We start from the raw sequence: 57,671 nt of genomic DNA on the forward strand, positions 1-57,671 counted from the left end.
GACAAGCTAAAGTAAGTAGAGTGAAAAGTAGTTACTCACTGATTGAATTGATATCCAGTTTTCTAGATTGTTACCAGTTTTTCCTGGCAGCCATAGCGATACGGTACCACCTGACTCCATTCCGAACTCAGAAGTGAAACGTATTAGCGCCGATGGTAGTGTGGGGTTTCCCCATGTGAGAGTAGGACACTGCCAGGTCCCATTAAAAGAAACCCGCCTAACGGCGGGTTTTTTGCGTTTGGAAGAAACAAAAAATGGGGTCAGAGTACATTAATCCCCAATTCCTACCAGCAAAACCTCAAATTGGGGTCAGAGTACTTTATTACCCAAATCATAAGAACCAAGTCAAAGTACCCTTATCCTCCAATGAAGAAAAACAAGAGAAATGTACTCCGTCCCCAACATTAAAATGTGTTTCCCTGCGACTGCACTCTTTACCAGCTCAAGTCGCTGTGAAAGTTTCATTTATCGAATAGTTTAAGGCGCACAAACTCCAACACAGACCATCAGTCTACTCACTCAGGAGTAAAGGGGTCAGAGTACTTTATTACCCAAATCATAAGAACCAAGTCAAAGTACCCTTATCCTCCAATGAAGAAAAACAAGAGAAATGTACTCCGTCCCCAACATTAAAATGTGTTTCCCTGCGACTGCACTCTTTACCAGCTCAAGTCGCTGTGAAAGTTTCATTTATCGAATAGTTTAAGGCGCACAAACTCCAACACAGACCATCAGTCTACTCACTCAGGAGTAAAGGGGTCAGAGTACTTTTTTAACATTCACACTTATTAAAACGTAGAAATGTACTCCGACCCCATTATTGTGGGCTGCCTAAATAATCCGGGCTCTTTAACTCTCTAGGGCATGTAACAAGCAGTTTGAAAATATGGTAGATAGGTACAGACTGTAGCTGAGGTGCAAGCGTGGAAGATACGAATGTAGGGTCAGAGTACTTTAGATCGCTACCTTTTAAAATGTACTCTGACCCCAATTTTACCCCACTATTTGCTGGGGTTATGCTTCGGTTTGTAGGGATTGCTTCTTCAGTGTTTCTATCATGTATTCGCGCATTTTAAACTTCTGAAGCTTCCCTGTTACTGTCATGGGGTACTCTTTCACTACGCTGATGTATTTGGGTACTTTAAAGTAGGCTAGTTTAGATTTAAGGTAGTCGCGTATTTGCTCTTCGTCTATATGTCGATTTTCCTTTGCCTTAATCCATAGGCATACTTGCTCGCCATATTTGTTGTCAGGAATGCCGAATACAGCGGCGTCTGACACGTCTTGATGTTGATATAAAACTTCTTCAATTTCTCGTGGATAAATGTTCTCGCCGCCGCGAATAATCATGTCCTTTATTCTACCAACTATTGTGACGTAGCCTTCTTCATCCATTTCTCCGAGATCGCCAGAATGGAGCCAACCTTCATCGTCTATGGTGGCTTTTGTCTTAACCTCATCACCCCAATAACCTTTCATTACACAGTAGCCTCTCGCGCAGATTTCGCCAGGTTCTCCAATAGACACAGTATTACCTTGGGCATCTATGATCTTAACCTCTGTGTGAGGCATAGCGCGTCCTACGGTTTTGACCTGCTTTTCAAATGGCGAGTCAATGTCAGTAATATGATTGATAGGGCTACACTCTGTCTGGCCATAACCTATAACGACCTCGGTCATATGAAATTCACTGTGAACCTTTCGCATTAGCTCTTCAGGGCAGGTACTACCCGCCATGACGCCGGTTCTTAACGTTGATAAATCAAAGTCTCTGAAGTTAGGAAGTTCGAGCTCGGCAATGAACATGGTAGGTACGCCATGTAAGCCCGTACACTTTTCTTCTTCTACCGTGCGAAGCGTTGTTTCAGGGTCGAATGATTCTCCAGGAAATACCGCACACGCTCCCGATGCTAAGCAGACTAAGTTGCCCAACACCATTCCAAAACAGTGATATAGCGGTACGGGGATGCATAGCTTGTCTTTGTCCGTAAACCTCATTGCTTGTGACACTAACAAACCATTATTTAGAATATTTCGGTGCGTTAACGTTGCACCTTTCGGGTTACCAGTGGTACCGGAGGTGAACTGAATGTTGATGTTATCATCCGGGCTAAGTTTCGATTCAATCGCTAACAGCTGAGATTTAAGCGCTTCCGTTGGTTCTATTTGTAATGCGGAAAACGCCTTCAATCCTTCCACAGGCTTATCGCCAATAGTATATACATGCTTAAGAGAAGGTAACTTAGAAAGCGATAGGGGAGTACTTGAAGCGGTATCATCTTTCCCGTCTATTTCTGGCGCAAGCTCTTTCAACATTGCAACGTAGTTTGACTGTTTGAAAGACTGCGCCATAACTAAGTATTTAACAGCTACATTATTAATGGCGAATGCTAATTCATCGGGTCGGTAAGCTGGGTTGAGGCATACCATGATAGCGCCGATTCTCGCTGTCGCCATCTGTACAATAGACCATTCAATATTATTCGGAGACCATATGCCAACACGGTCGCCTGGCTCCACGCCATTCCCTAGTAAGCCACAGGCCACACGTTCAACTTCATCCCAGTATTGTTGATACGTCCAGTCAACACTCTGGTGTTTTACAATGATGGCCGGTTTTTCGCCTTGATTGTCGACAACCTTTTTAAAATACTGACCAATTGTAAGTGACGTTAACTCAGCGTCGTTAGGGCCCGTAAACTCACTTTTATAAAGAGGGGGGATAGTGCTCTGCTGACTTTTTGATTCCATCATATTATGCCTCCATGCGCGTACGCATCTGATTTATATGTAAATAGTAGGGTTTGCCATTACAATCTTTATTTCTGCATACTCAATGGCAGAAATTGCAGTGAATGCTAAATGCTCATCCAATAAAACAACTCATTTAATCTTTATTAACAATATTGTTGCAAACTAGTTTTGTCGACAAGATGTTAGTCGTATATGGTGCAGCTCACCGATAAAATTCTGCCTTTCATCGTGAGGGCTGTAGCTGTATCGACAGAATTGGGAATGGAAGTGTTTGTTTTCTTAAGAGGATCGGTGTGTTTGAAAAAGTTAAAAAAAAGCTTCCCAACGAGGGAAGCTTTCTAATATTTTTGAGTTTACTTGCAAGGGTGAGTTATTCAGACTCAATACCTTCGAAGTATGCACGGTATTCCATACGGGTAACGAAAGAATCGCCATTTTCATCCATCATCTCAAAGTCACCTTCGACATGCGCAACCTTTAACTCCTCGGCTGTAAGCTTACCGTCGCTGTCTACATCAATTTCAGTAAACTTATTGTCGGCTGTGGCTGACATTTCAGTACGAAGCTCCTTATTCTTCTCAGAAATCATTTCACCGTCAGCTTTAGAGAATAATTCAGGATTGCCTTTTTCCGAGAGCAAAGCGTCATTGGTGCCTTCAGTTTTCACTTGAGTAATGATGTCGTCGCTAAACATTGATGGTTTTTCATCAACAAACTTGTTGAATTCAACACGGCTAATCATGCTGTCACCATCGGTATCCATTTTTGCAAGAAGCTTACTGTCAATAACGCCTGAAGACTCAGAACCGACGATATAGCCGTTTCCATCCTTATCCATTGCGTTAAATCCCATCGAGATCTTCTCTTCGTGGTGGCCTGCTACTGCTGAAGCAGATAGTGTTGCAGCAATAACTGCACTGGTAATCATACTTAGTTTTGTGATCTTCATAATCAAATTCCTTCTGGCTTTTACAGTGAACTTGGGCGTTCAATTGCCCTAACCACTAGGTCCACAGACCTCAACATAGGTGCAGATTGGAAATAAGTTTCAATCTGACACCGCTAATGACTTACGTAATTCATTATTCATTGAATGTGCCAAATGCATAACTAACTGATTTAGTGAGGTAATAAAAATATAAGGCGAGGATTTTAATGTTATTGCTATGTTAAATTGTCGCAGTGTTTGCAAGATCTTCATACGTCAAACTTAAGCTGATCTCAGATATAGATAGAACTCCATTAATGAGATTAAAACAGTGAGAGTTGATCGTTTGCTATTGTCTCAAAATTCAGGCCGATAAGAGGCAAGATGCTATCGGCAATGGGCTGGATTTGCTTCTCAATATAGTGGTCATATTGAAGGGGAGCCGTGGCGGTTTCTACGGTTTGAGGGCCCTGTACTGTAATGACATAGGCAATGGTCGTATTAAACTGATAGCGAAGTGGCAACCCCTGTTCTTTATAGTATTCGTCGGCTAATCGCGCTGCCTTTACGTGGGGAGGCAGCGACTTTGTATACGACGACAAAGGCTTTCGCAGCCGCTTTTTATAGACCAAAGCGTGATCCATTTCACCGGATTTTATCGCTGCTATCGTGCTATTTATGTAATCTTCAACAGGCTGTCCAGTAAACACTTTTTTGTACAGCTCGTACTGGAAGGTTTTAGCTAGTACCGTCCAATCAGAACGGACATTTTCTAAGCCTTTGAAGACAAGTTCACCGCCCTTCATTCCTGCGTAACGTTTTTTGCTGCCTTCGGAAGAGCCTCTGATCGTCGGCATAAAGAACGTAGAAAAGTGAGATTCAAACTCAATTTCTAAGTGGCATTCAATGTCGAACTGACTTTTTAGTAACTCAGTCCACTTTCGATTAATAATGCTAGCGAGCTCAAGTCCAGTCTCTGAGGGCGTACCCAGTGCATCATTCCCTTCTACATGAACAAATGTTGAGTCGGTATCGCCGTAAATAACCGTATAGCCCAGTTCTTCAATCCAACCCGCAGTGGTTTGCATGATCTCGTGACCCCTCAATGTGATTGAGCTAGCTAGGCGAGGATCGTAGAAAGGGCAACCGCCACTACCAAGCACACCATAGAATGAGTTCATTAATATTTTGATGGCCTGAGAGCGCGGTGCGTCTTTCTGTTTTTTCGCCTCGTCGCGCTGAAGCCATAGGTTTTCAATGATGGAAGGCAGAAAATGAGACTCACGACTAAATACTGCGCCTTTAAACCCTTCTATCGCCGTGTCTGGAGATTTAAGCCCTTCTGCAAGTCCCAGCGGATCGATTTTAAATGTACGAATGATGGAAGGATACAGGCTCTTAAAATCGAGGACTAAAACGTCCTTGTATAAACCTGGCTGGGAACGCATGACATAACCACCTGGACTAGCCAAGCCTCCATTTTCAGGTCTTACCCCCGCGACATAAGACTTGCGGTGAAGCTTAGGCAAGTACACATTTAAAAACGCAGCCACTGAGCCTCCGGGGCGACTCATATCTAGGCCGGTAAGAATACTGCGCAGCGCCAGAAAATCGATAAATTGAGTCTTATCCTGAATGCGGTTGACCAGCTCCGTGTCTTTAAAGTTATAGTTAGCGAGTGCAACAGGGTCGCTATGATAAAGACTTTTTATCGCTTCAAGCTTGTCGGCGGCTTGAATAAGCTTATTTTCTCCAAGCAGTTCTTCAGAAACGTGATCGAGCGAGAACGACTCGAATTGATAAGTCATTGTTTTTAGCGCTTCGATACCATCAATGACGCATCGTCCTGGCACATCAACGAGGGTTTGATCCTCCCACTGTCTTACAGAAGCCTCTCGGCTGTGGCGGCCGATAGCATACTTTAGCGAGTTAGCCCTAGCGCGGCGTTCAAGTACCGCCATATCGAACTGTTTAACATTCCAGCCTAAAATGATATCTGGGTCGTAGGATGTAAGATATGAAAAAAATGCTTCAAGCAATGCTTTTTCTGATTCAACGGTAATGAGCTCGTACGCGCTGTCTTTTCGTCCCTGCAATGTTTGCCCAACAAAACGTGGCGGGCATAAAAGCAGCACAACGTTGAGTCCTTCGCCGGCTAACGCAATGCTAAAGAGTTCTTCATGCTCATTGCATTCGATGTCTATGCTGAGTGATGTAAATGTGGTTCTGAATTGACAGGGTCTGATTTGCGCATTTTCTATAACGATCTGAGACGTATCGTCGAAATCTTGCGGAGCCAGAAATTCCACCGCACCATACACAAAGCGCTCCATTAAGTAGCGATCGGCAACGCGAATATCGGCTTCGTACAATACAATACTGCTTTCCTGCGCATGCTGGCGAAGCTGATGCATATGTGATTCGGTTGCGGTTTTTACCGTCGCAACAGGAACTTGTTCCAGCGTGTGAAACCCGTCATCTGAAATACTGATTTTTGCTGAAATACGCTCGGCTATATTGCGTAAATCATTGGCGTGATCAACAGATACAAAGCAAGTGGGGTATTGGGCTGAAGAAATTAACCTAGCTGTACTACTGGGCGTTTTAACCCATAGCTCAACATACACTTTGCCTCGCCGGGTAAACGTACTTTTATTGAGTATGAACCCTTGTTGTATTGTTGAGGCTGACATGAATCTGATTTACTAACCGGCTTTGTTGACGTTAATTTCTTTAAATAGCCTCATGGGCGTGTACGTTTTATAAACTCGCATTACCATTATCTGTTTAATAACTGGCACAAAGGCACAATAAAATGCGCTACCACTGTGCACGAGAAACGGCAGTAGGCTTAGTATAACGTTTGTTATCACCGACTCCTATAGATCTCTATTCGACAGATATGTTTGTTTTTGTAAGCAGCGCGAGTTAAAACGAAAACGTATAGTCTTTGTGCAGGTTAGACCATGCACGATAGAAAAGGTGAGGGCGATATGGAATATCTATTCGATAAACAGGTAGAGCCAGGCGAGCTAATAGAAGTCGCCGATGGAGTACTTTGGCTAACAATGCCGCTTCCATTTGAACTTGACCACATAAATTTGTATCTGATCCGCGGTGAAGGCGGTTGGGTGGTCATTGATACTGGCATAGGAACGTCCACCACCAAAGCTCTGTGGGAGCGTATATTCAAGCAATTAGACGGGCCGATAGTTGGTGTCATCGTTACGCACTTACATCCTGATCATGTGGGATTAGCGGGTTGGATAGCCGACACGTATAACGTCCCTTTTTATATGTCTCAAACTGAGTATTTTACTGCCCGAGCGTTTGCGGCAGGAAGAAATGGCGCAACGAATGACCGGGATGTGCAATATTACCAGCGAGCAGGTTTAGACGAATCAATGATCGCAAAGCTTACTTCTGGTGAAGGCAATGGCTACAGCAGCGTCGTTTCACCACTTCCCATTAGCTACACCCGTCTAAAGCATGGTATGACGCTGTCGCTTGGCGGTAATGAATGGCAGATCATCATTGGCCGCGGCCACTCTCCTGAGCATGCGTGCCTTTACAATAAGCAAAAAAATATTCTCATATCAGGCGATCATATTTTGCCGATTATCACGCCAAACATTGGCGCCTACTCAACAGAGCCTGACGCCAACACTTTAGATGACTACCTTACCACACTGCCGCAATTCAAGATTTTGCCCAAAGATGCGACAGTATTACCTGCTCACAAGCTACCCTTTATCGGCCTACATGAGCGAGTGGATTCGCTTATTGCTCATCATCACGAGCACCTAAAGGCACTATTAAATGCGTGCGAGCAACCTCAAACCGTAGTAGAACTATTACCGGTTATGTTTAAGCGAAGGCTTTCAAGCCGAAACATGGTGTTTGCAATTGCAGAGTGTTTGTCTCACCTTAATTACTTGCTTAATGAAGGAGCCATTTCGCGGACGTTAAACAGCAAGGGTGTGTATACATTTAAAGCCTGTGAAGTAAAAAAGCTTGCTTGTTAGTTCAGTCAGAGGACATGCAAACAGAGTGAGGATTTACAAACGTCTTACTCTGTACTGGGCTATCTGTTTTCTAGGCCGTTTGAGAGTTTTCCGCTTCGTTTTCTTTATTCTCTTCATTATCTTCACTGGACGGGGGCTGTGCTGCAGGCTGTTTCGGAATGGTGATCTCTACCACGGTTCCTTTTGCCTCTTTGCTGCTAATAGATATTTTACCTTGATGTTGTTCAATGGCGGTGTAAGCCACAGAAAGGCCCAGCCCTTGGCCTTGCCCTTCGGGTTTTGTAGTAAAGAAGGGTTCAAAGACTCGCTTTAGATGTTTTGTAGGAATACCGCAACCTGAGTCCAGTATTTTGATAGTCACCGACTTGGGTGAATCAAGCACAGTAAGCTTAATGAAGCCCCTGTCTTTTATGGCCTGCGCTGCATTTATCATGACGTTCATTAGCGCCTGTTTCAGCGGCCCAGGGTTTCCCATTACCTCTACTTTCTCTAATTCACATTCAAATTTATATTGGGGCGCACTGTACTGGGCGGAAATAAGCGTGATCAGCTGGTGACACACGGCGCAGATATCTACTATCTGCACGCCTTCGGTAGTCTCCAGCGAAAAGTTCTTGAGGTTTTCGACGATGTCTTTCACGCGGGTAAGACCGTCTGTAGACTCGGCAATTAGCTCAGTAATATCGTCCTTTAATAGGTCGTAGTGATTAGTCTCAAACAGCGCGTCGACCTGCTCTTTAAGTTCGTCGGTGAAGTGTTCGAGTTGCCCTTGGACGCCATCACAAATCGCAATAAGGTGAGCTGCGTATTGCCCAAGTGTATTGAGGTTGGCGTTCACAAAACCAATAGGGTTATTAATTTCGTGGGCGATCCCCGCTGCTAGCTGACCAGTAGAAGCCATTTTCTCAGCCTGAATTAGCTGGCTCTGTGCGGTATCGAGTTTGCGAATTAACTTTTTTTGCGCTTCGTGTTCTTTCTTCAAAGCTTCAGAAAGCTTTTGCTGCGCTCTGAAGTAACTGGCTTGGGCGGTTACATCTTGCAGAAATATACACGCCAATTTTTGCCCTGTGTTTTTGTCTTTAATGGGCAATATTTCCATATTCTGATACATCTGTGTTTCTTCACCCGTTATGGGGCGAGAACTCTTAAACGGAAATATGTGGGGGCGCTGCTCCCAATAGCTAAAGCTTGGGTGCTGCAACACGAATACAGACTTTAGCCTGCGTTTAAGAAACTTACCTTGCCCTTGAAATAACTCAACGACAGGTGTTTCTTTATAGCAGTCGCGCATATTATGAGGTAGCCGGTCTAAAAAGAAGTCGTTCAGATAAACGACCTTAAAGCTCTCATCGACTATACCAATTCCGACAGGTAATTTACCTACCAGTTGTTCAAACATTATGCGAGCAACTCATCCAATGTATCTTTCATACGTGCAAGAGATTCATCGTCTAGGCAAAAAACAACGCGCATGCTAAACGAAGAGATAGCGATAACAAACTGCACCTCCATTACTAAGCTGTGCTGCCATTGCAACTCATCGAAGTTCGCTTTATCGGGTAAGAATAACGTTGGCATATTCAAGTTAGTGGTAAGTTCCAACTGGTCAGAAAGACCAGCTAAACACGCACCTGCCAAAATGTTACAGAGCTCCAAGATAATCTCTTGAATGTCTTCTTTACTTAACGGTTCGTCATAATCCATCAAAGTGGCGACTTCACTCAATCCAGCTTGGGATAGCACAGACATCACTTCGCCGTGAACGTCACCTAAAAATGACTGACGGGTGTAAAAGGCATCTTCGGTTTCAAATAAGAGGCTATAGAGCTGGGTGGGAGTGACCGCTGAAATTTTTGGAATAGAAATATCGATTTTGGTTTCAATCAATTGGGCAAGAGAATTGGCCGCTTGTCCCATGGAAATATTCAAGAGTTCTTGAAGGGCGTCTCTTTGCTCTTCGTCTAGTGGTAGGACAATGCTCATAGATACCCCAACTCAAACAACGTCATTGCTAATTCTTCTTTATCTAGCGGTTTGCGCAGAAAGCGTTTTGCACCGAGAGACATAACAATTTTTTGTTTTTCTGGCTGAAAGTCAGCGCTGATCACAATAACATTCGGGGCGTCGGGCCTATCGTGCAGGAATTCCAACACACCAACGCCGTCAACTTCTGGCATAGTAAGGTCTAAGAGAACCAATGCAAATTCGCTTTCTGACAGCGCATTTATGGCTTCTTGCCCGTTTGTCGCTTCGGTGATGTCATACTCTAAGTCTTGGGGAAGTGAGCGAATCACGCTGCGCCTCGACAACTTAGAATCATCAGCTACTAATACAGAAATTGACATTTACAGCCTCCTAGAACGGCATTTAATGCGATGCCTTTTTAGTAAAGTATGTGCAACTTTAGCGTTACTGCAACAATACCGTAAAAATTTTCCAATTAGCGTATTCTTTGAGCAGTGGCGCTTTAATTTGAGTATATGACAGAAGTGACTTTTATGCGTATTAGACTTTTAGTTGAAAATGCCGAGAAGAGTGGAAAACAGTAAGAAGTAAAATATATAGGGTTTAAGTAGAGAGGTGTGCACTGGTAGACAATACACACCTTTAACGTTAAGTATTCTGCAAAGCGTACATTTTATCAAGTGCTCTGGGCATGGCATCAATATAGCGTTTTACATCGGCTATTTTGCCCATACTCACCCGAGACCAGTTATCGTATGTACGGTAAATACCTCTGATTAGCACGTCCTGTTCTGCCATGGCTTGACGAAAGAACTCAGCATTGCCGTCCCCTAAATTAACAAAGATAAAGTTAGTACTAGAGGGGAGCGCTGTCAAACCATTTGCCTTTAGTGCATCCATAACCATGGATTTACCCTCATAAATTTTATCTTTAGAAAATGTTAAAAAGGCATCATCGTTATAACTGGCGATAGCAGCAGCAAGGCCTGCTTGATTCAATGTATAGCCGCCCATGCCGTAGCGATTAATCCACTCAGTGTTTTCCTCTGATGCGATTAAATAGCCCACGCGCATACCCGCGAGGCCGTAAATCTTTGAGAAGGTTCTCGCTACAATGACATTATGGCCAGCTTTAACGAGCGGGATCATGGAATGCTTAGGTGGCTCATCGATAAGTTCGTTATATGCCTCATCAACTAAGACCAGCGTCTTTTTAGATGCTTTTATACAGAATTCGCGCAGCTTATTCGGCTCGAGCACTTTTCCCGTTGGATTGTTCGGGTTACAAATGTGCACCATACCAATCGAGTCGTCTATTGCGGCGTACATGGCATCAAGATCAATATCAAGCGCTGCCGTATTAGCAACTCTCACTATTTCTGGCGCTCCTTGTTTTTCAGGTGCTTTAGACGTGGTGTCCCAAAATAGGTCTGGGCCCAGAATCTTCCCTTTTTTACTGGCCGCAAGGGCTGCATAGGAAAGAATAGGGCTTGAACCGGCACTCAACGAAATGTGCTTTCGGGTAATGCCATGGCGCTCGGCAATCATATCCAATAGTGTCATAGCGGCAGGATAAGCATAGTAGGCTCCACCTTCCGCTGATGCTTTTGCGATAGCGTCTAGAGCTTTCGCGCTCGGCCCAAATGGATTTTCATTGGCGTTGAGCTTTGCAACTCCAGGCGTTGGTCCATACATAACAGACGATGGGGAAGCGCTTGCGCTGACAGATTGGGCGCTCACAAGGTGACTTATGCCACTCGCGCCTATTGCTGACGCTGCAACTGTGCCACCAATAAATAAGCGTCTTGAACGGTTATAACTCAAGGGTTGTCTCCTTCTTCTTTTAAATGGCTTTGTAGAACATTGCGCTAGAAACAATGACGAGATAGATGCCAAATAAGCGCTTTAACTTCTTTTCGCTGAAGTTATGCGCCATTTTTGCTCCGATGGGAGCGGTAAAAATTGCGCCAATACTGATAGCGATAAGTGCAGGAATATTGATGTAGCCAATAGTGCCTACCGGTAACGAGGCGGTTTCAGGATGCTTCATAAACAAAAAGCCAATCGCACCCGGAAGCCCAATCAGAAAGCCGACGCCTGCTGCGGTTGCGACCGCCTGTTGAATAGTGCGCTGGCACATCACCATAGTGATTACGGTTGGCGTGCCACCACCTATGCCAAGCAGAGCAGAGAAGCCGCCAAGAACAAACGCTAAAACTGCTTTGCCAATCCCTTTAGGCATATCGAAGACAAGCCCGGGCCTTACAACAAACTCAGGGAAGAGGAAATACACGGAGTAAAGTAGAACACCTGCAGCAAACACCACCGTTAATCCGTTTGCGCTGGAGTTGTTTGCGATGAGCAGCCCGCCGCCAACACCGAGGACAAGCCAAATACTCCACGAGCGGAGGATGTCAAAATCCACCGCACCTTTAGCGCGATGCGCCATCACTGACCGAGCGCTTGATACCACAATTGATGCCAACGACGTTCCGATGGCAACCTTAACAAGGGCTTCTGAAGGTGGAGTAAAAAAGGGAAAAACAGCAAGAAGAGCAGGTACAACAACAAACCCCCCGCCATTGCCAAATAGACCTGCCGTGATACCTGCGATGGCACCCGTTATACATAAAGTAACTACAAACCACAGTAGCTCTATTTCCATTTGCATTTTACTCCGCATGAAACAGCTTTAAACATGAATGACCTTTTAAGTTTTTCTTATATACAGTTATGTAAATACACAAACACCGACATAAGTCGGTGTTTGCAAAGCGCCGTTTAAAAACGGGCTGCCAGTCGGGTGTAGTAATAGCCCCCCTGCCAATCCACTACCGAAGCAGAGTCATAAACTTCGCCACAACAGGCGTCTCCGTTGGTACTAACATCGGGATAGTTGTCGAAGAGATTTCTCACACCTACTGAAAGCGTGAGGTTTTCGTTAATTAGGTAAGAGCCCTCTATATCGAACATGTATTCGTCACCGAAGGTTTGAATGCTTGTTGCATTCACGCCGTCATCGCTCCCAGCATTTTCATACTCGCCGAAATAGCTAAGTCGGGCGACGGCAGACCACACGTCGTAGCTGTGAGTAACCGAGAACACGCCACGCATTTCTGGCCGGCTATTTTCGAAGTCAAATTGGTCTTCGGGATCAAGATACTCGCTAGGGTCAGAATCAAATTCTGTTTTGTTGTAATTCACAGAGCCGGTTAGCACGGTTGCGCCATACTTCGATTCCATCTTGTAAGTAGCGACAACATCCACACCTTCGGTTACGGTATCGAAAGCATTCTGGAAAAAGAACACACCACCAATGGACTCGGCGCCAGACACATTGGCACCTGCGAGGGCTAAGTAGTTTTGGTATGCGTCATAACCGTCTGCCTGCGGATCGGTAACGACAGTGGTGGACACATCTCGGGTAGACACAGAGTAAAGACGATCTTCAAGCTTGATGTTGTAGTAATCAACGGTGAGCGTTAAATCACCATAGTTCGCAGTCATGCCCAGCGTAAAGTTAGTCGACTTTTCAGGTGAAAGCTCGTTGGCACCAAGCGCTTGTGCTACCTCGCCGCCTGCAGGGAATAAACCCGTAGCTACGGGGAAGCCATCGGGCAGACGTGTAGATACGTTGGTGGTGCCTTGCTGACCTGGGGTAGGGGCTCTAAAGCCAGTGCCGAATGACGACCTAAATCCCACCTCATCACTAAACTGATAGAATCCTGCAACTTTGTACACAACCTCTGAGCCAAAGTCAGAATAGTCTTCATAACGCAGTGCAGCCTGAGCAAACAACTCATCAGTAATGTCACCAGAAATATCCGTGTACACTGCATATGAGTCTCTATCGTATGAACCTGAATAGTCTGGTGAATAGCCAGGGAAGCCGTTAGAACCAACGCCTACAACGGTATAAACGGCGTCTACTCCCGCAAAACCATCATCTTCAACACCATCTTCATTGCTGTCAGCACTGGTGTAGTTGGCACAGTTCAGAGTAGAACCGTTGGCAATGACCGCCGCGCCCAGTGCCGTTGTAGTGTAATCATCGTTACAAAACTCCCATGGATCAGATGTGGCGTAAGAGCCGGCGATATAGGAACTTAGCTCGCCCTCTGAAATTTCGTATGACTCATCCAGGTAGCTAGCACCAAAAGCAAGTACATACTTATTTAAGTCGTAGGTGAAGTCGGCTTGAATTTGCGTTTCTTCGTTAGTTAGATCCCCAGGTTTAAACGAGGTAGGTGATTCGTTGCCAAGCGAAGGGTTAATCGTATTGGCTAGCGTGTATGAGATTTCATTATTGCCGTAACGACCGCTAATATCATAAGTCAGGTCGCCCGACATACCCTTAACTCCGCCTACAAAAGAGTAATCAGTGACGTCGCCGAAGAAACGGGGCGTGAAACCACCGGGGAAGAACGCTAGCGGGTTCCAGATTGAACCATCTTCAAGTCGAATATCTTCAATGGTGCCATTGCCTGGGTAACGATAATAGAACGAACCGTCGCCTTCACTTTCTGAATAGTTACCAAATGCATAGAGTTCAAGTTCACTGGATAGTGCGTAACCTGCGTTAAAGAAAATACGCGTCCCGCTTGTATTTGGTTGCCCCCATGGTTGGACTACGTCTGAACCATGAACGCTGTTGGCCATGGCCGTAGCATCAGCGATGTATTGCTCTGACTGGTCATCCACACAAAACCATGGCTCACAATATTGCTCACCACGAAAGGTGGCTTCGCTGTCAGAGTATTCGGCTGAAATACTGAAAAAGCCATCGTCGCCTAACGCGAAACCTTTATTCCCAGTAACGGTAATTTGATCGCCATCTCCTTCGTAGTAGCTGCCGTAGTCGGCAGTGAGCGAGCCGCCTTCGGTGTTATTTTTTAATTGAAAGTTGATAACACCTGCAATGGCATCTGAGCCATATTGCGCAGCTGCACCGTCGCGCAACACTTCAACACTTTGAATTGCTGCGGTTGGAATAGTTGCGATGTCTGGCCCCTGTGTGCCAGAACCGCCAATTGAAACAAGTGCGGCCCTGTGACGACGTTTAGAGTTAACCAAAACAAGCGTTTTGTCCGTGGGCATACCTCGAAGCGTTGCAGGTCGAATAAAGGTTCCGCCATCGGAAATCGGCTGACGGCCGACAGAGTAAGAGGGAACCAGTGTCATAAGGACATTATTCATATCGGTAAAGGCGACAGCTTCTACATCTTCGGCGGTGAGTACATCCACCGGTACGGGCGAACTAGTCACCGAGCGCGGTGCACCGCGGGCACCAACAACGGCAATGCGTTCTAGGTCTTTGGCTTCTGTGGTTTCTTCAGTCACTTCTTGCGCCTGTACAAGCAATGAAGTAGTGAAAAGCGTTAATCCGGTAAGTGCGTAACGTACTGCAGTGTGGAGCTTTTTCTGTTTCATTTGTGTTCCCAATCGTGCTTATTGCTGCTTAGTTTTGTGGGTGTGGATTATTGAAATCTGCACTCTTTTTAGGCACGCACGAGCACTACTATGATGCGAGGAGCATCTTGTTATTGTTATCTAGCTGCTCGTGTACAAGAACAAGGCTAAAAACTCTTTGGCTCTGCAGGAAGAAAGAAGATTATTCAGGGATATAAGAAAAATATTGAGCTGTCTTACAGGGCGCTAGTTTCATGCTATTAGACTTAAGTGGAAGGAAAAATGAGATTTTTTACCTTCTGTGATATTGCCGTATTTTTACAATTCTGCTTCATATAGTGTATTGGAATGGCATATTCGTTGCTGCCGTCTACCTAAAGCGTCTAGGGTTCCCGTTCTCGAACTCACCACTCTACTAAGGAGGGCAAGTGCATTCAAAGCAGCTTCATTATTTTGTTATGACGGTGCGCAAGGGCAGTATTGCGGCGGCAGCGAGAGCCTTGGATATCGCCCAGCCAGCCATTAGTCAGCAGTTAGCGAGCCTAGAGCGAGAAATGAAAGCTACGCTGCTCGAACGAAGCTTTTCTGGCGTGAATTTAACGCCAGCGGGCGAAATTTTTTATAAACACGCAGTAAAACTATTAACCGAAATAGATAGCGCAAAAGTTGCATTGGAAGCCTTTCAAGCTGGTCAAAAGAGAGTAGTGAAAATAGGTATGTTACCGTCAATTGGAAATGTACTTTCTTTGCCGCTACTCACAGAAATTACAACGCACCACAAAGGGCTTAAAGTCGAAATCAGTACAGGTCCGTCTTACACTATAAATGATTGGCTCGAGTCAAAGCAGGTGGATATTGCGCTCACTTATCAGCAGGCTGTTGACCCTAAATTCATGCGAGTGACGCCGCTAATCCAAGAAGATCTTCACTTGGTTTTTACTGCTTCTTCAGCATGTAAACAATATACGAAGCTTCGAGACAGAACTAGCATCCGGTTTTGGGAAATCAGTGAATTACCTTTGCTTTCACCAGGTAACAAAGACGCGCTGGGTCAGTTAATTGCTGATTACGAAAAAGCTACAGGTGTTAGCTTACAACACGATTTAGCTTACTCAGGCCAGCTCATGACAGGTCTTAGACAAGTTATGCAGGGAGAGGGCGTAATGATTCTGCCCACATCAGCCATTTTTCATTTGAAAGAGTCCGGCTTAGTTTCCTCACTGAAAATTACGCAACCAGAAATGCAGCGTACGGTGCTGGCCGCGACAAATAAAAGTGCCAAGGCACTACAACATAACCAACAGATCATCGATATTGTCAGGAAAGTGGTGGCACAGGAAAACGCGCTTAAACATTGGTGTGGCACTTTGGAGTTTGCCGCTTCATCATTTGTAGTGCAAACCGCCTAGACGTGCCCCTTAGTATATGACTATCCTAAGGGGGGGGTAAACCAAACGCTAATTAACCCTATTTTTTAATCGTCATATTCAGGTAACGCTATATCAATAAGAACGGGTAAGTGGTCTGAATATATTCTGGTTTTCGCATTTTTAAGCTTTCTGCACGATTTTACTTTGATATCGTCTGATACCCATACCCTATCAAGGGCAAATACCGGGAAGTGACTGGGAAACGTCGCTCCCACCTTTTGTTGCGAGAGGAGTTCGTTTAGCCCTTTAAATGCTTTTGAAAAAAACTGCCACTCATTGAAGTCACCAGCTAACACAAGAGGCGTTTGTCTTTCCTTTAATCGATGGGAAAGGTGCTCGTGAAGTAACGAAAACTGTGAGCGACGTTCAAGCTTCTTAAGGCCTTTGTGGGTATTAACGACCGTTAACGGGGTCTTTTCAGTCTTGAGTTCAACAACCTGAACATTTCTTGGCTGTCGACCACGTTGACTAACATCCACTGTGTCATGATTTAAGACATCAAAGCGGGTAAGAATTGCATTCCCGTACCAGCCCTCAGGCTCTCTGATGGCTGGTGAGGGAATAAGATCAAACGTATTGTCAGCGCATATATCCTTTATGTCCTGCGCAGTATTCCTCTCAGAAGGACGGGTGTCCATCTCCTGAAGTAGTACAACGTCTGCGCCGCTGTTTGCCAAAAACTGACCTATGCGTTTGTAGTCGTGTTTTTTGTCTCTGCCTATTCCGCTGTGAATGTTATAAGTCACTATGCGGCACATTTCTCCACCTCATCTTTACTACTGGTTTCACTCTCAGCATCCTGAGCGCTGGACTCTTTTCGAGCTTGATAATAGCGAGCAAACTTCTGTGAACCCCAAATCATGAGACCCCACAGAATGATGCCGCCAACCAAATAGCTGATGGTTTCCACAGAAGGGTTCTGCCAAATTTGCGCAATTGAGTCACCTACAAGTCCCTTTGCGATCATAGGTGGAAACATGCCTAAAAACGTACCAATTAGGAATTGGAAAATACTTATTGATGAAATGCCCGCCACTAAATTCACCAAACTAAATGGTGCGATAGGTAACATTCGGATAGCCGCTACGCCAACAATACCGCTGCGCTTTAGCTTTTCGTCAACTGCTGCCACTTTTGGACCACCAATTTTTCTTAGACCTGCATTGCCCGATAGTTTGCCTATACCAAACATAATTGCAGAGCTCATCAATGCTCCCATAATGCCGTAAATAGGCCCCCAAAAAGGGCCGAAGATAGCGGCCACCGCAAGGGAAAGTACGGTGACAGGGAAAAATAAAATACCGCCAACCACATATACCAGCAAAACAGTGGGAAGAGCAAAGTACGTACCACGGCTCTTCTCTAGAAACGCGTTTATGCTGTCAGAGCTTAACCACGGAATAGACTGACTTGCCCAATACATAAGGCCGCCAAGAACCGCAATTATGACTAACCCAATTAAAATCATGATACTGCGACGTCTGGGATTGCGCGCTGGTAACGCCGCGCCATCCAAGGTTGGCACCGAAATAAGCGGTTCTTCGGGGTCAGATAACGCACGGAACACATTTTTAACTGAGTGTTCAGTAAACACTTCGTCGCGTACTTCGGTAAGCACGTAACCATGCGCAATCTGATCTTGCATCAATGCTTCTACAGGGTATTCACTGTCAAATATTGGCGGCATCGCATCGATGTCACGACCTGTATGTTCAGCCAATAGGTCGTTTCTTACTTGCTCGATACACGCCTGATTATCTTTAGTGTTACCAAACAATACCGTATCAATTTCAGTGTCTAGGGTCATTGAACGGTTACTTAAATTCGATGATCCGATAACTAAATATTTGTTATCTATCGTCATCACTTTTGAGTGGATGCGTTTGTATGCTTTACGCCCCTGCATATCTTCAATTGAAGAGTAAGTGAGTTTTACCCGCTTAGGGTCGATTCCCTTTTCTAAAATAGCTTTAAATTCGATGCGGCTGGCCCAGAACGCTTCGCACTCAAACTTGCCTTTCGGCTCGTAAGAACTAACGATAATAACCGAGAGATTCGGCTTGAGTTTTAGCTGCTTATTAAGCGCCTCAGCTATTTCTTGACGAGTTGTAAATTGATTTTCGATATAGATAACGGACTCTGCTTCACCAATAAGATCAAGCAACATGTGACGCACCTCTTGAGCAGGCTCCACTTCATCCATAAAGGGGATGGTTCTGGCAAGGGCACACTCTACATCTTCAAAAAGTGGTGGGTAGTCATCAGGCCATGCTTCAGGTAGCGGTGCATTTTCATCAACGCGTGCATCTTCACGAATATCGATGGGAGACTTCTCTGCAACTCGCTGCCATCTCCATCTTACCAATTTCGAGAAGTCGGCAACCACAGGCCCGCTTGAAACCATTTGCACGTCGTGAAGAGGGCCATACTCTCCATCGGGGCCATCGCGCTCTTCTGAAACAACAGGATGATCTCGTGTATCCCAACGATTTGTGGATACGTCCATTCCACCTGAGAACACTACTTCGTCGTCAATAACTACAATTTTTTGGTGCTGGCTTCCGCCCATCGGAATGGTATCGTCGAGCTCGGTCTGAACATTATCTGGAGTCTTTTCTTCCCACACCTCTTTCGCCCACATTTCACGCTGCGCAAAAAAGGCGAGAGACGAATCCCAACGAAGCAGGTAAATTTTGATATCAGGGTTTTGCTCAGCTTTCCATTTTAATAGGTCGCTGATAACGCTGGGTGCTTCGCTGTTAGCTTCGTCATCGCCTCTCAGCAAGCGAATGCGGCTATCTATATCCCATCCAACAATGAAGATACTGTGCTTAGCTTTAACGATAGAGCTGTGCAAGGCTTTATAATAGTTTCCGCAATCTATCAAAGGTGTAGAAAAGCGAGCCTTGCTCTCTACCCAACAGTTCTGACCGGGTTGAAATACACTCTTTCCTGATTGCATGTGACGTTTCCTATTTATTCATTTTTCACTATTTGTATTCTGTTGCAGAATTTGTACCTCTATAAAACGTAAGAGCGAAAAATATAAGTGATTGATTTTTTATTGATAATTACTGTTTTTGAGCTCGTGTGTAAGATGTATCAGTTCGCAATGTGTAATATTTTCACTGTGAAACGAGTTTAATATTCACAGTTGGAAAAACAGGGAAAGATCTTCTATATAACTTAAAAAATTTAACGAGAGGGTCTAGATAAATGAAGTTTTTTTCAAAGGAAAATGCGGCGAAACAGGCGCTTGCTCAATCAATCTTGGCTGTAGTTACCATAGATGAAAAAAACAACATTACGTTTTACAACGATGCCGCTCAAAAGTTATGGGGCTATACGCCAAACGAGGTACTAGGCAAAAATATCAAACTATTGGTTCCCCACGAACACAAAGCAAATCACGATAATTATGTTAATTTTCATCGACAAACAAATGTTAATAAAATCGTTGGCAGCTCGCGAGAAGTCGAATTAGAAACAAAAAGTGGGGAGCGAATTTGGGTTCAGCTTGCTTTATCTCAGGTTATTGTTGCAGGAAAGAAGCACTACACCGCTTTCGTTCGAGACGTTACAGAAGAGCGAGAGTCTCGCGAAATAGTGGAGCAAACATTAGAGCAAGCGTTAGATGCTGTGGTGTGTATCGATGAAAACAATAACGTAACCTTGTTCAACGCATCCGCTGAGAAGCTATGGGGATACACAAGAGATGAAGTAATTGGCCAAAATGTGAAGATGTTAGTGCCTCAGGCGATTCAAGCGAACCACGATAACTATGTCAACGCAAATAGAGAAACAGGCCAAGACAAAATTGTCGGAACCAGCCGCGAAGTTAAAGTGGAGCGGAAAGACGGTAAAAGCCTGTGGGGCAGACTGTCATTGTCTAAAGTAAGGCTGGCTGACCGAACGCTCTACACAGCATTTATTAAAGATGTAACAGAAGAAGTAGAGCAGCGAGAGTTACAACGTATGCTTTCGCTGGTTGCCAATGAAACAGACAATGCCGTTATTATATCTGATGCAGATGGTCTCATAGAGTACGTTAATAACGGGTTTTACCGGTTGACGGGGTGGGAGCTGGACGAAGTTAAAGGCAAGAAACCTGGATCATTTTTACAAGGTGAGGAAACCGATCAACGTACTGTGGATGTGATACGGCAAAAAATTAAAAACCGCGAAGCGTTTTATGATGAAATTCTTAACTATAGAAAGGACGGTACACCTTACTGGACTTCACTATCAATAAACCCCGTTTTCAAAGAAGAAAAACTCGTTAACTTTATCGCGGTTCAGGCTGATATTACTCGTGTTAAGCAAATGGCTTTAGATTTTACTAACAAATTAAAAGCTATAGGCAGTGCACTTGTCCTTCTTGAAATGAAGCCTAATGGTGAAGTCGTTGAGGCAAACAAACTACTACGCGACACATTGAACGGGGTAATGAGCTCTGAATCATTTGCAAATGAAGTAATGAATAGTCTTTCTGCAGAGGACAAGTCTACTTTAGAGAGCGCTGGTTTTGTTTCAAAAATTACTGAGTTTCAAGTGGCTGGGCGTTATCTTGCCTTTGACGCGAGAATCAGCGCACTTAAGAACTTCAACGGGCAAGTAACACGTTATGTCTTTTTTGCCGTTAATATCACCTCTAGAAAACAAGCGGTGAACGATACTCAAGATTCTATGAAAGAGCTACTGGTTACCAGCCAGACTATAAGTAATATAGTGGGCACAATTAATTCTATTTCTGAGCAAACTAATTTGCTGGCGCTAAATGCAGCGATAGAAGCGGCACGAGCAGGTGAAATGGGAAGAGGGTTTGCGGTTGTGGCTGATGAAGTACGAACGTTAGCAGGTAACTCCCAGTCCTCATCCAATGAAATTGACAACTTAGTTAAAACGACAGTGTCAAAAATTGAGGAACTGGCGCAGCTCATCCAGAAAATAGATGGGTAGCAAAAAGTAAACAGCCTTGGCTGTGTTGCCAAGGCTTTAGCATTCTCATTAAGTCACGTTGTTAACCGTGAGGCAACAAATGTCTTAGAAACGATACTCAACACCAATACTGGCTTGCTTAAGATCGGTTTCAAAATCAGTATCGTCGATGTCATCAAACGCTTCGTCAGCGTCTAGTTCAGTGTCGTAAACAGTATATTCAGCGTTTACTAGGAAGTTACTAGTGATCGCGTAGCTAAGACCCGCGCCCACAAAAAGGCTTTCGTCGTCATTATCGCGCGAAATACCTGCGAAGTTGTATTCGGTTTCAGACCATAGCTGACCGGCTTTAGCATAAAGAGAAAAGCGCTCGGTTAGTGGAAGAATACCTTTGATTGCTGCTGTGTAACCATCTGTTTCCGCACCAGCAATGTCGTTACCGTAGTCACCGAAATCAATGTAACCACCTTCAATGGCGATCCACTCGTTGAATTTATAACCGACAAGGCCCTGCCAAACGTCTTTATCATCGTCAAAGTCGTCTTCACCTTCAACGCGTAGGTAACCGTAATTACCACCTACATAAAAACCACTGTCTTTCGCTTCAATTTGGCTTGATTGAGCGTGCGCACCGAACGAGGCCATAGCGCTAATAGAGGCAACAGCTGCTAATCCGGTAAGTGTCTTAAGTGTGTTTTTCATAAGTTCATCCTCATTACTTCTTTAACATTCCATCGACTTCTCATCTGAAGTTAATGCGTTTTCAATTGCATTACCTCTGTATCAATTGCTGTGCCATGGTAGAAATTGCAGATTCCATTTCAATTAGGGGAAAACTTTACATACAACGGTGGTTTTTAGGTGGTTATTTATTCACTTGATTGTGAGGTTCACGATTGTCACTTGCGATGCAACGAAAAAATTTCCCATTCCCTGAAAGAGATTCACAGATCTTGCTTATTTATTACCGATACAAGTTCGACTAAAACACCACGATTATATTTGTCCCACTGAACCTTTCTGTTAACCAATTGAAATTATTTGTTTTTTTATTGATTGGAATTTCTAATCAGTTGAATTCATTTTATCAACTGTAATTATTGAGCAAGCCTGTCTATCTTTTAAATGCTTATGAGGTAAACAAAATGTTAACAGGTGAGTGATGCAATGTGCATTCACTGCCTGATAGCTAAAACAAACTCAGACGGGAAAAGACCATGACTATAAATAGGTTTAAGAAAACCACATTATCAGTATTTGTTGCCCTATCGCTAGGTGCTACAGGTGCTATTGCCAATGATCAAATTAGTAAGCCTGCTGGTGCTAAAGGCACGGGCTCGGCTAAAGCGTTTCAAGCCAAGAACAATCAGTTTTGGTGGCCTGATCAGCTAGACCTTTCTCCACTGAGAGACCATGACAATCGCTCAAACCCACTTGGTGAAAACTTCAATTACGCCAAAGCGTTCGCAAAACTCGACCTTGACCAAGTGAAAAAAGATGTCAACGAATTACTAACCACGTCACAAGATTGGTGGCCTGCAGACTTCGGTAATTACGGTCCTTTCTTTATTCGTCTTTCATGGCACAGTGCTGGTACTTACCGTACGCTAGATGGCCGCGGCGGCGGTGATGGTGGTCAAATGCGTTTTGACCCGCTAAACAGCTGGCCAGACAATGGAAACCTTGATAAAGCGCGTCGCTTGCTTTGGCCAATTAAGCAAAAGTACGGAGAGAGCTTATCGTGGGGCGACCTAATGATACTAGCCGGTACCGTAGGTATGGAAAACATGGGCTTTGACACCTATGGATTTGCGGGCGGTCGTACTGACGACTGGGAGCCTGACATGGTGTACTGGGGTCCGGAAGTGGAAATGCTTGCTAGTGACCGTGAAGAGCGTGATGGCAAACTTCAGCGTCCGTTAGGTGCAACGCATATGGGCTTAATTTATGTTAACCCTGAAGGTCCTAAAGGTGTACCAGATCCAATGGGATCGGCGAAAAACATTCGTACCGCATTTGGCCGTATGGCTATGAACGACGAAGAAACTGTTGCGCTGATCGCTGGTGGTCACACCTTCGGTAAGATGCACGGTGCTCACAAACCAGCTGATTGTTTAGAAGCTGAGCCAGGTGGTGCAGGCTTAGAAGAGCAGGGACTTGGTTGGAAAAACAACTGCGGCAAAGGCAACGCAGAAGATACCGTGACCAGTGGTTTAGAAGGTGCGTGGACACAACTACCTACTAAATGGACGAGCTTATATCTTCAAAACTTATTAGGTTTTGAGTGGAAACAAACGCGTAGCCCTGCAGGTGCTATCCAGTGGATTCCAACAGATGAATCGCTTCACAACTCAGTACCAGATGCACACGTGGAAGGTAAGACAAATCCACCTGTGATGACAACGGCTGACTTGGCGCTTAAGTACGACCCAGAGTATCGTAAAATTGCTGAGCGCTTCTTAGCTGACCCTAAAGAGTACCAAACTGCATTTGCTAAAGCGTGGTTCAAACTAACTCACCGTGATATGGGGCCGAAGGCGCGCTATTTAGGTAACGATATCCCAGAAGAAAACTTCATCTGGCAAGATCCGGTGCCTAAAGCCGATTATAAAATGATTTCTGATAAAGACGTCAAAAAGCTTAAAGCTGACATCTTAGACAGTGGCCTGACCGTTCAGCAGCTTGTGAAAACTGCATGGGCCGCGGCATCAAGCTTCCGCTCATCTGATATGCGTGGTGGTGCTAACGGTGCGCGTATAGCATTAGAGCCACAAATGAGCTGGGAAGCTAACGAGCCAGAAACGGTTAAGGCAGTCGTGTCTAAGCTTAAGCAAATCCAAGAAGATTACAATTCTCGCATGCTGTCTAAGAAGAAAGTGTCACTTGCTGACTTGATTGTGATTGGTGGTGCTGCAGCGATTGAAAAAGCAGCGGCTGATGCAGGCGTTAAGGTAACGGTACCAGTGGTTCCTGGTCGAACTGATGCAACGCAAGAGCAAACAGATGTGAATTCGTTCTCGTTGTTAGAGCCGACAGCTGACGCGTTTAGAAATTATTACAACGCAGAAGCTAGCTATCGTTCACCTACTGACATGCTAGTAGATAAAGCCGATCAGCTTAATCTAACTGTGCCAGAGATGACCGTTCTGCTAGGTGGTCTACGTTCGCTAGGCGCTAACACAGGTGGCGCTACACATGGCGTATTTACCGATAAAGTGGGAACGCTTAATAACGACTTCTTCGTAACGCTACTAGATATGGGCGTGAAGTGGAGAAAAACGGATGACCCATCGGTGTACGAAGGGGTAAACAGAAGTACAGGTGAAGTAATGTACACAGGTACGCCTGTAGACCTAGTATTTGGTTCTAACAGCGAACTACGTGCTGTGGCTGAAGTTTACGCTTACGACAACGCGAAAAACCGTTTCGTGAAGGACTTCGTTGACGCTTGGACCAAAGTGATGACATTAGATCGTTTTGATTTACGTCACGATCTAAATGCTAACTTAGGTAAATAAGCGCGGTTAACGTGCTATCGCGATTCAATTTAGCAATTGAGTTGTGAACAAATATAACGATTGAAAGGGCGCTTCGGCGCCCTTTTTTGTTGCAAACGACACTTCATTTCATAGTTCATAAGCAATTAATCGGTGGCTCGAACATCGCAAACCTTTCAGCAATTCGATACACTGAACCTTTATTTTTCGAAGCTACAGATATAAACCAAAATGGCTAGTCTTCAACGAACGTTGGTCAATTTAGAAATGCTAAGCGATGATATTAATGCATTAGACGCTAATGCACTTAATACCCGCGCCCACATAAAGCTTTTACACCATGTATTAGAAGCGCTAAAAGGCGCCGAGCAATTTGTTGCACTTGAGACAGAGGCGAGCTTTCAAAAAGCATTATTAGGCTCGCTATTTGAGAATGTTTTTGAACGAAAGCGGATGGTTGGGGTGTATATAAAGCTGATTGAATACGTTATTACTGCGTGGGAAGCCTCTAATAAAGCTAGCGCAATCATTAGTGAAAACTTCGATTCAAGCGCCGACAAGCGACTAGAACTTCTTCAGGTAAAGGCGATTAGGGCTAAGTCTCAGTTGAAAACAGTGGCGACAGCTATGGGGAAAGAGGATTACGAGAAGTTTACCCACATCCTGGGGCTAACAACCCAAGAGTGGCAGTGGGATACACTTCGCGCCAGATTTTAGCCAGCGCGAAGATGAGACCGATTAATTAAGGTGTGGTGTTTCGAATACCAATCCCTTGTTCGTTGATAACCCGTACCTCGCGTTGAGGGAAAGGTATTTCAATGTTGTGTTCGCGCAGCGTTTCGAAAACGATAAGCAGTAGGTCACCACCAACGCGGTTCTTACCATCGTCAACACCTTCCATCCAAAACTCAACAAACATATTAACGCCAGAATCGCCAAAGCTATCTATTTCGCAGTCAGGCAGTTCTTCAAAAGGGATACCTTCGCCACTGATCACTTGTGGATGCTCTGAAACGGCTTCTTTAATGATTTCAACCATGGCGCGGATATCTGTTTTGTAGGCAACAGAAAAGTCGATACGATAACGCTGCTTCTGATTTTTGTGTGTCCAGTTAATGAGCAAAGAGCTGATGAACTTCTCGTTTGGCACAAGCACATCTTTACCGTCGTAAGTCTCTAACACGGCGTAGCGCATTTTAAACTCTCTAACGATACCTTTTTGCCCATCTTCTAACTCGACGTAATCACCAACGGTTAGCGATTTATCTAGTAAGATTATGATGCCCGAAATGAAGTTCGAAGCAATAGACTGAAGACCTAGACCTAAACCTACACCGACGGCGCCACCGAATACGGCTAGGGCGGTAAGGTTGATTCCCATCACATTGAGCAATAAGAGGAACACCACACAGAACAGGGCAACTTCAAATAGCTTTGCAAAGACCTCTTTTGTAGAAACATCCAGAGACTTATGGTTTCGGATAATATCCTGACCAATAGCATTTGAGCTGCGACCCAGCCAGAATAGCAGTCCTCCGAATAGCAATACCCTTGTTACGCCGTAAGCCGAAATTTCGACATTGCCTACCGATATGGCCATTGCTTCCAATTCTGAAGTGATAAGGGGAAGCACACCAACAAGGTGTAAAAACAAAATAGGTAGCCCCACCCAGCGCATAAATGCGGCGATGGTGTGGTTTTCGACGAAACCAGAGATCAAAGAGTTCACAAAGAGCATGAGCGCAACAACCACGGCTATTTCCAACAGCCATGCATCAAATTGGAACTGAGCGCCTAACACAGTAGTAAGCTTTAGCAGGCTAATGGTGATAAGCGGGAATAACGCTTGACCAAGGTTGTACAAAAAGCCGTGCATGGTATGTGCGCCTTGCTGCGGCTTTTCCCGAGTAAACTTAAATGGCTTCTTTACTTGTCGGGCAAGTAAAAACGCAACGCAATAAATAATTGCGATTGTCATCAGCTGAATTACAAAGCTATCGGACATGACCGATTCTTTGACCAACGCCAACTTTTCTTCAAAGTGCTGGGTTAAACTATCAACATTCATGTTTTCTACTTCACTTGTTTACCACGCTGCAGTAGCGTGGATGTAATTAAAGCGTGGAATAACTGCGCGCTTTTTATCTGTTATAACAAATATGGTAAAGCTTTTTTTGCCTATCCAACATAAATTGACTATCAATTTACCTTTTAATCCAAAAAAGGTGATGTTTCAGGGCCCATAAAGGGCGCGTATTAACTGTATTTTGAACAAAAAATGCGCTGGTGGCTTTCTGTTTTTAGTGGTAGACTCCGCGCGCAATTTGTAAGAGTAAACACCTACGTTCTTTTCTTGATGTCAAACACCAATAAGCCAAGTTGGCAATGGCGTGTCTCTTTAGGTTTTCCCAGTAATCTATAACCCCACGGTTAGCAATAAAGCACTAGCGCTTATACCTTTGCGGTATGCAATTTTTTATAAATACCTATGACAGGAGTTTGTTAATGTCATTTACCCAATTAGGGCTCGCTGAACCCTTGTTAAAAGCTATTGAAAAACGAGGATTTAGCACACCATCACCTATCCAAGAAAAGGCGATACCAGAAGTATTGCAGGGAAAGGATGTGTTGGCAGCTGCGCAAACGGGAACAGGGAAAACTGCGGGATTTGGACTTCCTATTTTACAGAGACTGATGTCAGGACAACCTGTGTCTGGCAATAATGTTCGAGCACTTATCTTAACGCCCACGCGTGAGCTTGCTGCTCAGGTAGAAGAAAGCATTAGCGCGTTCAGTGAGTTTTTGCCGTTAAAAACCGCTGTCGTTTTTGGTGGAGTGGGCATTAACCCTCAAATGATGAAGCTTCGTAAAGGGGTTGATGTGTTAATTGCTACACCTGGTCGATTACTCGATCTGTACCAGCAAAACGCAGTTAAGTTTTCTCAGCTTGAAGTGTTGGTATTGGATGAAGCCGACAGAATGCTAGATATGGGCTTTATTCACGACATTAAAAGAGTACTGAAACTATTGCCACAAGAGCGTCAAAGCTTACTTTTCTCAGCCACATTTTCTGATGAAATCACTGCGCTGGCGAAAACTATAACGCGCAACCCTGTGAGTATTTCAACCGCGCCTGCCAATACCACGGTAGAAGCTGTTGAGCAGCATTTGGTAACTATAGATAAATCTAAAAAGACAACTGCGCTTATTTGCCTGATCAAACAGCAAAAGTGGGAGCAGGTGTTAGTATTTAGCCGTACTAAACATGGCGCTAACCGTATTGCAGAAAAATTAAGCCGCTCAAAAATTCCAAGTGCCGCTATTCACGGTAATAAAAGTCAGGGAGCGAGAACCAAAGCCCTTGCTGATTTTAAAAGTGGCGCTATTAAAGTATTGGTGGCAACGGATATTGCTGCACGCGGCATCGACATCAGTGAACTCCCCATTGTTGTTAACTTAGACTTACCTAATACACCGGCCGATTATGTTCACAGAATTGGTCGTACAGGCCGTGCCGGCGCTAGCGGACAGGCTTGGTCATTTGTGTGTGCCGAAGAGCTACAGAACCTGAAAGATATTGAAACGCTTATTCAAAAGCTGCTTCCGCGTGAAACGTTGGAAGGTTTTGAGCCACAGCAGGCCGTGCCTGCTACCACGCTGTCTAAGCCGAAAAAACCTAAAAAGCCCAAAAAGCCAAAAGCACCACAAGGTGAGGACCTTAGCGAAGGCAAACGAAGTGGCGATAATAAGAAAGCGGGTCAACGCCAAGGCAATCGTGGCGGAAATGGGAACTCGCGTACCGGTAAATCGAATGCGCGTAACAATAATGGTGGAAAGCCTGCAGGTCAAAGACGTTCAGGTAGCGAAGGTAATGCCGCTAGACGACCAGCTAAACGCAGAAGCAACCCTTCTAATGGCACGCCTGGTAACAAGGTCTCAAACAACGCAAAAGCTTAAAATAGTTAAGCAGCACTAGTAACCTAATGTTGGATTAGCTCTAGAACAAGTTGACACTTTTTGACTTAAAACGCCCGATGTCTTTCATCGGGCGTTTTGTTTTTAAGGGGCAGATGCTAGCCGTCTTAGTTATGTTCCCACGAAAACGGGTTGTAATGACGCAGTGCCGGCTTGGTGTTTACTCCATTGCCGCTCTCAGCATCTAAGGTGAGTTCAGCGCGTTTAACTAGGGTCTTTTGCAGTTCAGTGCGAAAGCCTTTCGTTTCTTTCCACAGTTCATTGAGCCCATCTGGCGTGTTGCCTTTCAAGTCTTGCTCAAGCATGGGACCGAGTTTGTCATAAGCGCTTTGTAGTCTAAGTGCTTGCTCTTTGTTGTAGGCTGCTTCTTCATCTGTTGCTTCCCAGTTAATAAACGGGGCTTTTTGAGCAGTTGTCATAGCGGGAAAGCGTGAGAAGTACTGAATGTAATCTGACAAGGGAATGCTATCTGCGCGCCCCCACATATCCATAGTTGTTCGGTTTAACAATGCGCTGGTTCTAGGCTCAACCACCATCACTGTTGGCGTTGCATAGTAAATAGGATAATCGAACCGCTCGGTGATATTTCTTCTGTCTTCAAGTGTTCCCACATCAACAAATACGGTTTCGTAATGGGCACGTAGAATGAGATCCATTTCCTTTGTTGCAAAACGTTTAGCTAAGCCTGTACTGTCGTGGCACCATTGCGCGCCTAATACAACCAAAAGCAGCTTGTTTTGCTCCACGGCTTTTTGCTGAGCATCAACCACATCTTGAAAAGGTGACGAAGAAGGAGTGTAAGTGTATGGACTTTCACTTTGAGTGCTTACACAGCCATTTAACGTGGCAAGAACGGCTATTACAGTGACAATATTTAAGCACTGTTTAAAAAAGCGGGCTCGGCGCGCGATGAAATTGTTTTGCATACGGTTGTCAAAATAGTAATTAAATCAACAACAATGTAGCATAAAAATAGGGCGGAAAAGCGGTTGTTGAGCGTAGTATATTACCGCTTTAACAGCTACTGTAGGGCAGAGTTAGACAAACTCGGGTGCCCGATGGTTTAATCTGAGATATATCAAGCACACCGTTTATTAACTTAGCGCGTTCTTTCATCGAAAGCAGCCCCATTGAAGGTGCAGCGTTTCCTCCATGAGCAAGGTGCTCAAAAATGCCTTCGCCATCATCAGTGACGACAAATAAGGCACGATGTTGCTCATAATTAGCTTCAATTGATAGCGTTTTCGCATTGGCGTACTTAATACTATTAGTGACAGCCTCTTGAATTATGCGGTAGATGTGGATCTTTTGGTCAGCATCAAACGGCACAGGCTTACCGATAACGTCAAATGAGTAGCTTATATTCGCGTGCTTGAGTGTGGTGATGATCTCAGATCGCTGAATTACGTTTTCAATGGGAAGCGTATCGATGCCTGACGGACGCAAGCCCCCTAAGCTTCGCTTCATTGCTTGATAAAGAGAATCTATTTTATTAAGCATCATATCGTTATCGCCAGTTCGGCTATCTAGCGATAACTGGAGCTTCAAGTCCACAATGCGATGGCCAAAATCGTCGTGTAAATCTCGCGATAAACGTCTTCTTTCATCTTCTTGTACGGCGACCAGTTTACTGGCAAGCGCTTGGGCGCTTTGTACCGAGGCTTCTAGTTCTTCATTATTTTCAGCAAGCATTTTGTTCAGTTCGTTAGACTGATTGATAGAGGCTCCTAAGATAAGGCAACTGACACATAATGCTAATATATAAAACTGGTGTTCAACAGGCGGCAGGTCACTCTGGCTTGCTACCACAAACGCTGTGAGTCCAATGAGCAAACAAGAAAGCGCGCTACCCCACACGGCGTAGCGATAAGATAAAAAGAGCGCGGGCAGTACAGCTAGATATTTTATTTGATAGCTAATATTAATACCGAGAGAATGCGCATAGGTGCTCAAAGCCAGGATCAACAGCCACCCGCTTACAGTTAAGTAAAGAATGCGTTTACCTTTTAGGACGTACTGATTTGTATAAAGGGCAAACAACAACGGGCACAGAACAATAATGCCTACAAAATCACCCAACGAGAAGTCGAACAAAACAGGCAGAAAAACACTTAGATCGGTTTGTAATTCGATAGCTCTTCTACCTAGAAATACAGCGCCAAGCGCAACGCTAATTAGTAATCCAAACGCCAAAGTGGCAAGAGTACTGTGAACATTATCAAAGTAGGGGGCGAAGAAGCGGCGTCTGAACGCGTAGACGCAAGCGCAAAGTAACACAGGTGCGATTAGCAAATGCACCAGATACCAACCAAAGCTTCCACTTAAAAATGCAGTGTTGTCTAGAATGCCGCCAGGATGGAATAAAATGAAGTGCGCCGATTTCTCGGCAATGAGCAACATTGGCCAGCTGCGTATGGGTAACAATAGAAATGCGGCTAAGCGAATACCGGCAGGCAAATACCAACTGACCGTACCAGAAACAATTTCAAATTGTGTGCTAAACAACCAAACGCTATGAAATAGAAGGGTATAAACTAACCCCATTAACAGATAGTTAGCAGAGAAAAAGTGCTTTAAATTCATCAATCAGTTTTGACTAATGTGTCTTCATTGATGACATCAGACACATCGAGATACCCCGTTTCTAACGCAATTCTCAGTAAACCAAATTGAGATGTTACATTGAGCTTTCTGTAAATATTGGTTCTATGAACCATTACTGTTTTAGGGGCAGTGTCTATGTAATAGGCAATTTGTTTGGGTTGGAAACCCTTTGCTAACAGTAAAAAAATTTCCTTTTCTCTTTCGGTCAAAATAGCGGTGAGTTGCTTATCACCAAAAGCTAACTTCTTACTGATATCTGTGCTTAGGTAGTTTTCATCTTTTTCCAAAGACTCTAGTGCATCCATTAGCTCTTTGGTGGCAGCATTCTTCGTTACGTAACCATCGGCACCTAGCTCAAGGGCTTTGCTAATATAACCTACGTGATCATACATGCTCAGCATTAAGCACTTAATAAAAGATGCTTCTTTCTTAATTTTAATTAAAGTGTCGAAACCACTTTCTTGGGCTAGTGAGATATCCAAGATTGCAACATCAATTTCGTCTAGGGATGCGAAGGGAGGGAGAGCGTCTATTGAATTTACAGCATATGCCACATGCCAGCCATATTCTTGCTCGATGAGGGTTTTAACGCCGTCTCTTACAATCTCGTGATCGTCAATGATGAGTATGTGCATGAAAAAATGCTAATTATTCCTTAATGAATCAAGTGTACGTTGTATTTGGCTTATAGGGAATAAGCCGATGGCTTAGATAGCGAAATCTGACTTTGCCCAGACATAAAAAAGCCGGCCCATCCTTGGCCGGCAGTTGCTTAACTTTAATTCGTCAACGCGTTATTCGCTATAACTCACATTGTGTGAGCTAGCGATACGTAAACTCTCTTAAAGGCTCACAGACACTGGTGCAGAGCATGCAGAGGTTTCATCACAAACCATATAAGTGTACACACCAGGTTGAACGCCTCTACTTCTGTCGCGATAACGTCCGGTGTTGCTCACCTCTTCGAGTAGCTCACCATTGCGATAAATCATAACGGTATCAGCCATTGAACCGCTGTAAGATAAATCTACCCGCAGTGAACCAAAGCGTGACAGCAACGCGCGATCAATTTCGGCAACGATGTTGCTGTCCGACACAGACACGGTTTGTGTAGACACGCCGGTCTGGCCTTCTGAGTCAGTAACCGTAAGGGTTACATCATAAGCGCCAGTGCTTGGGTAAACGTGAGTTGGGTTTTCTTCAGTTGAGGAAGAACCATCACCAAAGTCCCAGCTATAGCTAACAATATCGTCATTGACGTCATTACTGTTGTTAGTAAAGCTTACCGATAGGCCTGAGGCATCGTAGGTAAAGGCCGAGTTAGGTGGTGTTGGTCCAACTTCACCAATACCAGTCACTACCAGGCTCCACGTGTTTACGGTACCGTTGTCACCGTTGAAAGTGTCGAGTACATTCAATGTCCAGTCGCCAGTGGCAACTTCACCGTTAAAAGCAGCAGTGTTATAGCTTTCAACGATATCGTCTGTACCGCCACCTTGATTCTGACGTAGAACAGTAGTCGTGCCTTGCGGAGAAGTCAGTGATAGTACGAGGTCACCGCTGTAGGTGTGCGTGATGTCAACAGACGCCTGCATACCGAACACCGTAAGCTCGTCAGGAATATTGATCACAAGATCTACACCCACGTCGTCTGGATCTTCTTCATTCGGTAAGGTAGGGACTGGATCGCCAGAATAAGCGTATGGGAATTCGTTTAGCCCTTGAGGGTAAACGTAAAGATTCGCCGACTTAGATTTTTCAATCTCACCGCTAACGCCGTTAACCGTGAAGCTATACGAGCCCCATGGCGTATCTTCAGTTGTCTCAACGGTAAGTGTTACCGTATCGCCAGGTAATGCTGTGCTTGCACTTAGAGAAGCGATATCACTTGGCTCTGCAAGGGATAGCAGCACTTCTTCTTCGTAGCCAGCAATTGAGCCAACTTCAATAGTGAAGGTATAGGTCTCACCCGCTTCAATTTCAGCTGAACCTGGCGTAATGCCTAGTTTAAAGCCAGGTGTTGGATCGGCTTCTTCAAGTGCATTGAGTACATTAAGACGGTTGCCAGAAACAGTGCGACCTTCAGCCCATAAGCTAGTTTCACCCGTAGCCATGAGTAGCTCTTTCATTTCAGACGGCGTCAGTTCAGGGTTTAGTGACCACACTAGGGCAGCGGCGCCAACCACATGAGGTGTTGCCATCGACGTGCCTGAGTACGTGGCATAGCCGTTACCCGGCACGGTAGATAGGATAGAAGAACCTGGTGCAGCGATATCTACGGTCTCGATGCCGTATGAATATCCGCTGTCCCCGTCAGTACGGGTATGACTGGCTACTGCCATTAAACTATTTGTTGTAGTGGTGTAGTTTGACGGATAGTTATCTACGTTATCATTATTGGAACCAGAGTTACCCGCTGCCGCTACAAACAAGATGCCCGCTTGGCCAGCAACTTCGATGGCGGTTTCTAGCGCTTCGCTGTAGCCACCACCGCCCCAGCTGTTATTGGTTGCTTTAATATTTATGCCGCGGTTTTGTTTTAGGTCAGTGAAGTAGTCTATACACTCGATAGCGCCAGCGGTTGAGCCGCCGTCAGGACCTAAGAACTTACATGCAGCAATTGACACTTCGTGGTTTACACCAACTACGCCAATACCATTTCCGCCCACAGCACCAATAGTCCCGGCCACATGGGTACCGTGAGAATCGTCGTCCATTGGGTCGGAATCCCCGTTGAAGGCATCGATACCGTAAACGTCATCGATATATCCATTGCCATCATCATCGATACCATTGCCAGCAATTTCACCTGGGTTTATCCAAGCGTTAGCTGCAAGGTCTTCATGGTTGTAGTCAACACCCGTATCAATTACGCCGATTACCACATCACTATCACCTGTGGTGATATCCCACGCCTCAGGCGCGTCGATATCTACATCAGCAGTACCGCCGGCTTGACCTGTGTTATTCAAACCCCATAGATCACCATAAGAAGGATCGTTGGGTACTAAGGCTTTGCGGTAAAGGAAGTTTGGCTCTGCAATTTTAACAGCAGGATTTTTCTTTAAGATTTCTATGGCGTCTTTCACAGACTTGCCACGAAGTTCTAGTTTGGCAATTCGGCCATTTAAAAGGTTAGAGAAGCGGTCATCTACTTCATCGCGGTTCACATCGCTAATGCGTGCTCCCACTGATGAACGCGCGCGCATTTTCTCAGCTTTACTGACGTTTTCTTTGTACACAACAATCACGCTGTCATCGAAAATTTCGGCTTTCGCTGCGTGTGCATGGCTAGATACCATTAGCGGTAAAAGTGCTAATGACAATGCTGAAAGGCCTGTTTTAAAAGGCTTTGTTTTCATAATTAGATTCCATAATTAGCAATAATGCATAAATCACGAAATCTTCTCGCTCGGTCTGATATAACTAACGGTTAAAACTTATAACGCAAATTTAAAACCCGCTACCCCTATCGTTGAAATTTGTTCAAAAATACTACTAAACCACTAGTAAATGGCCTTTGGAAAAGCCTAAAGTGGTACTTATTTACTAGTTTTATTTAAGCGCAAAAAGCAACTCATCCTTTCTGCAGTCAGTTATCGCCCAAAACATAAAGACCTTACAAAAAATAGGTGGTCTTACCAATTAGCACCTTTCTGGTTGTTTTTTGGGCAAATCTAGTACTATGGTATGACCCAGCATGAATAACTCGCTGATTTAACGTGTAGTACCCCTATTTTAACGAAAATAAATACAACTTATTGGTGATAGATTCTCTTCGACTTAAGGAGTGTTATAGAAAAGTCACCTTTGTTGTTAATCAAGGAAGCAGTCGTTCTCATGGACAAGAAGCTAAAGGTTAAAAAGAGCCAGCTTGCTAAAAACGTAAAAGCATTAAAAAGTGCTGCGTTTGTAGCCATTACGGGATGTAGTCTTATAGCCGTAAATCTTCCTGCTTATGCTCAACAGTCCGATTTATCAACAAGCTCCGACATGGTGGAATCTTCTCTTTCAATGAGTCTGAATGCACAAGCTATTTCGATAGACAATGAAACGGTCTTCATTGCTGTCAGTCAGTTTGGGCTAAATAACATAACTAACATTATCCAAAGCGGCAACGGCGCTAATCTATCTAATGTTGTTCAAAACGGCAGCAATAACGAAGCCATGATCACCCAGTTGGGTGAGGGAAACGTGGTGAACTTATTACAGCAAAACAACAATAACTACTTCGAGATTATTCAAGATGGGTTCGACAATGTTGCTAATGTCAATCAATTAGGTGAGCAGTCTTTTACTGTTTATCAGATAGGGAACGAAATGGTAATTAACATCACGCAATACCAAGAATGATGTGATTGCCATAGGGAGACAAACGTGAAAATGAAAAAAACAAAAATAGCGAGTGCTTTGCTTTTAGTTGTAGCGACAGGTTGGGCGTCAGCTCAAGAAATTCCAGAGAGTAAAACAGTTGATTTTAATGCTTCAGCTGATTTTATTGCCGCAGCAGAAGGTAATCTAATTATACTAACTCAAACGGCCCCTGAGGGTAATGAAGTAGGAAACGAATCTGTTTTAAGTCAAGAAGGTGACTTGAATGCAATCTTTGTGGAAGTAACCGGTGATGCCAACGAAGTATTTGCTTCACAAATGCAGTCTGGCAATACCTTTTATGCCACTGTCACTGGTAATGGCAACTTCTTAGAATCAGAGCAAGATAGCTTAAATAGCACAGCTGACTTTTTTGTTGAAGGTGACGATAACACAGTTTCACTTGTTCAACTGGGAGATGGCGGACCATTCGGTTTTATATTCAATCGTTCAATTAACAGCATCATAGGTAGTGGCAATACATTGTCGGTATACCAAGGCGATGGTGGAAACTGGGCCAATAATGCAATATCGGGTAACGACAACACGGTAAATGTTGAACAGTCGGGCGACTGGCATGAGTCATATGTTCGCGAGTTGAGTGGCGATGCAAACGTGATTGACGTTATTCAAGACGGTTTCTACAACGTATCTGACCTAACAGTTATAGGTTTTGAAAACGACATTGAGATTGATCAAGATGGCGATCAAAACACGGTTGGCTGGAGCATGGTAGGCGATGCAAATGAAATTGAATTTGAACAGGACGGCGATGGTAACGAGATTACCACTGGTGTGTTTGAAGGCTTTGAAAATGCAGTAAATATTGACCAAATCGGCGATTTCAACTTGGCTACTGTTGAAACCCTCGGGGGCGGAGCGAATACGTTTGAAATTAACCAAATCGGCGACAGCAACACGGCTTATGCAGGGGTAATTGGTTTATTCAACGAATTTGACCTAACTCAAGTAGGTGATGCTAATCAAATCAGCACTGTGAATTTCGACGGCTGGTTCAACACAGTTGAAATAGAACAAGATGGCGACTTTAACCTTGCGCTAGCTCAAGCTGGTATCGGTGATTCGACATATATCGCAGACGGCAACCTAATTGAAATGTCACAAGAAGGTATTGAAAACACAGCATCGGTAGAGCTGGCGAGAGATGTTACGTCAGGCTACAACGAAATTATGGTTTCGCAATCCGGTGAGCTTAACTTACTAGATCTTCTTATTGACGGAAGTGACAACATAGTTAGCGTAATGCAAGAAGGCGCAGGAAACTGGGTTACAGATGATGCGGGTGGTCAGTTTGTTATTTCAGGTGATATGAATACATTTGAAGTAACACAAATGGGCAACGATAACTTAGTAACCGGAAGTATAACTGGCAACGGCGGCACAGTAAGTGTAACGCAGGTTGGTGATTACAACGTGGCTACTGTTGTTCAGATGTAACAATGATGAGCCGGGCTTAGCCCGGCTCAACTTAGCCAAATGAAGTACTTGTATCGTTTCTCTCTTATCACACTACTTTTCAGTGTGCTCAATTCTCCGATTCACGCAGAAGAAATTCGGTTGGGCGGGCTGTTGCTTGACAACAGTATTAGCCGTCAAGGCCACGAATTTGCCTCAAAAATTAGCCAGTACTGGCGAGAAGTCCCGGATAGTTCAGGTAAAAACCTAATTGTAAAAGAAATTATTGTGCCTCAAGCGGGGACGTTGCTTTCGGTGATATACGACAATAAAGTGGTTTATCAAACGTACATGGGGCGTAGGCAAGTGCCGTTAGATGAGAAAGTACAGCAAGCCATTGTGTTAGTGCTAGACGCAGTGGCAAATGCGAGTATAGACAGTAGAAGCCCAGATTTAGCAGGGGACGAATGGTAATGAAAAAAGGGATATTAATAGCAGCCTTAATAACAGCAGGATCGTGGAATTCTGCGGGTGTTCATGCAACAGAGTTAGTTTATGAACCAATAAATCCGTCATTTGGCGGTAACCCGTTGAACGGGTCTTTTTTACTCAGCAAGGCAAACTCACAAAATGCCCACTCTGCACCTTACAATGAGCGTTCCTACGATGAACGTCTCCAGGAATCGTTGGAGCGTGCTTACATCAATCGCATCGTGAGAGAAATTACAGATATTGCGTTTGGTGAACAAGAGTATGATGAAGACGGAAATCCAATAGACAGTATTTTTAATCAAGATAGCATTTTTGTAAGCGGTGACTTTCAGGTAGAACTCATAACAAGCAACCCTGACAGCATAATCGTAAACATTACTAACTTACTGACAGGTGAAGTCACTGTCGTAGAAATTCCACGGTTTGGGTAGGGAAGCACATGAGAAGTACCGTTTTTTTAATAATGGCAATGGCGCTGTCCGGCTGTCAGTCGATCACCAATACGTTACCGCCTGATACTACCGTCGCCGATGTCATCAAAGACAGTGCCACGCTGTCTGAAGTAAAGAGTTTACCGGCACCTATGGGGCAAATCCCTGTTTCTGTGTATGCATTTAGAGATCAGACTGGACAGTATAAACCAAGCACAGGGGCAAGCTCGTTTTCAACCGCAGTGACACAGGGTGCAACGTCTATTCTTGTGCAAACCTTAAGTGAAACGTCGTGGTTTTTACCCGTTGAGCGTGAAGGGCTACAGAATATTCTTACCGAGCGAAAAATAATTCGAGCCGATGAAGGCAATGGCGGTGACTTACCGCCACTCACAACTGCCCGAATCATTATTGAAGGTGGCATCATTAGCTACGACACCAATATTCGTACCGGTGGGGCAGGTGTTGAGTATTTTGGCATAGGTGCGAGTGAGTTATTTAGAGAAGATCAGATTTCTATTTATATGCGCGCTGTCGATGTGAGAACCGGTCAAGTGCTGGTGTCAGTTTCAACATCCAAGAAAGTGTTAAGTCAGGAAGTTAGAGCGGGTTTGTTTAGGTACGTTTCCCTTAAGCGCTTACTTGAAGCTGAAACAGGCTACACCACTAACGAGCCCATGTTTGAGTGTGTTAAGCAAAGTATCGAAAAGGCTGTGACCGAATTAGTGTTACAAGGAATGGACAAGGGAGTATGGCGCGCCAAGACCTAAGCGCCATAACCAAAAGCAACGCCCTTCGAATTGATTATCAGTTTAGTAACTAACCCGTTGGGGCTGGCTAAACTGATGATCGAACCACTTAATCAGCTCAACGCGGTTACGACATTCTGTCTTTCTAAAAATGCTGTATACGTGAGTTTTCACCGTATTAACGCTAATGTGCAAACAGTCTGCAATTTCTTGATTTTGCGCGCCATCGGCAATCTTGCGTGTAATGGCAAGTTCTCTTTTCGTTAACACTGTAGTGGATGACCGAAGGGCTGCCACGGGCTTAGTTTTCGGAAGTAGGTTTGCGTCAATGTAGCGGCTCATAATTTCGCGGCTAAACCATTTATTGCCCGCCTGTACTTGCTGAACGCCACGAACCAGCAACTCTAAGCTATCTTCAATATGGAAAATACCGTTAATACCGTGTTGCAGTGCCGCATAATGAAAACCGACGTCAGACTCTGGCACATTGAAAATGACTTTGTTCAACTCTGGGTAATCGTTAACAACCGGTAAATCGAGCAGCGCGCTGTTATCGCAATATTGTGCATCGATAAAGAAAGTATAGGTGTTATTGAGTACGCTTCGGGGCGGGTGAATTGCCCCCGTTGTTACTGTGAATCCACAAGACGGTAAAATGCTAAGGAACCTCTCGTAAGCCCCATCCTTTTTCGTGTTTTCTCCGAAACTATTTCTTGTTAGAACGAACGCTTGATGTGACATGAAGGCTCCTTTTCGTATCTATCAACCTTACGAACTATACAAATGCTTTACAATACTCCTCTGGTATAACTTAAAGGACCAAAGCGTAACAAAATGTAACAGTGAAAAACGCTTATTAGATTTGCTTAAAAGCAGTGGCGCTCTAAGCGCTCGATGAATTAAATATAAGTAAATTATCTCTATAAAAAACGCTTGCCCCCTTTGTTAAAAATGGCGTTAGTGTATAGTTCATCACCAAGTCCATTCTTCCATAACTTCAATACACAGAGAGAACCAATGACCGTAAACGTTGACACTCAGTCTTTGATTACATCGATGCGCGATGTAGTAGGGCAGGCCTATTTGTTAACAGATAAAGCGAAGAAACAGCCTTATACCAAAGGGTTCCGCTTTGGTGCGGGTGAGGCACTTGCGGTTGTACGACCAGGCACCCTTGTCGAAATCTGGCGTGTGCTAAAACTGTGTGTTGAAGCTGATGTAGCCGTTATTATGCAGGCGGCCAATACAGGGTTAACGGGCGGCTCGACGCCAGACGGTAAAGACTACGATAGACCTCTTGTTATCATCAGCACCATGCGTATTGATGCCATCCAATTGGTTGATAGCGGCAAACAAATTATTGGTTTAGCGGGCAGCACCTTATTCGGACTGGAAGAAACGTTAGCTCCTTACGGCCGAGAACCCCATTCAGTTATCGGTTCATCATGCATTGGCGCGTCTATTGTCGGCGGTATTTGCAATAACTCAGGAGGGGCTTTGGTTAAACGAGGTCCAGCCTATACCGAGCTTGCACTGTTTGCGCAGATAGACGCCGACGGCAACCTATCTTTGATTAATAACTTAGGGGTTAATTTAGGTAGCGACCCAGAAGAAATTTTAAATAACCTTGAGAATAAGCGTTATACCGAGGCCGATGTTCAACACCCTGATGCCCGCGCTTCAGACAATGAATATGATGAACGGGTACGAGACGTTAATTCTGACACACCTTCCCGCTTTAACAATGACGGCAGGAGGCTACACGATGCTTCTGGCTGTGCGGGTAAGTTGGCCGTGTTTGCAGTAAGGTTAGATACCTTTCCCATTCCTGAAAAAAAGCAGGTATTTTACGTAGGCTCTAACGACGCTGCTGTTTTCACTAAAATACGTCGCGACATCCTTTCTACCTTTAAAAACCTGCCAGACTCCGGTGAATACCTTCACCGCGATTGCTATGACGTATCAAAGAAATACGGAAAAGATATGTTCATTGTGATCAGTAAGCTTGGCGCGAAGTTTATTCCTAAGCTGTTTGCATTTAAACGTAAATTCGACGCATTCACCGACAAGTTAGGTTTTTTACCCAATAAAATGTCAGATCGCGTTATGCAGTACATGAGCTATGTTTTCCCGAATCATTTGCCAAAGCGCATGGAAGAATACAGAGACAAGTATCAGCACCACTGGATTTTGGAAATGAGCAACGATGGGGTAGACGAAGCCAAGGCCTACCTTGATGAGTTCTTCAAAACCAATGAAGGTAGCTATTTTGAGTGTACTGAGGAAGAAGCCGACAAAGCAATTTTACATCGCTTTGTTGCTGGTGGCGCAATTGGTCGTTATCACGTGATGCACAGCAAAGACGTAGGTGCCATGATGACTATCGACGTGGCACTTCGTCGAAACGACCCAGATTGGTTTGAAGTATTGCCAAAAGAAATTGATGACCAGATAGACACAAAACTGTATTACGGCCATTTGTTCTGCCACGTTATGCACCAAAACTACGTACTGAAGAAAGGGGCAGATGCAAAACTGCTAAAAGGCAAAATCTTGGAAACCTTTGATGCAAGAAGTGCTGAGTACCCGGCAGAACATAATGTGGGTCACGAATACTTTGCTAAAGATGCGCTGAAAAACTTCTATCGAGAGCTAGACCCTACCAACAGCTTCAACCCGGGAATCGGCAAAACAACCAAGCTTAAAAACTGGGCAGAACACAATGGCGGTTGTTGCGGTGGACATCATTAAGCGCAAATAACACCGTGTTTGAACAATAAAAAACTGAGCCATAAAAATGAAATTTTATGGCTCGTTGACAAATTTGTAACGTTTTAAATTTAAGAGGCAAGCGATTCAAGACTGAGTTCTTTGATTGATTTCGCGCCGCAAAGCGTCATTGCTACATGCATTTCCTGTTTGTACAAATCCAGTAAGTTTTCCACTCCACGTTGTCCATCGGCGGCAAGTGCATAAATAAAAGAGCGCCCCAGTAATGTACAGTCGGCACCCAATGCCAGCATTCTCACTACGTCTAAGCCATTACGTATTCCAGAATCAACGAAAATACTTAAGTCGCCTTTCACACAATCAGCAATGGAGGGAAGGGCCCTAGCGGTAGAAAGGACGCCATCGAGCTGACGACCACCGTGATTGGATACTACAATGCCTTCTGCGCCAAAACTCAGCGCATCTTTAGCATCTTGTTCAGTTAAAATGCCTTTGATAATCATTGGGCCGTCCCAAAACTCTCTGATCCATTCTAAGTCTTTCCAACTGATAGACGGATCGAAATTGGCACCTAGCCAGCCAATGTAGTCTTCCAATTTGGTCGGTTCGCCGCGATAGGCCGAAATATTTCCAAGGTCGTGTGGTTTGCCGAATACCCCTACATTAAACGCCCAACGAGGATGAGTCATTGCTTGCAACACGCGGCGACTTGCAGCAAAGGGGCCACTCATACCAGAGTGTTTATCCCGATAGCGTGCACCCGGTACAGGCATATCTACGGTAAACACCAATGTTGTTACACCTGCTGATTTCGCGCGCTCCAAAACATTTTTCATAAAACCACGATCGCGAAGTACATACAGCTGAAACCACATGGGGCGTTCAATGGCTGGCGCGACCTCTTCAATGGGACATACCGACACCGTCGACATGGTAAAGGGGATGCCCTTATTTGCTGCTGCTTTAGCGGCTTGCACTTCGCCACGTCGTGCATACATTCCGGTTAGACCTACAGGAGCAAGGGCAATTGGGAGTGCTAACTTCTCGCCAAAAACCGATGTTGAAAGATCAAGTGCCGACATATTTCTCAACACTTGCTGCTTAAGTGCAATATCAGCCAAATCTGATTCATTTCGTTTAAGCGTTTGCTCGCGATAGGCGCCACCATCAATGTAGTGAAACAGAAACGGCGGTAATATTTTTTTAGCAGCACGTCGATAATCAGTCGGCGATGAAATGATCATATGTTTAATCAATATTAATTAACCTGATAAAAATATAACGTTTATTGCTACACGGATATACGGAATTAGCGAAATTTATCCACGTACGGCAATATTTTCGCGGCTAATGAAGAGTCCTTCGCTTTTATTATTAGTTTCAGCGAGAATGCGTGCTTGTACTGTCTTGTACTATTAACTTTTTGCCTTGCATACATCATCAAGAACACAGTAGTTCGCGGATTTATCTGAACCAAACCAAAATCACACTAGTAGAAACTATCAGCTTTTAAGTTTTACAGGGGCTCAGCTAACCTGTCAGTGAAAAGGGATTTGCTATGAAAGGCCAAAAAAACAACTCAACCATTCTTATTCCGGTATTTCTCCCCGCCGTTGCCATTATTTTGCTGTTGGTCATCGGTACAATAAGTAACCCAGAACTTGCCGGTGAGGCATTCGATAGTACGTTGGCTTGGATAACGGAAAGTTTTGGCTGGTTCTACATGTTGTCAGTGGCCATCTTTTTAGTGTTTATTGTATCGGTGGCCTCATCAAGTTGGGGGAACATAAAATTAGGCCCTGATCACGCAGAACCCCAATACAGTTTTCCGGAATGGTTTTCCATGTTGTTTTCGGCAGGTTACGGTGTTGCGCTGCTTTACTTTGGTGTAGCAGAGCCGGTACTGCATTACTCGTCGCCGCCTGCTGGGGCTGCTGAAACTGTTGATGCGGCAAAGCAGGCAATGCAAATTGCGTTTTTTCACTGGGGTTTTCATATTTGGGCCATCTATGGCTTAGTGGGCTTAGTCCTTGCCTATTTCGCATTCCGACACGGTCTTCCGTTATCCATTCGCTCAGCTTTGTATCCGCTCATCGGAGATAAAATATATGGTCCTATTGGTCACGCGGTAGATGTTTTCGCGATTTTAGGTACCTTATTTGGCATCGCCACCACGCTTGGTCTGTCTGTTACCCAAATTAATGCTGGGCTTAACTATCTTTCCGGTGACATCCCCATCGACATTATGGTGCAGGTAGGCACTATCGCTATTGTAACCTTAGCGGCAACCATATCGGTGATTGCTGGTATGGACAAAGGCATCAAGCGCCTTTCTATTCTGAACATGCTTTTAGCGGTATCGCTGATGGGCACAGTCTTTATCATGGGAGAAACCGTACACATATTGGAGACCTTCCTGCAGAACACGGGAAGCTATGTTAACGGTATTATCGAGCGCACGTTCAACCTTCAGGCGTACAGTCGTAGTGACTGGATTGGTAACTGGACGCTATTTATTTTTGGTTGGACTATCGCATGGGCGCCATTTGTGGGCATGTTTATCGCCAAGATAAGTCGGGGCAGAACTATCAGACAATTCGTGTTTGGTGTGATGCTGGTGCCGACAATGTTCACTTTCCTTTGGTTCTCAGTATTTGGCGATACAGCCTTAAATGCCATTATGAACCAAGGCGTCTCGACGCTTATCAATGATGTTCAGGAAAACGAAGCCGTTGCTTTATTTAAGCTTTATGATTTGCTTCCTGGCTCATCCATTATGTCTGGTTTAACTGTACTGTTGATCATTACCTTTTTCGTCACCTCATCTGACTCAGGGTCGCTGGTTATCGACTCGCTTGCCTCTGGTGGGAAAGAGGAAAGCCCGGTATGGCAGCGTATTTTCTGGGCGTGTTTGGAGGGCACGGTTGCTGCTGTACTGCTATTGGCAGGGGGACTCAATGCCCTACAAACCATGACGATTGCCAGCGCCTTACCTTTCGCCTTTATTATGTTGGCGTCTGCAGTGGGCCTATGGCGCGCGCTCGTCATTGAAGGCTATCGAAATAATAGTTTGACGGCGAATACACTGAATCGAAACCACGGTCGCTCTGCAAGCCTAAAAGGGCGTCTCGCAGCCATGGTGGATTACCCCAGTCGAACCGAGGTGCATGAGTTTATTGATAAAACCGTGATTGCGGCGATGAAAGACGTGCAGGCTGCACTTAAAGCGCGAGAATGGGAAGCGTTCGTTAAGCTGGATGATGAAACGGGAAGGGCTACTTTCACCGTTGAGCGTCATGATCATATGGACTTTATTTACGATATTCGTATGACCGAGTATTTAGTCCCAGGCTTTAGCTATGCAGAATTACGCTCAGAAGACGATGAATCGGAAAAATACTTTCGCGCTGAGGTATTTCTGCGCCGCGGTGGTCAGGCTTATGATATTTACGGTTACGATAAAGAAAGTATTGCCAAGGATATCCTAGATCAGTTCGAAAGCTATTTGCACTTCCTTGATACTAGTCCGGGTGAGCTTCCCTGGGACATGGATGATTATGACGACATGCTAACGCAGTCGAAAAAGTAGATGAGTTTGGCAGTAATGGAAGGGAAAGCAACGTCGCTTTCCCTTCGTATCCCCTAAAAGCTTATTTAATAGTAGTTAGCAATCTGGTTGATGACCGCATTTACCGCACGGTAAGCATTTGACTCGTTTTCAACACCACAGGCTTGGCCATTACAGCCTGACCAGTAAGGGTCAGAGAAATAATCTAGCTGGGTGGCGCTACCAAATGCTTGTGGGTAAGCCATAATTGTTGAGAAGTTATTATCAACGCCGTGACCAATACCGTCGTTATATACACCACCTACTGAACCCTGGCGTACAGAGTGGCCTAAGCCCATGTTGTGACCGAGCTCATGAACGAAAGTAGATAACCCGCAGTCAACTGCACTGATGCTGTACATACGACTTTGCGAGCTAGAATACAACGTACCGTTGGTGCCTTGACCTACCCAGCCAATACCGCACACATAACCCACTAGCTGACCGCCTTCATAAATGTTTTCACGGTTACCTAAAAGCACCACCATGTCTGCGCCGTTTGACGTTCTTGCGCTTTGCACACCGCTACTATCTGTTAATAAATCTAACGCACTTTCAGTAGGTTGCAGGTCGCTAGATGTGGCAGCAGAAGATTGAGCGCCCACTAAGCGCAACTGTAAATCTACCGCATTATTGCGATAAACACGGTTTGCGTGTGAGATGTACTGGTTAATTTTGGTGTCTATATTAGACACGTTATTAGCAGCAGGTTGGGTATAAAGCACCATCACATCAATAGTGGCAGCTGATGCTGTTGTTGCACAAAGCAGTGAAACTGCCATTGCCGTTAAACACTTAAATGTGTGTTTCATTTTTATTTCCTTCTTGTTGTTTTATTTGAGCTTGTTGAATTTCCTGTGAAGCTCAACAGGCACTAGGGGATTAGTTTTGGCCGAGGTCGAAGACTTCTTCACCATTGTCGTCGCTGAGCGGACGTTCGCTATTGGGTTGGCGTTCAATATGGTTTTGCATCATCGAAGACTTTGGTGCGATCCACGCATATTTATCATTGCCTTCAAGCACAAACACGTCGCGAGGTGTGGCTAGATTTCCGTAGGTGGCATTCTCGCCAATGGTAATCACGGCAGCATAGAGAGAGCCCGCACCCGGGATGTGCGCCTCTACGGTACGATCGCCATTTGGGTGTGTTTCAATATGGTCAACTTCTCCGGTGTAACTGCCACCGAATTGTGGAATGTACAGATCGAGGTATTCTCCAACTTCCACCGTCATTAGCTCTTCACGATCGAGCTCAATATAGGCTTCATCGGTCACGTCAGCGGGAATATGGCCTTCTGCTTCAAGTACCTTTTTGCCTTCTTCTGACGTTGTCCAAACGATGGTGTCTTTCTCGGATTTTCCTTTGGTAGTATTTTCAGCCTGAGCTTTTAGCTCAGCTTCATTTTTTGATTTGAAGTTATCGACACCTGTCGACAGCACCTTGCCGTTTCGTTGCTTTTCAACAATACCTTCGCTCCCATTAGATTTTGTCTCAGTTTTGGCTGCTGCCACCTCCTTTTTGTCAGAAGGGGAAGTGCCGACAAAGGCAAAAATACAACCAATAGCTACAATTGCCGTCGACGCGGCAACAATACGCTTTTTCATAGTGTGTTCCTTTTATTTTTACTTACTGAATTTAGGAAATTGAACGTTCGAAATTAGCGACACCCTGCTTCTTCAATCGCGCTCTAAATGAGCGATATGAAAAACCACTGTGTTTAGTGAAATTGCTTAGTGAATTAAGTAAGTCATTAAAACGTATAATATTTTTTTGATTATAAAAGTATCGCTTTGCATAAGGGTGTATGAAATTTAGCCCTTTATTACAGTGTAAATTTCTTTGCTGGAATACGGGCTTGCAAGATGTAGACCGAGCGCCAAATAGGTTCGAATTAATGAAGTTTGTGAGAACGAATAAGGGGCTTCAGAGTGATGAAGAGGGAGCCCCAGATAAACAAGGAATAGTTCAATCGGGCAGGGGAACAGCTAAAGGTAACAATGACGCCTTGTGAGCGGACTGGTATAACTCAAAATAAAAAAAGAGCGAGTAAAATTCTTTACTCGCTCAGTAAGATGGCCACCTCTTCTGAGGGAAAGTAGCCGTCGGAGAAATGGGGAGTTCTCTTATGCTAATCTATTGATTATTGAGGAGAAATCCATTCCTGCATTACCTTCTTCGCAATGCATTTCAAACCACTTTGCAGCAAGCTCACCCATAGGTACTTGCGCATTGACACCCTTCGCGCCTTGCATGGCAAGACCTAAGTCTTTAAGCATAAGTGCAGAGGCGAAGCCGCCAGCAAAATCGTTATCAGCAGGGCTTTGTGGCCCCACACCTTTTACAGGACAATAGCTGGTCATTGACCACGTTTGACCTGATGCATTAGACGCAATATCGAAGAATACTTGCGCGTCTAAACCAAGCTTTTTGGCCAGTTGAAAGCTTTCACACGTCGCAATCATGGTTGCGCCAAGTAACATATTGTTACAAATCTTCGCTGCTTGCCCTGCACCATGGCCGCCCGCATGAACAATTTTTTTGCCCATTGCGCTCAACACGCCGTGAGCTTTGTCAAACGCGTCAGCGTCGCCACCCACCATAAACGTAAGTGTGCCGCCGGCAGCTGCTGCAACACCACCAGAAACCGGCGCATCGAGCATTTTAAGGCCTTTTTTCTCTGCCAGTTCTGACACACTCTTCGCCGTTTCTACGTCAATAGTAGAGCAATCAATAAGCAAAGTGCCTTCGCGTACAGAAGACAGGATCTGATTTGAATAGATATCTTTTACGTGTTTGCCTGCAGGCAACATTGTAATAACGATGTCAGCTTCAGAAACAGCTTGCTCAGTACTTTGTGCAATGGTACAGCCGGCTTCTTTGGCTTTGGCCAGCGCCGCTTCGCTTAAGTCGAAAGCCAATACGTTGTAATCGTTTTTAACCAGGTTATTTGCCATACCTGAGCCCATATTACCTAGGCCAATAAATGCAACTGTGGTCATGATTGTCTCCTCGCTTAGCCCATGGTTGGAATAACAAAAGCGTTGTCGTTCGTATCTGAGCCATCAGGCCAGCGCTGAGTAATCGTTTTAACTTTGGTCCAGAATTTCACACCTTCCATACCGTGCTGGTTGGTGTCACCAAATGCAGAGCGCTTCCAGCCCCCAAACGTATGGTAGGCAACTGGCACAGGAATAGGCACGTTAATCCCCACCATGCCTACGTTTACACGCTGAGCAAATTCGCGCGCTGCATGGCCATTACGGGTGTACATAGCAACGCCATTACCGTATTGGTGGTCGCTTGCTAAGTTAACTGCTTCGTTGAAATCTTTCGCGCGTACCATTTGCAGTACTGGACCGAAAATCTCTTCTTGGTATGAACGCATGTTCTTAGTCACGTGGTCGAAGAAGGTTGGACCGATGAAATAGCCCTGACTGTCGCTGGGAATTTGGCTGGTTCGGCCATCGTAAACAAGCTCAGCGCCTTCTTCTATACAAAGGTCGATATAGCCTTCAACGCGCTCTTTGTGAGCAGCAGTAACCACAGGTCCATAATGGGCGTTAGGATCTTCACTATGGCTTACCATAATGTCTTTAATAGCCGGAATAAGCTTGGCTTTCAGTTTTTCAGCGGTTTCATCGCCCACCGGAACAACAACTGGCAGCGCCATACAGCGTTCACCAGCACTGCCGTATGCAGCACCTACCAGGTCTGTTACCACCTGATCTAAATCAGCATCAGGCATCACGATGCCATGGTTTTTAGCGCCGCCCATAGCCTGAACACGCTTACCAGCACGAGCACCGCGCTCATAAACATAGTTGGCAATATCAGAAGAGCCTACAAAGCTCACAGCCTTGATAGTTTGATGATCCAAAATACCATCAACCACTTCTTTATTACCGTGAACAACGTTTAGCACACCTGCAGGAAGGCCTGCTTCAATCATAAGCTTTGCCAATTCAACAGGTACTGACGGATCGCGCTCTGATGGCTTTAGAATAAACGCGTTACCGCAGGCAATGGCAACGCCGAACATCCACATTGGGATCATGGCAGGGAAGTTAAATGGTGTAATACCTGCCACTACACCGAGTGCTTGGCGCATGGAATAAACATCGATACCCGGGCCTGCGCCTTCGGTATATTCACCTTTTTGCGCATGAGGAATACCACAGGCAAATTCAATCACTTCAAGGCCGCGCTGAATATCACCTTGCGCATCAACCAACACTTTACCGTGCTCGCTTGATAATAGTGCCGCTAGGCGATCGCGGTTTGCTTCAACTAGCTCTTTAAACTTGAACATAACACGAGCGCGTCGTTGAGGGTTTGTCGCTGCCCACTCAACCTGTGCAGCTTGAGCTGTTTCAATCGCATAGGCTAAGGTTGAAGTATTAGCTAAACTTACTTCAGCCTGTACTTCACCGGTGTTAGGCGCAAATACCGATGCGGTATTTTCGCTGCTATCCTCAAAATCTTTACCTGCAATAAAGTGAACAATCTTTCTCATGACATAGCTCCTGTAATTTTTAACAATATTGAAACCTTGTGTTTGCAAAGGCAATACATATACTTGCAGTATGGTGCTGTAAAAATGCAGGTGTTTAAGTGAATTGGGACGACATGCGTTTGTTTCTTGGTTTGGCAAGAAATGGTCGTGTAGCTATTGCAGCTAAAGGCTTGAAGGTAGACCCTACGACGTTAATTCGTCGTGTAAAAAAACTGGAAGACTCATTAAATTGTAAGTTGTTCGAGCTAACAAAAAAAGGGTATGTGCTAACCACACATGGCAGTGAGTTAGTCACGTATATCGAAAAAGCAGAACATTATTTCTTAGAGGCACAAAATGAATTAGGTGATGAACGCTCGCACTTGGCAGGTACGATAAGGGTGAGTGTTTCGGAAGGTTTCGGCAGTTGGTTTTTGGCGCCGTTATTACCCGATTTCAAAAAGCAGTATCCGGGAATAAGTATTGAGCTTGTTGCTACCAGCGGCTTTTTAAATCTGAATAAACGAGAAGCCGATATGGCTATCTTGCTTGAAAAGCCCAGTAAAGGTTTGCTGGTTACACAGAAACTAACTGACTATAACCTTTATCTTTATACCCATCAGTCCCTTATCAGCGACAACAAACCAAGAACATTAAAAGACCTCACCGCGTTTAATTTAGTGAGCTATGTGCCCGATTTGGTTTACGCCCCACAGTTGAAGTTCATTGAAGAGACCGCGCTGTCACAGTTAAGTGCCCTTCGCAGCACCAGTATTAATGCGCAGTATCAAATGCTTGTAAATGGCGCAGGGGTAGGCATTTTGCCTAAGTTTATGGCTGAAACTCAGCCAGGCCTAGTTAGGCTCATTGAAAACGAGATTCATATTAAACGTACGTTCTGGCTTGCTACACACAAGGAAACCCATTCTCAAGCCCGCTTTCAGGTGTTTACACAATGGCTTACAGATAAAGTTGCGCAATACCATTCAAAATTTCTCGATGAGTAAATTAGACCTTTATCTACTGTCTTTTAGCGATTAAATGTGTAAAAAATAGCAATGCGACGTCGAAAAACTCTCTACGCTTTACTGCAAGTGGCTGAATGTGGTCTAGGCTTTACATAGCACATACCAAAACTAGGACAGCACGCCCTAGCGAACAGGCACATTTTAGCGTGACGATTGCTTAACCTTGTATGCATTTATCAATTTATCGTTAAGGCAAGGTTGTTTACTGCCGATATACGGCATATTACTGTAATTCTCTGTCAGGGAAGGCCCTATGTTCAATAAACATTTAGTGAAAGAAAATCAAGCGCTTCGCGAGGAGCTACACATACTCAAGCAAGTGCGTGACGGCTTGCGCGAAGACATGATCTTTCTTCGTCTTAACGAGCGCGGTGAGATTGAGGCCGTCAACGAGATGTTTGAAAGAGAGCTTGGTTACTCACTTTCTCAAGTTAAAGGGCATCGCTTCTTTGAATTTGTTCCAGAGATTGCCAGAAACACGCCACACTTCAAAAAACTAAAAGATTCAATTGAGCAGCGCGTCCATTACTGGGGGGCGATTGAATTTCTTCGTGAAAACGGTGATGAAGCGTGGCTAAGGGGTGTGGTTGAGCCGATTTTTGACATTAACGGCAATATTCATAAATACTCGGTAAACCTGAATGACCTTACGCGAACCATTGCTAAGTCGAAAGAACACGAAGATTTAGTTGCCGCGTTACACAAGTCAAATGCAGCGATAGAATTTGATTTGAACGGCAATATTCAAGACGCAAACGAAGCTTTTCTTAAAACGGTCAAGTACAGCCTTAACGACATTAAAGGTCAGCATCATAGAATTTTCTGTGACACTGAGTATGCGAACTCACGAGAATATAAAACGTTTTGGGAGCGACTCGCTCAAGGCGAGTTTGTAGCAGGAAGGTTTGAACGCTTCGACGCACATGGTAATTCTATTTGGCTTGAAGCCACATACAACCCTATTTGTGACTCTCACGGGCGCATGTATAAAGTAGTTAAATTGGCTACTGATATTACCGAGCAGGTGGCGCGAGAAAGCGCCGTATCCAGCGCGGCTGATATCGCCTATCGCTCCTCTAATACCACGGATCAAATTGCGTCACGAGGCAAAGAAGTCATTAGTGAACTGCTTTCTGAGATGTCTTCCCTGTCGCAGCAAATGGATAGAGCAAAGGAAGGGATCAATGCATTAGATGCCCAGTCTCAGCAGATTGCCACCATAATTGGAAGTATCAGTGCCATTGCTGAACAAACCAACCTACTTGCTCTAAATGCTGCCATTGAGGCGGCACGTGCCGGCGATCAAGGCCGTGGTTTCGCTGTAGTTGCTGACGAGGTACGTCAGTTGGCATCGCGTACTACCGAAGCGACGGAAGAAATCATCAACGTAGTTAAGCACAACCAGACATTGGCAACCGACGCGGTTAACTTGGTTAACGAAGGTGACGAAAAAGCGCAATCAGGCCTTAACTACGCAAGAGAAGCGGGTGAAGTTATCGAGCAAATTCAAGAAGGTGCGAAAGAAGTGGTTGATGCGGTAGGCCAATTCAGCAGTCGACTGGGAAGCTAGTAGCACACAGAAACAGACCTACCAATAAGTGTAAAACAGTCTACATTCTTACCAATTAACACATCTTTAAAATTTAATTCATCCTACCTTGGTAGGATGAATTCACCTCTAATGCAGGATGTGCTTTTTAACACAGCCTGTATAGCATAACCCTGTAATAAAAGGCTTGCAGGGGCGATTATGTCGGGTTTTAGAAAAATATCTACAGCTATAGTAGCCGTTTTTATCGGCTGCTTTTTGGCCTTTACCTGTTTGGTCTATTTCCACATACAAAATAATATTGAGGAGGAGATGACAGGTGCACTTAATCAAGTGCGAGAAATGGTCAACCTCAATATCCCTGTTGCTGATATCGAAGCGATTGTAGAGCCTAGCCCTCACTTATCTGCTCACTATTTCACGGGCCGTCTTCAGGCAGACTACGCTTCAGCGAATTCTATATCCGAACGCACTGCACTCACACCAGTTATTATCCCTATTCAGGAAAACCAGTATCTTATAGTGACGCCTTTCGATGCTACTGAACTCACCCAGAATCTCACTTTTTTTGCCTTGGTGGCGGGACTGTTTTTCGCAACATTCGTTTTGCTGTTGTTTACGTTAAAAGTGGCGGTTAAACAGAGGTTAGTGCCGCTAAATCAGCTCGCTGACGCGCTATCTGAGTTACGAGAAGGCAAGGAATCACAGCCCCTGCCACATTCAGATATTACCGAAATGAATAGGGTGTTGGACCAATTTAAGCATCTGCAAAATGCGCTTAAATCAAAAGAGAAGCAGCTCATCAAAATAGATAAGCAATTAGCGCTTCTTCAAGAGCAAGAGCGAAATTACCTTGCTAGAGAGCTTCACGATAATGTGGGGCAGTTACTGACAACGATAAAAGCCCACGCCTATATATTGGTTAACGCAAAAGAGCGCTCGGTTGTTGAATTTTCTGCGCAAAAAGTTCAGGTCATGTCACACCAAATAAGTGATGCAATTAGAAAGCTTACAGCTCACCTTCACCCCCTGATACTAGACAAAGTACCTTTGCAATCGTCGCTTGAGAGACTGGTGTACGAACAAGAAGTGGCGCAGCCCGATACGCAGTGGGACGTGTCAATTAATCTAAAGCGCTATCAAGAAGATAACGAGCGAGATATTCACCTTTATCGGTTTGCTCAAGAAGCCATTAACAACGTGATTAAGCATGCAAAGGCCACCAAGGTTAGCATTCAAATTTATGGCGATACTCACCGGGTCTCTGTGATGGTCAAAGACAACGGCAGGGGGCTGGGAAATCACATCGTGGAAAACATTGGCATGTCATCAATGCGCAGCCGAGCGCGTTGTATAGGAGCAAATTGCAGTGTGACGTCACCCGATGATGGCGGCGTTGCTGTATCGCTGTCCCTTACCCTTAAAAAAATGCCTCCTCTTATGGGCGCTAACGTCGCATGAATATTCTTATCGTCGACGACCACGCTGTGGTGCGTGAAGGTTACAAAGCATTGCTCAAAGCTATGATGCCGGATTGCCGTATTTGGGATGCTGAAAACGGTGCACAAACCTATCGTTTATTAGCCAGTAGTGACATTGAAATCCTAATCCTCGACATAAACCTTTCAAATGAAAGTGGCCTTGTTTTAGCCAAGATTTTTTTAAAGCGACATCCAGATTTAAAAATTATCTTTTTCAGTATGTTCGAAGACAGCGTCATATTGCACCGCGCAATGCAGACCGGTGCTATGGGGTACATCAGTAAAAGTAGTTCGCCTGAAATATTGATCTCGGCAATTAAGGTCGTCGCAAAAGGGCAAAAGTATATTGAGCGAGGCCTGGCGGTAAATTTAGCCAATCAACTTCTCGATACCAATGTGGACATTGCTGCCAAATTAACCAAACGTGAGTTCGAAATATTTATTGCTATAGCGATGAATAAATCCCGCTTTGATGTTGCTGACGAGTTGGGCCTATCGGCTAAGACTGTCTCTAACGCGCTCACAGTTATTAAGAGAAAGCTTGATGCAGTACCTTCCCAGTTTACAGCCATTGCGGCCAAACACGGCTATATCGGCGATGCAGAACTTTCAGCGCCTCAATCGGTGTCTTTTGTCGAGAAAAGTGACAAGTAGCCATAGGTTTCCCCTCCTAAAGTAGGAGTCAAATCGGTCTATCGCATCATGGTAGGCACAGCGTAAAAGTACCATTATCAAACTACACAACAAACCAAGTTACTGCGCGTGGTACGCGCAAAGTTATCAAAAGGTATTTCTTATGATTTATGCAAAGCCAGGTAGTGAAGGTTCGGTCGTAAGCTTCAAAGAAAGCTACGGTAATTTTATCAATGGCGAATGGGTAGCACCGGTTAAAGGTGAGTACTTCACCGCAACATCTCCAGTAGACGGCAGCGACATCGCACAAATCCCACGCTCAACATCTGAAGACATTGAGCTTGCGTTAGATGCAGCTCACGCTGCGAAAAAGGGCTGGGCGGATACGTCAGTAGCTGAGCGTTCTAATATTCTTCTGAAAATTGCCGATCGCATTGAAGAAAACCTAGAGCTACTTGCCGTTGCGGAAACATGGGACAATGGTAAAGCCGTTCGCGAAACGCTTAATGCAGACATTCCGCTGTGCGCAGACCACTTCCGTTACTACGCGGGCTGTATTCGAAGCCAAGAAGGCACCATCGGTGAAATCGATAAAAACACGGTGGCGTATCACTTCCATGAACCTTATGGTGTAGTTGGGCAAATCATTCCATGGAACTTCCCGCTACTTATGGCAGCGTGGAAACTTGCGCCAGCACTTGTTACCGGTAACGTGGTGGTGCTAAAGCCAGCAGAACAAACGCCAGTATCTATCTTATTGTTCGCCGAACTAATCCAAGACCTACTACCACCGGGTGTACTAAACATCGTTAACGGGTTCGGGGCAGAAGCAGGACAGGCCCTTGCAACAAGCACAAGAATCGCAAAAATTGCATTTACTGGCTCTACACCTGTTGGCGGACATATCCTTCGTTGTGCTGCTGAAAACCTTATTCCATCTACCGTTGAGCTTGGCGGCAAATCGCCAAACTTATTCTTCCCGGACATCATGAATCACGAGCCTGAATTTATTGATAAGTGTGCGGAAGGTTTAGTGCTTGGGTATTTCAACCAAGGTGAAGTATGTACGTGTCCTTCTCGAGCGATTATTCACGAGGACATCTATGATGCATTCATGGAAAAAGTGTTGGAAAAAATTCAGAAGATCAAACGTGGTAACCCACTAGACACAGACACCATGGTAGGCGCACAGGCATCTAACGAGCAGTTCGAAAAGATCCTTAAATACATCGATATCGGTAAGTCAGAAGGGGCTCAGGTTGTCACTGGTGGTGAGAAAGAGCAGCTACCTGGCTTTGATGGAGGCTACTACATTCAGCCGACTATCTTGAAGGGTGAAAACCACATGCGTGTGTTCCAAGAAGAGATTTTTGGTCCGGTTATCGCTGTTCAAACCTTCAAGACCGAAGAAGAGGCAATTGAGATTGCCAATAATACAAGTTTCGGACTTGGCGCTGGTGTATGGAGCCGCGATGCGAATGTAGCATTCCGCGTAGGTCGAGCGATTGAAGCAGGTCGCGTATGGACAAACTGCTATCACTTGTATCCAGCTCACGCTGCGTTTGGCGGCTACAAGAAATCGGGCATTGGCCGCGAAACCCACAAGATGATGCTAGATCACTACCAGCAGACAAAAAATCTATTGGTAAGCTACGACATCAACCCACTTGGTTTCTTCTAAGTAAACCTGAGGGCGGCGCCTACCGCCGCCCGCTACTTTTATGCGCATCGCATTTTCCTCAATCATTTTCTTGCTGTTTCTCAGCACCAATGTGTGGGCGCAGTCTGACGCGACAGACATTCCACAAGACATTTACAAAATATTTCCCAACGCTACACGCGTGGGAGAGATGCACACAGATATCAAGGTAACCCCGGTCTATCAGCTTCAGCAACTACTCGGATATGTCTTTGAGTCGAATGACTTTGTCGACTTCATAGGCTTTTCAGGCAAACCGGTTAATGTGGTGATTGGGCTAGATACTCAAGGCAATGTGGTCGATCTTTTCGTCAAGCAGCATAGCGAGCCGATTTTTTTGCACGGGCTTGGCGAGAAATCCATGTTTGATTTCGTTGCTCAATATCAAGGGCACAGTGTCAAAGAACGTTTTATCATTGGTGGGAAAAGCAATGTAGGCAAAGACGCTACCTACTTTGATGGAGTTACGAAAGCCACCGTATCGGTGCTGGTTATCAACGATACCATCGTGACATCTGCATTAGCCGTTGCCAGAGCTAAGCTCGATGGCTTTGTTGCGCCTAGCAACAATATTATCAATCCAGACTTTTACGAACCTCTTACTTTTAGCGAGTTGGTGGACAAGGGCTACATTCAAAAACACCAGATTACTCGACAGAATACCGAAGGCCTCCCGAGAGAAGTGGTTCGGGCGGTTGACGATATTCAAAGCGAGTTTGCCCTTGATGGTGACATCATCGCCGAACACTACTATGCGTTTTTAAGTCTTCCTATTGTGGGGAAAAACCTGCTGGATGAAGAGGAGTTTGCTCGGTTACAGGAAAATCTAAATCCGGGTGAAATGGCACTGATGGTGCTGAATACGAAAGGTTTCAGTTTTATCAGCGATGAGTTTATTCCCCAAACCACACCTGAGCATTTACGGGTGTCTCAAGGCGGCTTTCCCACAGCTATCCGCGATATCGATTTTTATAGCTTCTATGACCCAGCATTTTCACAAGCACTGCCCGACTACAACGAGATCAAAGTACTTCGAGTAAAATCGAAAGGTGGGCTGTCACTTGACCAAGAAATGGAAATAGCGATTAGTGTGCCGTTTAAGCCAAGTTTCTTCGAGCAAGATGAGCATCTGTTCCCTTTGAAAGTGACACTACCTAGTGAACTATTTATGGAAAATCCTGAGGCTAAGTTAGCGAAGCCCATTCCGTTGTGGCAGAAAATTTGGAGGGACAGAACCTTAACGATAAGCATCACCGTTTTTTATCTTGTAGCGCTGTCGTTGTTTTTTGCATTCCAGCAAAGGCTAACGCCTTACACCAAGTTTGTGCATACAGTGCGGGCATTTTCCCTTGTGTTCGTGCTGTTTTTTATTGGCTTTTACGCTCAAGGGCAACTGTCTGTCGTCAACATATACACGCTGCTACTGGATATTGTCGACGGATTTTCCTTAGAGGTATATCTTCTCGA

General features: G+C 44.7%; 42 protein-coding genes and 1 rRNA gene (1 of these 43 running past the window's edge). 20 read left to right on the forward strand and 23 right to left on the reverse strand.

Annotation, left to right across the window (positions count from 1 at the left end):
* Positions 1 to 82: 82 nt before the first annotated feature.
* A 5S ribosomal RNA gene (rrf, locus tag BGK61_RS15710) occupies positions 83 to 198 on the forward strand.
* 816 nt (positions 199 to 1,014) lie between these two features.
* Here rrf and BGK61_RS15715 read toward each other — a convergent pair.
* The 3 genes from BGK61_RS15715 to BGK61_RS15725 form a co-directional block, all read right to left on the reverse strand.
* The gene (locus tag BGK61_RS15715) at positions 1,015 to 2,754 is read right to left on the reverse strand and encodes an AMP-binding protein (RefSeq protein WP_076012682.1); all 1,740 of its coding nucleotides are present in this window, start codon (positions 2,752 to 2,754) and stop codon (positions 1,015 to 1,017) included.
* Positions 2,755 to 3,124: 370 nt separating this feature from the next.
* The gene (locus BGK61_RS15720) at positions 3,125 to 3,703 is read right to left on the reverse strand and encodes an EF-hand domain-containing protein (RefSeq protein ID WP_014999551.1); all 579 of its coding nucleotides are present in this window, start codon (positions 3,701 to 3,703) and stop codon (positions 3,125 to 3,127) included.
* 302 nt (positions 3,704 to 4,005) lie between these two features.
* Positions 4,006 to 6,375, reverse strand: a complete 2,370-nt coding sequence (locus BGK61_RS15725; protein WP_044556845.1) for a DNA polymerase II — start codon at positions 6,373 to 6,375, stop codon at positions 4,006 to 4,008.
* A 300-nt stretch (positions 6,376 to 6,675) separates the two neighbouring features.
* Here BGK61_RS15725 and BGK61_RS15730 point away from each other — a divergent pair, with 300 nt between their 5' ends.
* Positions 6,676 to 7,707 (forward strand): MBL fold metallo-hydrolase, encoded by a 1,032-nt coding sequence (locus tag BGK61_RS15730; RefSeq protein WP_076012683.1) that lies wholly within the window; start codon positions 6,676 to 6,678, stop codon positions 7,705 to 7,707.
* 70 nt (positions 7,708 to 7,777) lie between these two features.
* On the opposite strand, the gene BGK61_RS15735 is transcribed toward BGK61_RS15730, so the two are convergent.
* From BGK61_RS15735 to BGK61_RS15760, 6 genes are all read right to left on the reverse strand, one after another.
* A complete protein-coding gene (locus BGK61_RS15735; RefSeq protein ID WP_076012681.1) occupies positions 7,778 to 9,106 on the reverse strand; it encodes a sensor histidine kinase in 1,329 nt (442 codons plus the stop codon).
* Complete coding sequence (locus tag BGK61_RS15740; RefSeq protein WP_014999547.1) at positions 9,106 to 9,690, reverse strand: chemotaxis protein CheX; 585 nt, start codon at positions 9,688 to 9,690, stop codon at positions 9,106 to 9,108. Before BGK61_RS15740 ends, BGK61_RS15735 begins: the two co-directional genes overlap by 1 nt.
* Positions 9,687 to 10,052 (reverse strand): response regulator, encoded by a 366-nt coding sequence (locus BGK61_RS15745; RefSeq protein WP_014999546.1) that lies wholly within the window; start codon positions 10,050 to 10,052, stop codon positions 9,687 to 9,689. Before BGK61_RS15745 ends, BGK61_RS15740 begins: the two co-directional genes overlap by 4 nt.
* A gap of 268 nt (positions 10,053 to 10,320) precedes the next feature.
* Positions 10,321 to 11,496 carry a pyridoxal phosphate-dependent aminotransferase gene (locus BGK61_RS15750; protein WP_014999545.1) on the reverse strand — a complete coding sequence of 392 codons (1,176 nt, stop codon included), beginning with the start codon at positions 11,494 to 11,496 and terminating at the stop codon, positions 10,321 to 10,323.
* Between the two features lie 19 nt (positions 11,497 to 11,515).
* Complete coding sequence (locus tag BGK61_RS15755; protein ID WP_014999544.1) at positions 11,516 to 12,337, reverse strand: sulfite exporter TauE/SafE family protein; 822 nt, start codon at positions 12,335 to 12,337, stop codon at positions 11,516 to 11,518.
* Positions 12,338 to 12,453: 116 nt separating this feature from the next.
* A complete protein-coding gene (locus tag BGK61_RS15760; RefSeq protein WP_014999543.1) occupies positions 12,454 to 15,102 on the reverse strand; it encodes a TonB-dependent receptor plug domain-containing protein in 2,649 nt (882 codons plus the stop codon).
* Positions 15,103 to 15,509: 407 nt separating this feature from the next.
* On the opposite strand from BGK61_RS15760, the gene BGK61_RS15765 reads away from it, so the two are divergent.
* Entirely contained in the window at positions 15,510 to 16,490 is a 981-nt protein-coding gene (locus BGK61_RS15765) for a LysR family transcriptional regulator (RefSeq protein WP_014999542.1), read from the forward strand.
* 65 nt (positions 16,491 to 16,555) lie between these two features.
* Here BGK61_RS15765 and BGK61_RS15770 read toward each other — a convergent pair whose 3' ends face one another.
* Positions 16,556 to 17,269 carry an endonuclease/exonuclease/phosphatase family protein gene (locus BGK61_RS15770; protein WP_014999541.1) on the reverse strand — a complete coding sequence of 238 codons (714 nt, stop codon included), beginning with the start codon at positions 17,267 to 17,269 and terminating at the stop codon, positions 16,556 to 16,558.
* On the reverse strand, positions 17,257 to 19,473 hold the full coding sequence (locus BGK61_RS15775) for a VTT domain-containing protein (RefSeq protein WP_014999540.1): 2,217 nt from the start codon (positions 19,471 to 19,473) through the stop codon (positions 17,257 to 17,259). Before BGK61_RS15775 ends, BGK61_RS15770 begins: the two co-directional genes overlap by 13 nt.
* 254 nt (positions 19,474 to 19,727) lie before the next feature.
* Here BGK61_RS15775 and BGK61_RS15780 point away from each other — a divergent pair, with 254 nt between their 5' ends.
* A complete protein-coding gene (locus BGK61_RS15780) occupies positions 19,728 to 21,470 on the forward strand; it encodes a PAS domain S-box protein (protein ID WP_014999539.1) in 1,743 nt (580 codons plus the stop codon).
* A gap of 84 nt (positions 21,471 to 21,554) precedes the next feature.
* On the opposite strand, the gene BGK61_RS15785 is transcribed toward BGK61_RS15780, so the two are convergent.
* Complete coding sequence (locus BGK61_RS15785) at positions 21,555 to 22,151, reverse strand: porin family protein (RefSeq protein ID WP_014999538.1); 597 nt, start codon at positions 22,149 to 22,151, stop codon at positions 21,555 to 21,557.
* Between the two features lie 515 nt (positions 22,152 to 22,666).
* On the opposite strand from BGK61_RS15785, the gene katG reads away from it, so the two are divergent.
* The gene (gene katG / locus BGK61_RS15790) at positions 22,667 to 24,967 is read left to right on the forward strand and encodes a catalase/peroxidase HPI (protein WP_014999537.1); all 2,301 of its coding nucleotides are present in this window, start codon (positions 22,667 to 22,669) and stop codon (positions 24,965 to 24,967) included.
* A gap of 210 nt (positions 24,968 to 25,177) precedes the next feature.
* The gene (locus tag BGK61_RS15795) at positions 25,178 to 25,663 is read left to right on the forward strand and encodes a hypothetical protein (RefSeq protein ID WP_014999536.1); all 486 of its coding nucleotides are present in this window, start codon (positions 25,178 to 25,180) and stop codon (positions 25,661 to 25,663) included.
* Positions 25,664 to 25,688: 25 nt separating this feature from the next.
* On the opposite strand, the gene BGK61_RS15800 is transcribed toward BGK61_RS15795, so the two are convergent.
* A complete protein-coding gene (locus BGK61_RS15800) occupies positions 25,689 to 27,014 on the reverse strand; it encodes a mechanosensitive ion channel family protein (RefSeq protein ID WP_014999535.1) in 1,326 nt (441 codons plus the stop codon).
* Positions 27,015 to 27,451: 437 nt separating this feature from the next.
* On the opposite strand from BGK61_RS15800, the gene BGK61_RS15805 reads away from it, so the two are divergent.
* Positions 27,452 to 28,903 (forward strand): DEAD/DEAH box helicase, encoded by a 1,452-nt coding sequence (locus BGK61_RS15805; RefSeq protein WP_076011891.1) that lies wholly within the window; start codon positions 27,452 to 27,454, stop codon positions 28,901 to 28,903.
* A gap of 125 nt (positions 28,904 to 29,028) precedes the next feature.
* Here the strand turns inward: BGK61_RS15805 and BGK61_RS15810 are convergent, their stop codons facing one another.
* From BGK61_RS15810 to BGK61_RS15825, 4 genes are all read right to left on the reverse strand, one after another.
* A complete protein-coding gene (locus tag BGK61_RS15810; RefSeq protein WP_076011892.1) occupies positions 29,029 to 29,847 on the reverse strand; it encodes a thioredoxin family protein in 819 nt (272 codons plus the stop codon).
* Between the two features lie 88 nt (positions 29,848 to 29,935).
* A complete protein-coding gene (locus BGK61_RS15815) occupies positions 29,936 to 31,504 on the reverse strand; it encodes an MASE1 domain-containing protein (RefSeq protein ID WP_076011893.1) in 1,569 nt (522 codons plus the stop codon).
* Positions 31,504 to 32,160 carry a response regulator transcription factor gene (locus BGK61_RS15820; RefSeq protein ID WP_076011894.1) on the reverse strand — a complete coding sequence of 219 codons (657 nt, stop codon included), beginning with the start codon at positions 32,158 to 32,160 and terminating at the stop codon, positions 31,504 to 31,506. Before BGK61_RS15820 ends, BGK61_RS15815 begins: the two co-directional genes overlap by 1 nt.
* 207 nt (positions 32,161 to 32,367) lie before the next feature.
* On the reverse strand, positions 32,368 to 34,887 hold the full coding sequence (locus tag BGK61_RS15825; RefSeq protein WP_076011895.1) for a S8 family serine peptidase: 2,520 nt from the start codon (positions 34,885 to 34,887) through the stop codon (positions 32,368 to 32,370).
* A gap of 478 nt (positions 34,888 to 35,365) precedes the next feature.
* Here BGK61_RS15825 and BGK61_RS15830 point away from each other — a divergent pair, with 478 nt between their 5' ends.
* The 5 genes from BGK61_RS15830 to BGK61_RS15850 are packed head-to-tail and all read left to right on the forward strand — an operon-like array spanning position 35,366 to position 39,005.
* Complete coding sequence (locus tag BGK61_RS15830; protein ID WP_076011896.1) at positions 35,366 to 35,878, forward strand: curlin subunit CsgB; 513 nt, start codon at positions 35,366 to 35,368, stop codon at positions 35,876 to 35,878.
* A 30-nt stretch (positions 35,879 to 35,908) separates the two neighbouring features.
* Positions 35,909 to 37,354: an autotransporter outer membrane beta-barrel domain-containing protein gene (locus BGK61_RS15835; RefSeq protein WP_076011902.1), complete on the forward strand. Its 1,446-nt coding sequence runs from the start codon at positions 35,909 to 35,911 to the stop codon at positions 37,352 to 37,354.
* 39 nt (positions 37,355 to 37,393) lie between these two features.
* Positions 37,394 to 37,786, forward strand: coding sequence for a CsgE family curli-type amyloid fiber assembly protein (locus BGK61_RS15840; protein WP_014999527.1), 393 nt, complete (start codon positions 37,394 to 37,396; stop codon positions 37,784 to 37,786).
* The gene (locus BGK61_RS15845) at positions 37,786 to 38,235 is read left to right on the forward strand and encodes a curli assembly protein CsgF (protein WP_199820723.1); all 450 of its coding nucleotides are present in this window, start codon (positions 37,786 to 37,788) and stop codon (positions 38,233 to 38,235) included. Before BGK61_RS15840 ends, BGK61_RS15845 begins: the two co-directional genes overlap by 1 nt.
* An 8-nt stretch (positions 38,236 to 38,243) precedes the next feature.
* Positions 38,244 to 39,005: a CsgG/HfaB family protein gene (locus tag BGK61_RS15850; protein WP_014999525.1), complete on the forward strand. Its 762-nt coding sequence runs from the start codon at positions 38,244 to 38,246 to the stop codon at positions 39,003 to 39,005.
* Between the two features lie 42 nt (positions 39,006 to 39,047).
* On the opposite strand, the gene BGK61_RS15855 is transcribed toward BGK61_RS15850, so the two are convergent.
* Positions 39,048 to 39,725, reverse strand: a complete 678-nt coding sequence (locus tag BGK61_RS15855) for a response regulator transcription factor (protein WP_076011898.1) — start codon at positions 39,723 to 39,725, stop codon at positions 39,048 to 39,050.
* Positions 39,726 to 40,001: 276 nt separating this feature from the next.
* On the opposite strand from BGK61_RS15855, the gene dld reads away from it, so the two are divergent.
* Positions 40,002 to 41,735, forward strand: a complete 1,734-nt coding sequence (gene dld / locus BGK61_RS15860; protein ID WP_076011899.1) for a D-lactate dehydrogenase — start codon at positions 40,002 to 40,004, stop codon at positions 41,733 to 41,735.
* 89 nt (positions 41,736 to 41,824) lie between these two features.
* On the opposite strand, the gene lldD is transcribed toward dld, so the two are convergent.
* Positions 41,825 to 42,958, reverse strand: coding sequence for an FMN-dependent L-lactate dehydrogenase LldD (gene lldD, locus BGK61_RS15865; RefSeq protein WP_076011900.1), 1,134 nt, complete (start codon positions 42,956 to 42,958; stop codon positions 41,825 to 41,827).
* 314 nt (positions 42,959 to 43,272) lie between these two features.
* On the opposite strand from lldD, the gene BGK61_RS15870 reads away from it, so the two are divergent.
* Positions 43,273 to 45,303, forward strand: a complete 2,031-nt coding sequence (locus BGK61_RS15870) for a BCCT family transporter (protein WP_076026109.1) — start codon at positions 43,273 to 43,275, stop codon at positions 45,301 to 45,303.
* 65 nt (positions 45,304 to 45,368) lie between these two features.
* On the opposite strand, the gene BGK61_RS15875 is transcribed toward BGK61_RS15870, so the two are convergent.
* The 4 genes from BGK61_RS15875 to BGK61_RS15895 all read right to left on the reverse strand — a co-directional run bounded on the left by BGK61_RS15875 (position 45,369) and on the right by BGK61_RS15895 (position 49,835).
* Complete coding sequence (locus tag BGK61_RS15875) at positions 45,369 to 46,133, reverse strand: zinc-dependent metalloprotease family protein (RefSeq protein ID WP_014999520.1); 765 nt, start codon at positions 46,131 to 46,133, stop codon at positions 45,369 to 45,371.
* 70 nt (positions 46,134 to 46,203) lie between these two features.
* The gene (locus BGK61_RS15880; protein WP_076012926.1) at positions 46,204 to 46,926 is read right to left on the reverse strand and encodes a hypothetical protein; all 723 of its coding nucleotides are present in this window, start codon (positions 46,924 to 46,926) and stop codon (positions 46,204 to 46,206) included.
* Between the two features lie 519 nt (positions 46,927 to 47,445).
* On the reverse strand, positions 47,446 to 48,321 hold the full coding sequence (gene mmsB, locus BGK61_RS15890) for a 3-hydroxyisobutyrate dehydrogenase (RefSeq protein WP_014999517.1): 876 nt from the start codon (positions 48,319 to 48,321) through the stop codon (positions 47,446 to 47,448).
* A gap of 14 nt (positions 48,322 to 48,335) precedes the next feature.
* A complete protein-coding gene (locus BGK61_RS15895) occupies positions 48,336 to 49,835 on the reverse strand; it encodes a CoA-acylating methylmalonate-semialdehyde dehydrogenase (protein WP_076012371.1) in 1,500 nt (499 codons plus the stop codon).
* A gap of 98 nt (positions 49,836 to 49,933) precedes the next feature.
* Here BGK61_RS15895 and BGK61_RS15900 point away from each other — a divergent pair, with 98 nt between their 5' ends.
* The 6 genes from BGK61_RS15900 to BGK61_RS15925 all read left to right on the forward strand — a co-directional run.
* A complete protein-coding gene (locus tag BGK61_RS15900) occupies positions 49,934 to 50,821 on the forward strand; it encodes a LysR family transcriptional regulator (RefSeq protein ID WP_076012372.1) in 888 nt (295 codons plus the stop codon).
* 274 nt (positions 50,822 to 51,095) lie between these two features.
* Entirely contained in the window at positions 51,096 to 52,412 is a 1,317-nt protein-coding gene (locus BGK61_RS15905) for a methyl-accepting chemotaxis protein (protein ID WP_076012373.1), read from the forward strand.
* 180 nt (positions 52,413 to 52,592) lie between these two features.
* Positions 52,593 to 53,852, forward strand: a complete 1,260-nt coding sequence (locus BGK61_RS15910; RefSeq protein ID WP_076012374.1) for a sensor histidine kinase — start codon at positions 52,593 to 52,595, stop codon at positions 53,850 to 53,852.
* Positions 53,849 to 54,526 (forward strand): response regulator transcription factor, encoded by a 678-nt coding sequence (locus tag BGK61_RS15915; protein ID WP_076012375.1) that lies wholly within the window; start codon positions 53,849 to 53,851, stop codon positions 54,524 to 54,526. Before BGK61_RS15910 ends, BGK61_RS15915 begins: the two co-directional genes overlap by 4 nt.
* 142 nt (positions 54,527 to 54,668) lie before the next feature.
* Positions 54,669 to 56,186 (forward strand): acetaldehyde dehydrogenase ExaC, encoded by a 1,518-nt coding sequence (exaC, locus tag BGK61_RS15920; protein ID WP_014950684.1) that lies wholly within the window; start codon positions 54,669 to 54,671, stop codon positions 56,184 to 56,186.
* A 40-nt stretch (positions 56,187 to 56,226) separates the two neighbouring features.
* Positions 56,227 to 57,671, forward strand: the 5' portion of a protein-coding gene (locus tag BGK61_RS15925) for a 4Fe-4S binding protein (RefSeq protein WP_076012376.1). 652 nt of this gene lie beyond the right edge of the window; 1,445 of the gene's 2,097 nt are visible here — the first part of the coding sequence; its start codon is at positions 56,227 to 56,229; the stop codon falls past the right edge of the window.

The sequence above is a fragment of the Alteromonas abrolhosensis genome (assembly GCF_001953635.1).
GTDB classification, from domain to species: domain Bacteria; phylum Pseudomonadota; class Gammaproteobacteria; order Enterobacterales; family Alteromonadaceae; genus Alteromonas; species Alteromonas abrolhosensis.

Excerpts from the sequence above, each read along its gene's own strand:
- BGK61_RS15715 (WP_076012682.1), bottom strand. The coding sequence starts at position 2,754 with ATGATGGAATCAAAAAGTCAGCAGAGCACTATCCCCCCTCTTTATAAA.
- BGK61_RS15720 (WP_014999551.1), bottom strand. The coding sequence starts at position 3,703 with ATGAAGATCACAAAACTAAGTATGATTACCAGTGCAGTTATTGCTGCA.
- BGK61_RS15725 (WP_044556845.1), bottom strand. The coding sequence starts at position 6,375 with ATGTCAGCCTCAACAATACAACAAGGGTTCATACTCAATAAAAGTACG.
- BGK61_RS15730 (WP_076012683.1), top strand. The coding sequence starts at position 6,676 with ATGGAATATCTATTCGATAAACAGGTAGAGCCAGGCGAGCTAATAGAA.
- BGK61_RS15735 (WP_076012681.1), bottom strand. The coding sequence starts at position 9,106 with ATGTTTGAACAACTGGTAGGTAAATTACCTGTCGGAATTGGTATAGTC.
- BGK61_RS15740 (WP_014999547.1), bottom strand. The coding sequence starts at position 9,690 with ATGAGCATTGTCCTACCACTAGACGAAGAGCAAAGAGACGCCCTTCAA.
- BGK61_RS15745 (WP_014999546.1), bottom strand. The coding sequence starts at position 10,052 with ATGTCAATTTCTGTATTAGTAGCTGATGATTCTAAGTTGTCGAGGCGC.
- BGK61_RS15755 (WP_014999544.1), bottom strand. The coding sequence starts at position 12,337 with ATGGAAATAGAGCTACTGTGGTTTGTAGTTACTTTATGTATAACGGGT.
- BGK61_RS15760 (WP_014999543.1), bottom strand. The coding sequence starts at position 15,102 with ATGAAACAGAAAAAGCTCCACACTGCAGTACGTTACGCACTTACCGGA.
- BGK61_RS15770 (WP_014999541.1), bottom strand. The coding sequence starts at position 17,269 with ATGTGCCGCATAGTGACTTATAACATTCACAGCGGAATAGGCAGAGAC.
- BGK61_RS15775 (WP_014999540.1), bottom strand. The coding sequence starts at position 19,473 with ATGCAATCAGGAAAGAGTGTATTTCAACCCGGTCAGAACTGTTGGGTA.
- BGK61_RS15780 (WP_014999539.1), top strand. The coding sequence starts at position 19,728 with ATGAAGTTTTTTTCAAAGGAAAATGCGGCGAAACAGGCGCTTGCTCAA.
- BGK61_RS15785 (WP_014999538.1), bottom strand. The coding sequence starts at position 22,151 with ATGAAAAACACACTTAAGACACTTACCGGATTAGCAGCTGTTGCCTCT.
- katG (WP_014999537.1), top strand. The coding sequence starts at position 22,667 with ATGACTATAAATAGGTTTAAGAAAACCACATTATCAGTATTTGTTGCC.
- BGK61_RS15795 (WP_014999536.1), top strand. The coding sequence starts at position 25,178 with ATGGCTAGTCTTCAACGAACGTTGGTCAATTTAGAAATGCTAAGCGAT.
- BGK61_RS15800 (WP_014999535.1), bottom strand. The coding sequence starts at position 27,014 with ATGAATGTTGATAGTTTAACCCAGCACTTTGAAGAAAAGTTGGCGTTG.
- BGK61_RS15805 (WP_076011891.1), top strand. The coding sequence starts at position 27,452 with ATGTCATTTACCCAATTAGGGCTCGCTGAACCCTTGTTAAAAGCTATT.
- BGK61_RS15810 (WP_076011892.1), bottom strand. The coding sequence starts at position 29,847 with ATGCAAAACAATTTCATCGCGCGCCGAGCCCGCTTTTTTAAACAGTGC.
- BGK61_RS15815 (WP_076011893.1), bottom strand. The coding sequence starts at position 31,504 with ATGAATTTAAAGCACTTTTTCTCTGCTAACTATCTGTTAATGGGGTTA.
- BGK61_RS15820 (WP_076011894.1), bottom strand. The coding sequence starts at position 32,160 with ATGCACATACTCATCATTGACGATCACGAGATTGTAAGAGACGGCGTT.
- BGK61_RS15825 (WP_076011895.1), bottom strand. The coding sequence starts at position 34,887 with ATGAAAACAAAGCCTTTTAAAACAGGCCTTTCAGCATTGTCATTAGCA.
- BGK61_RS15830 (WP_076011896.1), top strand. The coding sequence starts at position 35,366 with ATGGACAAGAAGCTAAAGGTTAAAAAGAGCCAGCTTGCTAAAAACGTA.
- BGK61_RS15835 (WP_076011902.1), top strand. The coding sequence starts at position 35,909 with ATGAAAAAAACAAAAATAGCGAGTGCTTTGCTTTTAGTTGTAGCGACA.
- BGK61_RS15840 (WP_014999527.1), top strand. The coding sequence starts at position 37,394 with ATGAAGTACTTGTATCGTTTCTCTCTTATCACACTACTTTTCAGTGTG.
- BGK61_RS15845 (WP_199820723.1), top strand. The coding sequence starts at position 37,786 with ATGAAAAAAGGGATATTAATAGCAGCCTTAATAACAGCAGGATCGTGG.
- BGK61_RS15850 (WP_014999525.1), top strand. The coding sequence starts at position 38,244 with ATGAGAAGTACCGTTTTTTTAATAATGGCAATGGCGCTGTCCGGCTGT.
- BGK61_RS15855 (WP_076011898.1), bottom strand. The coding sequence starts at position 39,725 with ATGTCACATCAAGCGTTCGTTCTAACAAGAAATAGTTTCGGAGAAAAC.
- dld (WP_076011899.1), top strand. The coding sequence starts at position 40,002 with ATGACCGTAAACGTTGACACTCAGTCTTTGATTACATCGATGCGCGAT.
- lldD (WP_076011900.1), bottom strand. The coding sequence starts at position 42,958 with ATGATCATTTCATCGCCGACTGATTATCGACGTGCTGCTAAAAAAATA.
- BGK61_RS15870 (WP_076026109.1), top strand. The coding sequence starts at position 43,273 with ATGAAAGGCCAAAAAAACAACTCAACCATTCTTATTCCGGTATTTCTC.
- BGK61_RS15875 (WP_014999520.1), bottom strand. The coding sequence starts at position 46,133 with ATGAAACACACATTTAAGTGTTTAACGGCAATGGCAGTTTCACTGCTT.
- BGK61_RS15880 (WP_076012926.1), bottom strand. The coding sequence starts at position 46,926 with ATGAAAAAGCGTATTGTTGCCGCGTCGACGGCAATTGTAGCTATTGGT.
- mmsB (WP_014999517.1), bottom strand. The coding sequence starts at position 48,321 with ATGACCACAGTTGCATTTATTGGCCTAGGTAATATGGGCTCAGGTATG.
- BGK61_RS15895 (WP_076012371.1), bottom strand. The coding sequence starts at position 49,835 with ATGAGAAAGATTGTTCACTTTATTGCAGGTAAAGATTTTGAGGATAGC.
- BGK61_RS15905 (WP_076012373.1), top strand. The coding sequence starts at position 51,096 with ATGTTCAATAAACATTTAGTGAAAGAAAATCAAGCGCTTCGCGAGGAG.
- BGK61_RS15910 (WP_076012374.1), top strand. The coding sequence starts at position 52,593 with ATGTCGGGTTTTAGAAAAATATCTACAGCTATAGTAGCCGTTTTTATC.
- BGK61_RS15915 (WP_076012375.1), top strand. The coding sequence starts at position 53,849 with ATGAATATTCTTATCGTCGACGACCACGCTGTGGTGCGTGAAGGTTAC.
- exaC (WP_014950684.1), top strand. The coding sequence starts at position 54,669 with ATGATTTATGCAAAGCCAGGTAGTGAAGGTTCGGTCGTAAGCTTCAAA.